The organism is Halomonas sp. ATBC28, assembly GCF_005937175.1.
Lineage (GTDB): Bacteria > Pseudomonadota > Gammaproteobacteria > Pseudomonadales > Halomonadaceae > Vreelandella > Vreelandella titanicae.
Map to the genome: position 1 here is coordinate 1 of NZ_VCQL01000023.1, position 57,006 is coordinate 57,006.

Annotated in this window: 52 protein-coding genes and 2 tRNA genes (1 of these 54 only partly in view); 23 read left to right on the forward strand and 31 right to left on the reverse strand. The window is 56.2% G+C overall.

Features of this window, described 5'->3' with window-relative positions:
• Nucleotides 1–268: 268 nt before the first annotated feature.
• Nucleotides 269–1,468 (reverse strand): tyrosine--tRNA ligase, encoded by a 1,200-nt coding sequence (gene tyrS / locus E0L35_RS21125; RefSeq protein WP_009287950.1) that lies wholly within the window; start codon nt 1,466–1,468, stop codon nt 269–271.
• A gap of 145 nt (nt 1,469–1,613) precedes the next feature.
• On the opposite strand from tyrS, the gene E0L35_RS21130 reads away from it, so the two are divergent.
• Nucleotides 1,614–2,753 carry an anhydro-N-acetylmuramic acid kinase gene (locus E0L35_RS21130; RefSeq protein ID WP_138801350.1) on the forward strand — a complete coding sequence of 380 codons (1,140 nt, stop codon included), beginning with the start codon at nt 1,614–1,616 and terminating at the stop codon, nt 2,751–2,753.
• Between the two features lie 226 nt (nt 2,754–2,979).
• Here E0L35_RS21130 and E0L35_RS21135 read toward each other — a convergent pair whose 3' ends face one another.
• Nucleotides 2,980–4,023, reverse strand: a complete 1,044-nt coding sequence (locus E0L35_RS21135) for a type IV pilus twitching motility protein PilT (RefSeq protein ID WP_138801351.1) — start codon at nt 4,021–4,023, stop codon at nt 2,980–2,982.
• A gap of 32 nt (nt 4,024–4,055) precedes the next feature.
• Here E0L35_RS21135 and E0L35_RS21140 point away from each other — a divergent pair, with 32 nt between their 5' ends.
• From E0L35_RS21140 to E0L35_RS21170, 6 genes are all read left to right on the forward strand, one after another.
• Nucleotides 4,056–4,772, forward strand: coding sequence for a YggS family pyridoxal phosphate-dependent enzyme (locus E0L35_RS21140; RefSeq protein ID WP_138801352.1), 717 nt, complete (start codon nt 4,056–4,058; stop codon nt 4,770–4,772).
• A 55-nt stretch (nt 4,773–4,827) separates the two neighbouring features.
• On the forward strand, nt 4,828–5,652 hold the full coding sequence (gene proC, locus E0L35_RS21145) for a pyrroline-5-carboxylate reductase (protein ID WP_009287946.1): 825 nt from the start codon (nt 4,828–4,830) through the stop codon (nt 5,650–5,652).
• Between the two features lie 55 nt (nt 5,653–5,707).
• Nucleotides 5,708–6,301 (forward strand): YggT family protein, encoded by a 594-nt coding sequence (locus E0L35_RS21150; protein ID WP_009287945.1) that lies wholly within the window; start codon nt 5,708–5,710, stop codon nt 6,299–6,301.
• Nucleotides 6,302–6,518: 217 nt separating this feature from the next.
• The gene (locus E0L35_RS21160) at nt 6,519–7,745 is read left to right on the forward strand and encodes a homoserine O-acetyltransferase (protein ID WP_138801354.1); all 1,227 of its coding nucleotides are present in this window, start codon (nt 6,519–6,521) and stop codon (nt 7,743–7,745) included.
• A complete protein-coding gene (gene metW, locus E0L35_RS21165; protein ID WP_041159454.1) occupies nt 7,745–8,338 on the forward strand; it encodes a methionine biosynthesis protein MetW in 594 nt (197 codons plus the stop codon). Before E0L35_RS21160 ends, metW begins: the two co-directional genes overlap by 1 nt.
• Before the next feature lie 39 nt (nt 8,339–8,377).
• Entirely contained in the window at nt 8,378–8,827 is a 450-nt protein-coding gene (locus E0L35_RS21170) for a DUF4426 domain-containing protein (protein ID WP_022520688.1), read from the forward strand.
• Between the two features lie 146 nt (nt 8,828–8,973).
• On the opposite strand, the gene sfsA is transcribed toward E0L35_RS21170, so the two are convergent.
• Both sfsA and E0L35_RS21180 read right to left on the reverse strand, forming a co-directional pair.
• Nucleotides 8,974–9,702, reverse strand: a complete 729-nt coding sequence (gene sfsA / locus E0L35_RS21175; RefSeq protein ID WP_171051217.1) for a DNA/RNA nuclease SfsA — start codon at nt 9,700–9,702, stop codon at nt 8,974–8,976.
• Nucleotides 9,702–10,862 (reverse strand): aminotransferase class I/II-fold pyridoxal phosphate-dependent enzyme, encoded by a 1,161-nt coding sequence (locus E0L35_RS21180; RefSeq protein WP_138801356.1) that lies wholly within the window; start codon nt 10,860–10,862, stop codon nt 9,702–9,704. The genes sfsA and E0L35_RS21180 overlap by 1 nt, the downstream gene beginning before the upstream one ends.
• A gap of 215 nt (nt 10,863–11,077) precedes the next feature.
• Between E0L35_RS21180 and dksA the strand changes: the two genes are divergently transcribed.
• The 11 genes from dksA to E0L35_RS21230 all read left to right on the forward strand — a co-directional run bounded on the left by dksA (nt 11,078) and on the right by E0L35_RS21230 (nt 23,523).
• Nucleotides 11,078–11,515 (forward strand): RNA polymerase-binding protein DksA, encoded by a 438-nt coding sequence (gene dksA / locus E0L35_RS21185; RefSeq protein ID WP_007111809.1) that lies wholly within the window; start codon nt 11,078–11,080, stop codon nt 11,513–11,515.
• A gap of 101 nt (nt 11,516–11,616) precedes the next feature.
• Nucleotides 11,617–12,528: a tRNA glutamyl-Q(34) synthetase GluQRS gene (gene gluQRS / locus E0L35_RS21190; RefSeq protein ID WP_138801357.1), complete on the forward strand. Its 912-nt coding sequence runs from the start codon at nt 11,617–11,619 to the stop codon at nt 12,526–12,528.
• A 1-nt stretch (nt 12,529) separates the two neighbouring features.
• Nucleotides 12,530–12,706 carry a hypothetical protein gene (locus E0L35_RS26355; RefSeq protein WP_007111811.1) on the forward strand — a complete coding sequence of 59 codons (177 nt, stop codon included), beginning with the start codon at nt 12,530–12,532 and terminating at the stop codon, nt 12,704–12,706.
• A 1-nt stretch (nt 12,707) separates the two neighbouring features.
• Entirely contained in the window at nt 12,708–15,656 is a 2,949-nt protein-coding gene (locus tag E0L35_RS21195) for an ATP-binding protein (protein ID WP_138801372.1), read from the forward strand.
• Nucleotides 15,634–17,028 carry a sigma-54 dependent transcriptional regulator gene (locus E0L35_RS21200; protein ID WP_138801358.1) on the forward strand — a complete coding sequence of 465 codons (1,395 nt, stop codon included), beginning with the start codon at nt 15,634–15,636 and terminating at the stop codon, nt 17,026–17,028. Before E0L35_RS21195 ends, E0L35_RS21200 begins: the two co-directional genes overlap by 23 nt.
• 914 nt (nt 17,029–17,942) lie before the next feature.
• The gene (pcnB, locus tag E0L35_RS21205) at nt 17,943–19,325 is read left to right on the forward strand and encodes a polynucleotide adenylyltransferase PcnB (protein WP_009287938.1); all 1,383 of its coding nucleotides are present in this window, start codon (nt 17,943–17,945) and stop codon (nt 19,323–19,325) included.
• Entirely contained in the window at nt 19,325–19,819 is a 495-nt protein-coding gene (folK, locus tag E0L35_RS21210; RefSeq protein WP_138801359.1) for a 2-amino-4-hydroxy-6-hydroxymethyldihydropteridine diphosphokinase, read from the forward strand. The genes pcnB and folK overlap by 1 nt, the downstream gene beginning before the upstream one ends.
• 158 nt (nt 19,820–19,977) lie before the next feature.
• On the forward strand, nt 19,978–20,769 hold the full coding sequence (gene panB / locus E0L35_RS21215) for a 3-methyl-2-oxobutanoate hydroxymethyltransferase (protein ID WP_138801360.1): 792 nt from the start codon (nt 19,978–19,980) through the stop codon (nt 20,767–20,769).
• 72 nt (nt 20,770–20,841) lie between these two features.
• The gene (panC, locus tag E0L35_RS21220) at nt 20,842–21,714 is read left to right on the forward strand and encodes a pantoate--beta-alanine ligase (protein WP_138801361.1); all 873 of its coding nucleotides are present in this window, start codon (nt 20,842–20,844) and stop codon (nt 21,712–21,714) included.
• A gap of 29 nt (nt 21,715–21,743) precedes the next feature.
• Complete coding sequence (gene panD, locus E0L35_RS21225) at nt 21,744–22,124, forward strand: aspartate 1-decarboxylase (RefSeq protein ID WP_007111819.1); 381 nt, start codon at nt 21,744–21,746, stop codon at nt 22,122–22,124.
• Between the two features lie 220 nt (nt 22,125–22,344).
• Nucleotides 22,345–23,523 (forward strand): acetyl-CoA C-acetyltransferase, encoded by a 1,179-nt coding sequence (locus E0L35_RS21230; RefSeq protein WP_022520696.1) that lies wholly within the window; start codon nt 22,345–22,347, stop codon nt 23,521–23,523.
• 132 nt (nt 23,524–23,655) lie between these two features.
• Here the strand turns inward: E0L35_RS21230 and E0L35_RS21235 are convergent, their stop codons facing one another.
• From E0L35_RS21235 to E0L35_RS21255, 5 genes are read right to left on the reverse strand one after another with little or no spacing between them, the layout of a single operon-like run.
• Nucleotides 23,656–24,207, reverse strand: a complete 552-nt coding sequence (locus tag E0L35_RS21235) for a 2'-5' RNA ligase family protein (protein WP_138801362.1) — start codon at nt 24,205–24,207, stop codon at nt 23,656–23,658.
• Nucleotides 24,204–24,422: a hypothetical protein gene (locus E0L35_RS21240; protein WP_039860014.1), complete on the reverse strand. Its 219-nt coding sequence runs from the start codon at nt 24,420–24,422 to the stop codon at nt 24,204–24,206. The genes E0L35_RS21235 and E0L35_RS21240 overlap by 4 nt, the downstream gene beginning before the upstream one ends.
• Nucleotides 24,419–24,988, reverse strand: a complete 570-nt coding sequence (locus E0L35_RS21245; protein ID WP_027958253.1) for an alpha/beta hydrolase — start codon at nt 24,986–24,988, stop codon at nt 24,419–24,421. The genes E0L35_RS21240 and E0L35_RS21245 overlap by 4 nt, the downstream gene beginning before the upstream one ends.
• Nucleotides 24,978–25,934 (reverse strand): alpha/beta fold hydrolase, encoded by a 957-nt coding sequence (locus E0L35_RS21250; protein ID WP_138801363.1) that lies wholly within the window; start codon nt 25,932–25,934, stop codon nt 24,978–24,980. Before E0L35_RS21250 ends, E0L35_RS21245 begins: the two co-directional genes overlap by 11 nt.
• Nucleotides 25,927–26,850: an aminotransferase class IV gene (locus tag E0L35_RS21255; protein ID WP_138801364.1), complete on the reverse strand. Its 924-nt coding sequence runs from the start codon at nt 26,848–26,850 to the stop codon at nt 25,927–25,929. Before E0L35_RS21255 ends, E0L35_RS21250 begins: the two co-directional genes overlap by 8 nt.
• A gap of 173 nt (nt 26,851–27,023) precedes the next feature.
• Between E0L35_RS21255 and E0L35_RS21260 the strand changes: the two genes are divergently transcribed.
• A complete protein-coding gene (locus E0L35_RS21260) occupies nt 27,024–27,899 on the forward strand; it encodes a LysR substrate-binding domain-containing protein (protein WP_138801365.1) in 876 nt (291 codons plus the stop codon).
• Nucleotides 27,900–27,929: 30 nt separating this feature from the next.
• Here the strand turns inward: E0L35_RS21260 and E0L35_RS21265 are convergent, their stop codons facing one another.
• The 16 genes from E0L35_RS21265 to rlmE all read right to left on the reverse strand — a co-directional run bounded on the left by E0L35_RS21265 (nt 27,930) and on the right by rlmE (nt 45,351).
• Nucleotides 27,930–29,099, reverse strand: a complete 1,170-nt coding sequence (locus E0L35_RS21265) for an MFS transporter (RefSeq protein WP_138801366.1) — start codon at nt 29,097–29,099, stop codon at nt 27,930–27,932.
• Between the two features lie 174 nt (nt 29,100–29,273).
• The gene (gene pnp / locus E0L35_RS21270; RefSeq protein ID WP_022520704.1) at nt 29,274–31,442 is read right to left on the reverse strand and encodes a polyribonucleotide nucleotidyltransferase; all 2,169 of its coding nucleotides are present in this window, start codon (nt 31,440–31,442) and stop codon (nt 29,274–29,276) included.
• 164 nt (nt 31,443–31,606) lie between these two features.
• Nucleotides 31,607–31,876 (reverse strand): 30S ribosomal protein S15, encoded by a 270-nt coding sequence (rpsO, locus tag E0L35_RS21275; RefSeq protein WP_007111823.1) that lies wholly within the window; start codon nt 31,874–31,876, stop codon nt 31,607–31,609.
• Nucleotides 31,877–32,026: 150 nt separating this feature from the next.
• The gene (gene truB, locus E0L35_RS21280; protein WP_009287928.1) at nt 32,027–32,947 is read right to left on the reverse strand and encodes a tRNA pseudouridine(55) synthase TruB; all 921 of its coding nucleotides are present in this window, start codon (nt 32,945–32,947) and stop codon (nt 32,027–32,029) included.
• Nucleotides 32,947–33,396, reverse strand: coding sequence for a 30S ribosome-binding factor RbfA (rbfA, locus tag E0L35_RS21285; protein ID WP_138801367.1), 450 nt, complete (start codon nt 33,394–33,396; stop codon nt 32,947–32,949). Before rbfA ends, truB begins: the two co-directional genes overlap by 1 nt.
• Before the next feature lie 18 nt (nt 33,397–33,414).
• The gene (gene infB, locus E0L35_RS21290) at nt 33,415–36,030 is read right to left on the reverse strand and encodes a translation initiation factor IF-2 (protein WP_138801368.1); all 2,616 of its coding nucleotides are present in this window, start codon (nt 36,028–36,030) and stop codon (nt 33,415–33,417) included.
• A 27-nt stretch (nt 36,031–36,057) separates the two neighbouring features.
• Nucleotides 36,058–37,572 (reverse strand): transcription termination factor NusA, encoded by a 1,515-nt coding sequence (gene nusA, locus E0L35_RS21295; protein WP_009287927.1) that lies wholly within the window; start codon nt 37,570–37,572, stop codon nt 36,058–36,060.
• A gap of 72 nt (nt 37,573–37,644) precedes the next feature.
• Nucleotides 37,645–38,106, reverse strand: a complete 462-nt coding sequence (gene rimP / locus E0L35_RS21300) for a ribosome maturation factor RimP (RefSeq protein ID WP_022520707.1) — start codon at nt 38,104–38,106, stop codon at nt 37,645–37,647.
• A 375-nt stretch (nt 38,107–38,481) separates the two neighbouring features.
• Nucleotides 38,482–38,558 (reverse strand) — tRNA-Met (locus tag E0L35_RS21305).
• Nucleotides 38,559–38,718: 160 nt separating this feature from the next.
• Nucleotides 38,719–38,805: transfer RNA gene (locus E0L35_RS21310), tRNA-Leu, on the reverse strand.
• Nucleotides 38,806–38,834: 29 nt separating this feature from the next.
• The gene (gene secG / locus E0L35_RS21315) at nt 38,835–39,194 is read right to left on the reverse strand and encodes a preprotein translocase subunit SecG (protein WP_022520708.1); all 360 of its coding nucleotides are present in this window, start codon (nt 39,192–39,194) and stop codon (nt 38,835–38,837) included.
• A gap of 4 nt (nt 39,195–39,198) precedes the next feature.
• Nucleotides 39,199–39,948, reverse strand: a complete 750-nt coding sequence (tpiA, locus tag E0L35_RS21320) for a triose-phosphate isomerase (protein ID WP_009287925.1) — start codon at nt 39,946–39,948, stop codon at nt 39,199–39,201.
• A gap of 121 nt (nt 39,949–40,069) precedes the next feature.
• Nucleotides 40,070–41,419, reverse strand: coding sequence for a phosphoglucosamine mutase (glmM, locus tag E0L35_RS21325; protein ID WP_022520709.1), 1,350 nt, complete (start codon nt 41,417–41,419; stop codon nt 40,070–40,072).
• Nucleotides 41,416–42,330 (reverse strand): dihydropteroate synthase, encoded by a 915-nt coding sequence (gene folP, locus E0L35_RS21330; RefSeq protein WP_022520710.1) that lies wholly within the window; start codon nt 42,328–42,330, stop codon nt 41,416–41,418. Before folP ends, glmM begins: the two co-directional genes overlap by 4 nt.
• Before the next feature lie 102 nt (nt 42,331–42,432).
• Complete coding sequence (gene ftsH, locus E0L35_RS21335) at nt 42,433–44,448, reverse strand: ATP-dependent zinc metalloprotease FtsH (protein ID WP_022520711.1); 2,016 nt, start codon at nt 44,446–44,448, stop codon at nt 42,433–42,435.
• Between the two features lie 255 nt (nt 44,449–44,703).
• Entirely contained in the window at nt 44,704–45,351 is a 648-nt protein-coding gene (gene rlmE / locus E0L35_RS21340) for a 23S rRNA (uridine(2552)-2'-O)-methyltransferase RlmE (protein WP_027958245.1), read from the reverse strand.
• Between the two features lie 114 nt (nt 45,352–45,465).
• Between rlmE and yhbY the strand changes: the two genes are divergently transcribed.
• A complete protein-coding gene (yhbY, locus tag E0L35_RS21345) occupies nt 45,466–45,792 on the forward strand; it encodes a ribosome assembly RNA-binding protein YhbY (RefSeq protein ID WP_022520713.1) in 327 nt (108 codons plus the stop codon).
• An 88-nt stretch (nt 45,793–45,880) separates the two neighbouring features.
• Here the strand turns inward: yhbY and greA are convergent, their stop codons facing one another.
• The 3 genes from greA to carA all read right to left on the reverse strand — a co-directional run bounded on the left by greA (nt 45,881) and on the right by carA (nt 50,798).
• Nucleotides 45,881–46,357 (reverse strand): transcription elongation factor GreA, encoded by a 477-nt coding sequence (gene greA / locus E0L35_RS21350; protein WP_009287920.1) that lies wholly within the window; start codon nt 46,355–46,357, stop codon nt 45,881–45,883.
• Nucleotides 46,354–49,584, reverse strand: a complete 3,231-nt coding sequence (gene carB, locus E0L35_RS21355; RefSeq protein WP_022520714.1) for a carbamoyl-phosphate synthase large subunit — start codon at nt 49,582–49,584, stop codon at nt 46,354–46,356. The genes greA and carB overlap by 4 nt, the downstream gene beginning before the upstream one ends.
• A 68-nt stretch (nt 49,585–49,652) precedes the next feature.
• Nucleotides 49,653–50,798 carry a glutamine-hydrolyzing carbamoyl-phosphate synthase small subunit gene (gene carA / locus E0L35_RS21360; RefSeq protein ID WP_171051218.1) on the reverse strand — a complete coding sequence of 382 codons (1,146 nt, stop codon included), beginning with the start codon at nt 50,796–50,798 and terminating at the stop codon, nt 49,653–49,655.
• 550 nt (nt 50,799–51,348) lie between these two features.
• Here carA and E0L35_RS21365 point away from each other — a divergent pair.
• The gene (locus tag E0L35_RS21365; RefSeq protein ID WP_022520716.1) at nt 51,349–52,761 is read left to right on the forward strand and encodes a DNA cytosine methyltransferase; all 1,413 of its coding nucleotides are present in this window, start codon (nt 51,349–51,351) and stop codon (nt 52,759–52,761) included.
• Between the two features lie 27 nt (nt 52,762–52,788).
• Here E0L35_RS21365 and E0L35_RS21370 read toward each other — a convergent pair whose 3' ends face one another.
• The 3 genes from E0L35_RS21370 to E0L35_RS21380 all read right to left on the reverse strand — a co-directional run bounded on the left by E0L35_RS21370 (nt 52,789) and on the right by E0L35_RS21380 (nt 54,753).
• Nucleotides 52,789–53,526, reverse strand: a complete 738-nt coding sequence (locus E0L35_RS21370) for a PmeII family type II restriction endonuclease (protein WP_022520717.1) — start codon at nt 53,524–53,526, stop codon at nt 52,789–52,791.
• A gap of 22 nt (nt 53,527–53,548) precedes the next feature.
• Nucleotides 53,549–54,355, reverse strand: a complete 807-nt coding sequence (dapB, locus tag E0L35_RS21375) for a 4-hydroxy-tetrahydrodipicolinate reductase (RefSeq protein WP_022520718.1) — start codon at nt 54,353–54,355, stop codon at nt 53,549–53,551.
• Between the two features lie 116 nt (nt 54,356–54,471).
• On the reverse strand, nt 54,472–54,753 hold the full coding sequence (locus tag E0L35_RS21380) for a DUF2218 domain-containing protein (RefSeq protein ID WP_022520719.1): 282 nt from the start codon (nt 54,751–54,753) through the stop codon (nt 54,472–54,474).
• Between the two features lie 263 nt (nt 54,754–55,016).
• Here E0L35_RS21380 and E0L35_RS21385 point away from each other — a divergent pair, with 263 nt between their 5' ends.
• On the forward strand, nt 55,017–56,150 hold the full coding sequence (locus tag E0L35_RS21385) for an ABC transporter substrate-binding protein (RefSeq protein WP_022520720.1): 1,134 nt from the start codon (nt 55,017–55,019) through the stop codon (nt 56,148–56,150).
• Nucleotides 56,140–57,006, forward strand: the 5' portion of a protein-coding gene (locus E0L35_RS21390) for an iron ABC transporter permease (protein ID WP_022520721.1). 219 nt of this gene lie beyond the right edge of the window; only the first 867 of its 1,086 coding nucleotides appear in the window; its start codon is at nt 56,140–56,142; the stop codon falls past the right edge of the window. The genes E0L35_RS21385 and E0L35_RS21390 overlap by 11 nt, the downstream gene beginning before the upstream one ends.

Sequence of the window (57,006 nt, forward strand, 5' to 3'; positions counted from 1 at the left end):
ACCAACTGGGCCACACGGCTTGCCGTTGAACTGGCTTGCCTCAGCGAGGAAGGCGTATTCTACGCATTTCCTGGTGGTTGTCAAGGGCGTTGTTTTCGATGCAAACCTGACCACATCCAAAACCGCTGGCTTTCGTAAAAGCACTAACTACCTGACAAACCGAAGCTTTTACACTTCATTCACCGCTGGTAACGCTTGGCGTCCCCGGCAGCGGATGCGTACTTTACGGATTCGCTGACGGGTTGGCAAGGGCTTTTTGACAGAAAGTTCAAATAAGCGTCACACGAGCGTAACGTTTCTTACCAGCTTGAATAACATAGCTCTTACCTGTCGCCAGCATAGTGTCTTTGGCAACGACGTCGCCGTCGACTTTAACTCGGCCATTACCCAGCATGTCTTTGGCTTGGGCACTGTTATTCGCAAGCTCAGCTCTATTAAGCACTGCTGCAATAGGTGCTTGCTCACTGCCCTCAAAATCGACCGTGACTTCCGGCAGATCTTCTGGCAGCTCGCCATCAGCCAGTTGATTACCCGCTGACTTGTGCGCACTGGCGGCTGCTTCATCGCCGTGGTAGCGGGCAATTAGCTCACGGGCCAGCTCCATTTTGATATCCCGCGGGTTCGCGCCCTGCTCAACGCTCTGCTTGAGCGCGTCAATCTCTTCGTTCGATTTCAAAGAGAGCAGCTCAAAATAGCGCCACATCAAGCTATCCGGCATGGAGACCAGCTTATTGAACATGGAGCCCGGCGCTTCATCGACACCAATGTAGTTGCCCAGGGACTTCGACATCTTCTGCACGCCGTCTAACCCTTCCAACAGCGGCATGGTAATGACCACCTGGGGCTCCTGGCCGAAGTGTTTTTGAATTTCGCGCCCCATCAGCAGGTTGAACTTCTGGTCAGTGCCGCCCAGCTCCACGTCCGCCTCAAGCGCTACCGAGTCGTAGCCCTGTACCAGCGGGTAGAGAAATTCGTGAATGGCAATGGACTGATTGGCTTTATAGCGCTTTTCAAAGTCATCCCGTTCCAGCATACGGGCGACGGTGCTTTGGGCAGCCAGCTCAATCATTTTGGCAGCGGAGAGCTCGCCAAACCATTCGGCGTTAAAACGTACCTCGGTCTTTTCAGGGTCGAGGATTTTAAACACTTGCTCTTTATAGGTTTCGGCGTTGGCTTTCACATCCTCTTCAGTGAGCGGTTTGCGCGTCACGTTCTTACCGGTAGGGTCACCAATACGCCCGGTAAAGTCACCGATCAAAAAGATAACCGTGTGCCCCAAATCCTGAAACTGGCGCATTTTGGTCAGCAATACGCTGTGCCCCAGGTGTAAGTCAGGGGCCGTGGGATCAAAACCCGCTTTGATACGCAGTTTGCGGCCTGAAGCCAGCTTCTGTTTTAGCTCATCCTCTACCAGGATTTCATGCGTACCCCGCGACAGCAGCGCTAAAGCCTGATCCACCTCACTCATTGCCTCTCTCCACTATAAAGAACCGCCCTTACCGGGCTCAGGTGATAAATAGCCGACGATGTTACCATGCTCGCTCGCCTTGGTTGAGCCTTGGTTTCGCTCTCACCCTGGTTTAGTCTCAGCCCAGCTTTGTACGAGTTCGCTTATGAAAACGCCTACCGCTACGCCGCTTTACTATATTGGCCTGATGTCCGGCACTAGTCTGGACGGTATCGATGCAGCACTTATCGCCATCGAAGGTGATTCGCCGCCGCACCTGTTGGCAACCCATGCCGAACCGATGCCGGACGAGCTTCATCGCCTACTGTTTAAACTGTGCCATGCAGAGCAGGTCAGTTTTGCGCAGCTCGCAGCAGCGGAACACGCGTTCTGCCAATGCCAGGCCCAAGCCGTGCAGCACTTATTAGCACCCCTTTCAGTGGGTATAGAACAGATCAGTGCTATCGGCAGTCACGGCCAAACCATTGAGCATGCCCCCGCAGGCCACGGCGACGGCCCGGCGTATACACTGCAGTTGGATAATCCAAGCTTGCTGGCAGAACTCACCGGCTGCACGGTGGTCGCCGATTTTCGTCGCAGAGACTTAGCCGCAGGAGGTCAAGCTGCACCGCTGGCACCAGCGTTTCATCAGGCGCTATTTGGGCGAGCAGATGCGCATCAGCTGGTGCTTAATTTAGGCGGCTTTGCCAACTTCACTTGGCTTTCTAGCCAGCCAAGCGACCCCGTGATCGGTTTCGATACCGGGCCCGCAAATGTTTTATTGGATGGCTGGTTTGCCTTGCATCAGGGCGGTCGCTTTGATCAAGATGGCGCCTGGGCCGCTAGCGGCAAGGTAGATGAAGCGCTGTTAGCTCGGTTGTTATCAGAACCGTTTTTCCAGCAGCCGCCGCCGAGAAGTACGGGGCGTGAGCTTTTCCACCTGGCTTGGCTCCGCCAACATCTCAGCGGCCAGGAATCCGCCGCCGATGTTCAGGCGACGTTGGCCGAACTCACTGCCGTCAGTGTTGCTCAAGGCATTGAGCAACTGCAGATCAGTGACGGTTCACTAACGCTGATCACCGCTGGTGGCGGCGCTCACAACGGCTACTTAATGCAGCGCCTTGCCTATCATCTCCCGCGCGCAACGCTCACTTCGCCAGCGGCGTACGGCTGGCCTGAAGACTGGATTGAAGCGGGCGCCTTTGCCTGGTTGGCGCACCAGCGTCTGCACCACCTGCCAGGCAACTTGCCCTCAGTCACCGGCGCGCAGGGCCCCCGGGTATTGGGCGGAATCTATGCCCCCTAATACTCATTGTTTGAATACGCCCCTAGACCTCAAAGAAAAGCAGTGGGTACGTCACAAGGCTTAGGCTTTTATACGAAAAGTCGGCGAGCGAAGGTCAGGCAAGGCAAAAAAACGGCGAAAAAGCGGAGTTTACGGAGTGTAAATGAGCATTTTGATCGGACTCGCGCACGAGCCGTTATTTAACACAGCATGGCCGAGCGCAGGCAGTTTTCGTACAAAGCCTAAATTATTCATCTTTTGCGGCGAGAGTGCCTTTAGCCTGAGCCTGGGCTTCCTCTATGCTTACAACGCCCTCATTGACTAACCGAGACAGCGCGGCATCCAGCGTTTGCATACCCAGGCTACCACCGGTTTGAATGGCTGAGTACATCTGTGCCACTTTGTCTTCGCGGATCAAGTTGCGCACTGCAGAAGTGGCCATGAGGATTTCGTGGGCCGCTACGCGCCCGCCGCCCTGACGTTTAAGCAGCGATTGCGACACCACTGCCTGGAGCGATTCCGAAAGCATGGAGCGCACCATGGCTTTCTCTTCGCTGGGAAAAACATCGATGATCCGGTCGATTGTCTTGACGGCAGAGGTGGTATGCAGCGTTCCCAGCACCAGATGACCGGTTTCAGCAGCGGTCAGTGCTAAGCGGATAGTCTCCAGATCACGCAGCTCGCCGACCAGAATCACATCCGGGTCTTCACGCAGCGCGCTACGCAACGCATCGGCAAAGCTATGGGTGTCGCGATGCACTTCGCGTTGGTTAATCAAACAGCGCTTGCTAACGTGGACAAACTCGACGGGGTCTTCAATGGTGAGAATGTGCTCGTAACGATGATCGTTAATGTAATCGATCATGGCGGCCAGCGTGGTGCTTTTGCCCGACCCCGTTGGCCCAGTCACCAGCACCAGTCCCCGCGGTAACATCGCCAGGCGCTCGAACACCTCACCGAGCCCAAGGGTTTGTATGGAAAGTACTTGATTGGGAATGGTGCGAAACACCGCCCCCGCCCCGCGAGCTTGCGTAAAGGCGTTAACACGAAAGCGGGCGATCCCCGGCACTTCAAAGGAAAAATCAATTTCCAGGTGCTCTTCGTAGTCGCGCCGCTGACGATCATTCATGATGGCGTAGATCAATTTACGAACATCGTTATTATCGATAGCGGGCACATTGAGCCGACGAATATCGCCATCAACACGTATCATGGGCGGCAAACCGGCCGAAAGGTGCAAGTCAGAGGCATTCTGCTTTGCCGAGAATGCTAGCAGTTCGGTAATATCCATCTCTCTTCCCAGCTGCGGTAAGGTGCTTGAGTATGACAGACATCGCGCTTAACGAGTCACTCGGCCATTCATACGCTCAGGCGCTTGAACGCCTGCATAATGCATTAGAAAACGCGGGGCGCGCCCAGGGTGCAGCCAAGCTACTGGCCGTCAGCAAAACCAAGCCTGCGGCGATGATTCGTCAGGTTTGGCAGTTGGGTCAGCGTGAATTTGGTGAAAACTATTTGCAAGAAGCGCTGGAAAAGCAGGCCGAACTTACTGATCTTGACGGCATTGTATGGCATTTCATTGGCCCCCTGCAGTCCAACAAAACCCGCTCTGTGGCCGAGCACTTTGACTGGGTACACAGCGTCGATCGGCTAAAAATTGCCAAACGCCTTAACGAGCAGCGCCCAACGCACCTTGCGCCGCTCAATATCTGCCTGCAGATTAATATCAGCCGAGAAGAGAGCAAAGCTGGTGTGCTGCCCGAGGAGTTAGAGGAATTGGCCAAAGAAGTCGCCACGCTGCCTAATCTGCGCCTGCGCGGTTTAATGGCGATCCCCGCTCCAACAGAGGATATAAGTGCTCAGCGCCAGCCTTTGGCAGCACTACGCGAAGCTTTTACCGCCTTACAAAGCAGCTTGCCAGACGCGCCCCTTGATACGCTCTCGATGGGCATGAGCGACGATTTAGAAGCAGCGGTGCTGGAAGGCGCCACGCTGGTGCGTTTGGGCACTGCAATTTTCGGCGCTCGCCCATCGGCTTAGACGAAAAGTAGCCCACTTTTTTACGTAGAACACTTTTACTTAAGGGACACCTACCATGGCGAATAAGATTACCTTCATTGGGGCCGGCAATATGGCCAGCGCCATTATCGGCGGCCTAATCGACAGCGGCGTCGCGCCTTCTACTATTACCGCCACCGCGCCGAATGACAGCGAACTGACATCGATTAAACAACGCTTAGGCATCAATACAGACACCGACAACAATGCGGCGGTGGCTGAGGCCGATGTGGTGGTACTCGCGGTGAAGCCGCAAATCATGCGCAACGTATGCGAAGCGTTGCGCGACAGCGTTCAGCGCCAGCAGCCGTTGGTCATCTCGATTGCTGCCGGCCTGGATGCCGGCACGATCGACCAGTGGCTAGGCGGCCAGAATGCCATCGTACGCTGCATGCCCAATACGCCCTCGCTGGTCGGTTATGGCGCCAGCGGCCTCTATGCCAATGCCAACGTCAGCGATGCCCAGCGTGACGTGGCCACCCAGTTAATGGAAGCGGTCGGCATTGTGGAGTGGGTGGAAGAAGAAGCCCTGTTAGACGCAGTCACCGCTGTTTCTGGTAGCGCCCCGGCCTACTTCTTTCTGATGTTCGAAGCCATGGAAGAAGCCGCGGTTAAACTCGGCCTACCTGCCGCTACCGCGCGCCGCCTGGCTATTCAAACCGCGCTGGGTGCCGCCACCATGGCGCAGCAGAGTGATAAAGACCCGGCCACGCTGAAACAGAACGTTATGTCGCCGGGCGGCACCACCGAACGTGCCATTCAACATATGGAAGAGGCACAATTGCGCACCACGATTGCCGACGCCATGCAGGCCTGCGCCGACCGCGCCCAGGCAATGGCCAAGGAACTAAGCGGCAGCTAATGCAGCCATTCGGCTAACACAGCCTAAGCTACCGGATCATCAAGGAGACATAATAATGGGCAATGAATTGGGCAGTGCAGGGTTAATGCTGGTAAATACCCTCATCAATATTTACCTCTTTTTACTCATGCTGCGCTTCCTGCTGCAAGCGTCGCGGGCGGATTACTACAACCCGTTAAGCCAATCGGTGGTCAAAATCACCCAGCCGGTAGTGGGGCTATTTCAAGGCTTTTTAGGCCCTGTGGCTGGCCGCTTCGACCTCGCCACCTTAGCAGCAGGCTTTGTATTGAAAGTGGCTAGCATCATCGCCATTTTTATGGTGATTGGCGTTGGCATGCCACCCATTGCTGGACTGCTGATTGCCGGTGCGGCCGCCTTGGCGAATGCAATTTTAAAAATCTACTTCTTCGCCCTGATTGTGATGATTATTTTGAGCTGGGTAGCGCCCAACGCCAGCCATCCAGGTGCGCTGCTGGTTATGCAGTTGGTAGAGCCGATTATGGCCCCGGTACGCAAAGTGATTCCTCCGCTGGGCATGATCGATCTATCGCCTATCGTGGTGTTTATCGCCATTAACCTGATCGATGGTTTGGTGGTCGGCGCCCTGATTCGTGCGGCGGGCATTTCCGGCGCGCTGGTCGGGCTGTGATGGCAACTGCCATCTCCGTATTCTTAGCAAGGAAGCCTCTGATTAACGTAATGAGTGCAGGCCAGACAAGGCAAAAATCAACGAAAAAGCGGAATTTACAGGTTGTAAATGAGCATTTTGAGGCGATTTTTAACGCCGTATGGGCAAGCGCAATAGTTAATCAGAGGTTTACAGGATCTACTTCAGTCGCCCTCTTTCAGCAGGACTAGCGCCTTCAATGCCTGACTCAGATACGCTTGCATTTGCAGACCGACCGGCGGGCTCCGTCGGCGTGGTCACCCCGCACGTGGCACGCTTCGACACGCCGCTCGCTCTCGCCTGCGGCAAAGTGCTGCCTGCCTACGAGCTGATTTACGAAACCTACGGCACATTGAATGCCGATCGCAGTAACGCGGTACTGATTTGCCACGCGCTCTCGGGTCACCACCACGCCGCGGGCTACCACAGCGAAGAAGACCGCAAGCCCGGCTGGTGGGATGCCCATATTGGCCCCGGCAAAGCGATCGACACCAACCGTTTTTTTGTTGTGTCGCTTAATAACCTTGGGGGCTGCCATGGCAGCACCGGGCCGGTCAGTCATAACCCCGACACCGGTCGACAATGGGGGCCTGAGTTCCCCATGGTCACGGTGAGCGATTGGGTAGCTAGCCAGGCGCGGCTTGCCGACCACCTGGGGATTGAGCGCTGGGCCGCCGCGGTGGGCGGCAGCTTGGGCGGCATGCAGGTGATGCAGTGGACAATGACCTACCCGGAACGGGTGGCTAATGCGGTGGTGATTGCCGCCACGCCACGGCTCTCGGCGCAAAATATCGCTTTCAACGAAGTAGCCCGTCAGGCGATTCGCTCTGATCCGGAGTTTTTTGACGGCTGGTATGCCGAGCACGACACCGTACCCAAACGCGGGCTTAAGCTCGCGCGCATGGTGGGCCATATCACCTATCTGTCCGAAGACGCCATGGGCAGCAAGTTTGGCCGCGATTTGCGTAGCGACGACCTTAACTTCGGCTTTGACGTTGAGTTCCAGGTGGAGTCCTACTTGCGCTATCAGGGCGATACCTTCTCCACCGCCTTTGATGCCAATACTTACCTGCTGATGACCAAAGCGCTGGACTACTTTGACCCATCCGCCACCCAAGGGGGCGACTTAGCCAAAGCCCTGGCCCCAGCGCAGTGCCCGTTTTTGATTGTTAGCTTTACCACCGACTGGCGCTTTCCGCCCTCGCGCTCCCGCGAGCTGGTCGATGCGCTCATTCGTGCGGGCAAAGCGGTTAGCTACGCCAACATCGACTCGCCCCATGGGCACGATGCCTTCTTACTCTCAGAGCCGCGCTACGACGCCATCTTCAGCGCCTTTATGAACCGCGCTGCCGGCGAACTTAGCCTCGCCGAAGCGGGTACAGATGAAGCAAGCGAAGATGCAAAGAGCTCAGAGGAAACGCCATGATGCGCGCCGATCTTGAACTGATTTATGACTGGGTGCCCGAAGGAGCGCACGTGCTCGACCTCGCCTGTGGCGACGGCGAGCTGCTGGAGACCCTGGCGAACAATAAAGGCGTGACCGGCTATGGCTTAGAGATCGACCATGACGGCATTAATGCCTGCGTCGCCCGGGGCGTCAGCGTGATTGAGCACAACCTGGATGACGGTTTAAGCAGCTTCTGCGATAACAGTTATGACCAGGTGATTATGACCCAGGCGCTGCAGGCGCTGCGCCGTCCGGACAGGATGCTCGATGAAATGCTGCGTGTCGCCGAAGAGGGCATCATCACTTTCCCCAACTTCGCCTACTGGCGTCACCGTGTTCATTTGGGTCTGCGCGGCTATATGCCGGTATCCAAATCGCTGCCCCACGCCTGGTACGACACGCCCAATATCCATCTCTCAACGTTCAACGACTTTGAGCATCTGTGCCGCGAGAAGGGCTTGATGATTGTTGATCGCGCGGTGGGCGTGGGGGATCATCAAGGTCACTGGAAATCGCGGCTATGGCCCAATCTATTTGGTGAAATTGCCATTTTCCGCGTTCGTCGCCGCTAGATATTCATCGCTCTTAAACGCAACCCAAGGAGCCACGCCATGTTACGCAGATTAATGATGAGTGCCGCCCTTGTCGGCATGCTCTTCGCCGCCGCTGGGGCCCACGCTGAGCAGTTCGTCAGCGTGGGTGATTACGAGATTCACTACAGCGCGGTGAACAGCAGCTTTTTGACCCCGGAAGTGGCCCAAGCGAACAATCTCCAGCGCAGCGCCAACCGCGGCCTGGTCAATGTGAGCGTGCGCGAACGCCAGGAGGATGGCAGTACCCGCCCCGTTAACGCCAGCGTACAGGGCCACGTAAGCGGCTTGACGGGCGCTCAGGAGTCGCTCAGCTTTCGCACCGTGCACGACGGCGATGCCACCTACCACCTGGCGCCTTTTACCCTACTCGACGATGAGAACATGCGCTTTGAGCTAAGCGTGCGCTACGACCGCAACGCCGCCCCCGAACCGGTGAACTTTATTCAGCGTTTTTATATTGATCGCTAAGTCGTACCTAGAAACATATAAATTAGCATCCAAAGCGCCGAGGGTTGGTGTAAGCAAGGGTCTTTCGCCATGGATGGCGAAAGTAGCGCCCAAGGAAGGGTTCACAGCGCCCTTGCGTCACCTGCCCTCGGCAAGCTCATGCCACTTTAAAGCCGTACAGGCAGGCTGCGGGTTAACCGCACTCCAATGGGGCGCTCTTGCTCCCGCACCACCTCAATACCATAGGCCAGCACTTCCACCCCGCTGGCCGAGACCTCCGCTAGGGCTGCCGCATAAGTCGCGTCGATATGGGCTGCGGCGGCCACATCGGCAATACCTTCGTGGGCGACACAAAACAGCAGCACCGCCCGTTCGCCCTGCTCTGCCAGCACTCGCAGCGAATGCAGATGCTTGGTACCGCGCACACTTACCGAGTCCGGAAAGTAGCCGTGGCCGTCCTGCTCTTTGAGGGTGACCTGCTTCACCTCGATATACGCCCGCCCCCGCTCTGGGTCATCCAGCCTAAAATCGAGGCGGGCGTCGGCCACTTTCACCTCCCGGCGCAGAGTGGCGTAGCCTGCCAACGGTGCCAAAGCCCCCGCCTCCAGCGCCGCTTCCACGATGCGGTTAGCGCGGCCGGTATGCACCGAGGCGAGCGCCACCTGCCCATCCGCTTGCGGCAGCTCGATAAGCTCCCACGTCCAGGCAAGCTTGCGCTTGGGGTTATCGCTGGGTGACAGCCACACTCGGCACCCTGGCACGTTCACCGCCTTCATCGAGCCGGTATTGGGGCAGTGGGCGACGACTTCGCGACCATCATCCAAACGCACATCGGCGAGAAAGCGCTTATAACGCTTGATCAGCGTGCCCGGCACCAGCGCCGGATAAGTCAGCATCACAGCCTGCCCACAAAGCGTGCAATCCGAGCCACCGCCTCTTCCAGCCGAGCCACATCATTGGTGAACGCAATGCGCACATGGTGTTCGCCGCCACGTACGGCAAAATCAATACCCGGGGTAATCGCCACGTTCTCCTCCTGCAATAAGCGCTCGCAGAAGGCCTGGCTATCGCGGCTGTAGCGGGAGATATCCAACCACAAATAAAACGCCCCCTGGGGCGGGAGATCCGGTGCCAACCCCAAGCCTGCAAGGCCCTCCAGCAGCACTTGGCGGCGCTCTTTCAGGGTTTCACGGCGCTGTTCAAGAACACCACGACACTCGGGCGTAAACGCCGCCAGGGCGGCATGCTGCGAAGGCGTCGGCGCGGCCAGAAACATGTTCTGCGCCAGCCGCGTTAATGGCTCCACTGCATGCTCTGGCGCCACCAGCCAGCCCAGGCGCCAGCCGGTCATACCAAAATATTTTGAGAAGCTGTTGACCACAAAGGCGTTGGCGGAGAGCGAGGTCGCTGAGAGCGGTGCATCGTCGTAGTTGAGGCCCTGGTAGATCTCATCGACGATGACCTCGCCTTCGCGCTCAGCGACCGCTGCCAGCACTGCAGAGAGCTGTTGCGCGCTCAACGTGTGGCCGGTAGGGTTAGAGGGCGACGCCAACATCGCCAGGCTTGTGTCCTCATGCCAATGCTGGGCGACCAGGGCAGCGTCCAACTGCCAGCCGCTATCTCGCCCCACGGATACCGCATCAATCTCAGCGCCAGCTAGCGCCATAAAGTGACGATTGCAGGGGTAGTTAGGGTCAGCCATCAGCACCCGCGAGCCGGTTTCGACTAATAACTGGCTGGCCAGCAGCAGCGCCCCCGACGCCCCGGGCGTTACCAAAATACGCGCAGGATCCACCGTAGCGTTAAAGTGCTCGGCGTAATGTCCGGCGATCGCCTCGCGCAGTGCGGGCAGCCCAGCCGCTGGGGTGTAGCGGGTATGGCCACTGGCCAACGCCTGCTGCCCGGCAGCGATAATTGGCTCGGGGGTAGCAAAATCCGGCTCGCCTACTTCCAGGTGAATCACATCGTGGCCGGCGGCTTCCCGCGCCTGGGCCATTTCCAGCAAACGCATGACCCGAAAAGGGGCAACGTGATCGACACGCGAATTCCAGGCCATAACGGCTCCTTCATCTAATCATTTTTGAAACTGGACAAATATTGAAAAACTAACTAAAACATGGCGCTAGTCATATTCAAGGCCAAACATTCATCGAAAGCTCACCATTATGCTTGCAACCCAGTCATTTTTCAGCTAAACAAGCATCCCTTTGGCGTGAGATCGTGACAATCGCTCATGGTCGATCAGTAGTCACATATGTAAGGGGCAGTCCCATGCCAGTAGCAGAAAAGAAACCGGAAGCGTCCAAGTCCTTCACACCGTATGAGCCAGCGCCGGGTGAAGAGTATATGAACGAGCAGCAGCTAGCGCACTTCCGTCAGCTGCTGCTGGATTGGAAACAGGATCTCATGGAAGAGGTGGATCGTACCGTACGCCACCTGCAGGAAGATGCGAACAACTACGCCGACCCCGCCGACCGTGCTACCCAGGAAGAGGGCTTTAGCCTGGAACTGCGTACCCGGGATCGCGAGCGTAAGCTGCTCAAGAAAATTAACGAGACGCTAGATAACATCGATGATGATGATTATGGCTTCTGCGAAGCCTGCGGCGTTGAAATCGGCATTCGTCGTTTAGAAGCTCGCCCCACCGCCACCCTTTGTGTGGATTGCAAAACCCTGGCGGAACTCAAAGAGAAACAGCTAGGCGGCTGAGCACTAAAAGACCGTGCTACTCGAACGCGGGCACCTTAGGGTGCCCGTTTTTGTGAATGGCTTTTTGTAAATAACCAGCCCCTCTCAACAATGACGCTACCATGATTGATTTTGCTCGCTACCGGGGGCGCTTTGCCCCTACGCCCTCTGGCCCGCTGCACTTTGGCTCTTTGGTCGCCGCCTTAGGCAGCTATTTAGATGCCCGCGCGGCCGATGGGCAGTGGCTGGTGCGCATTGAAGATATCGACCCACCGCGCTGCCCTGAAGGTGCGGCGAGCACTATTCTTCGCCAGCTGGAAACCTTCGGGCTGGAGTGGGACGAAGCGGTAATGTGGCAGCACACTCGCGGCGATGCTTACCAACAGGCGCTTGACCAGCTTGTCCAACTCGGCTTGGCCTATCCCTGCAGCTGTTCGCGCAAGCAGTGGCAGGCGTTTGATATCTACCCCGGCTGGTGCCGCGATGGCGTTTGCGATGCGAATAAACCGGTGGCCTGGCGGCTGCGCAGCGACCGTGGCGAACGCCCTATCCGCTGGCAAGACCGGCTGTTCGGCGAGCAGCAGTTTGACCCGGCTGAACTAGGCGATGTGGTATTAAAGCGCAAAGATGACCTATGGGCGTATCAGCTCGCCGTGGTAGTGGATGACGCCGAGCAGCAGATTACCGATGTGGTACGCGGGCTCGATTTGCTCGATAACACCCCTTGGCAGCGCCAATTGCAGAGCGCACTTCAGCTACCGCAGCCGCGTTACCTGCATCTGCCACTCATTGTGACCGCTGAAGGGCAAAAGCTCTCCAAGCAAAACCTGGCCCCGGCCCTGGCAGAAGACGAGCAGAAAGTGCGCCAGCAGCTCTTTCAGGCGCTGGAAGCGCTTGATCAAGCGCCGCCACAAGAACTGGCCTCAGAGCCCTCCGCGACTCAGCTACACTGGGCGGTAGCGAACTGGTCGTTGGCACGTTTAAACCCAACGGCACACCGTTTAAATCCCTCTTCACCTCCAGTAGGAGATTGATATGTATGTCTATCGCATCATGCTGTTTTTGGTGTTTGGCGGCTACCTGCTCTCTCCGCTGCTGATGAATGGCTGGAGCGACCCTGAGGCCGCCTGGTACCGACCGTTTGCGATTTGGGGCGGATTGATTGCGTTAACTCTCTGGCTGGAGCAGAAGAGAAAGCTTGATGAACGTTGAGATGCACGTTGAGATAGTCGGCGTCCTACTGCTTGGGCTGGGTTACCTGGCACTGCTGTTTGGCTGCGGTTTTGCGGTAGAGCGCGGCTGGGTGCCGGTGCGTATTACCCGCCACCCGATTGTTTACACCCTTGCCCTGGGTGTTTATGCCAGCGCCTGGGCGATTTACGGCAGCGTGGAAATGGCTGCCCACGCGGGGTTTGGCTTCCTCGCCTACTACCTAGGCGCAGCGGGCGCCTTCTTGCTCGCCCCTGTGCTACTGGTGCCCATCCAGCGCATCACCCGCACCTATCAACTAACGTCATTGGCGGATCTGTTTGCCTTTCGCTTTCGCTCTCGTTGGGCGGGTACGCTGGTCACCATCGTCAGTCTACTGGCGGTGCTGCCACTGCTCGGCATTCAAGTCCAAACCCTGGGCGAAGCCATCAATATCATCACCGCCAGCCAAGCGGGAGGTAGCGTTGCGCTACTTTTTTGCGCCGTAATTGCCGCCTTTGCGGTTATTTTCGGTGCCCGCCACAGCCAGTCTCACGGCCGCCACGACACTCTGCTTAGCGCCATTGCGTTTGAATCCATTGTTAAACTGCTGGCCATGCTGGGGCTCGGCGTGGTGGCACTATGGATGGTGTTTGACGGCCCAGGCGACCTGCAGCTGTGGCTGGAGGGCCCTGGCGCTCTCCTCCAACAACAGACACCCAAACTTGACCCGGCCCAGTGGCGAACCCTCCTGCTGCTGTTTTTTGCGGCGGCGTTTATGATGCCGCATCTGTTTCATATCAGTTTTTCAGAAAGTCTATCCCGGCATACCCTGCTACAAGCGAGCTGGGCGCTGCCGCTTTTCCTGCTATTAATGGCGCTACCCGTGCCGTTGATTTGGTGGGCCGCGCAGTCGGTCAATCCCGACATACCCATCGCCGCCTATGCCGCCTACCTAATGACCGAGCACTGGTGGGTAGGGGCACTGGCGTTTATCGGCGGGCTAGCCGCCGCCAGCGGCACCATGATTATGATTGCACTGGCGCTTTCCGGCATGGTGCTTAATCATATTGTACTGGTAGCGAGGCCCCCGGAAGCGCGCAGTGATCTTTACGGCTGGCTGCTGTGGCTGCGCCGTGGGCTAGTGGTCGCTGTGATTATCAGCGGCTGGGTGTTTTACCAGTGGGTAGGTCGCCATCATGGGCTTATCGGTTTGGGATTAGCCGCATTTGTGGGGATGGCCCAGTGCCTGCCTGGCATGCTGGCGCTGCTCTACTGGCCGGGCGCTAACCGTAAAGGCATGATTATTGGCCTCATCGCAGGCGTCGGCGTATGGCTATGGGGGCTATGGCTGCCGCTCATGCTCTCGCTACCCGTACTGACGCTGCCCTTTACCCCACTTACCGACGCTGGTGCGCCGGTTTGGTACAACGTCACGCTGCTCTCGTTAGCGGTCAATATCCTGTTGTTGATTGTGATATCGCTGTTTACGCGTATTTCTGAAGGTGAGCAGTCCGCCGCGGAAGCGTGCTCCGTCGATGCCGTTATCCGCTCCAAGCGCTTTCCACTGGAAGCCGCCACGGCGAGCGATTTTTCGACTCACTTAGCCCATGCCCTCGGCGATGAGGCGGCTAGCCGTGAAGTGAATCGGGCATTGCAAGCACTCAACTTAACGCCTCAGGAGCGCCGTCCCTACGCGCTGCGTCGCTTGCGTGACCGTATTCAGGCCAATCTCTCGGGCCTAATGGGCCCATCGGTGGCACGGGATATTGTTGATCGCTATCTACCCTACCGCCACGACGACACCCCTGAAACCGACGATATTCACTTTGTTGAAAGTCGCCTGGAAGCCTACCGTTCGCGGTTAACGGGGCTAGCCCGGGAACTCGACGGCTTGCGCCGCCACCACCGCCAAACCCTGGCCTATCTGCCTGTGGGGCTGTGCGTGCTAGGCGATGACGATGAACTACTAATGTGGAATCAGGCGCTCTCTCAACTCTCGGGTATTAGCGGTGAAAGCGTGATCGGTTCACGCCGCGACAGCCTACCTGCCCCCTGGCCCGGCCTACTCGGTGGCGTGCTGGAAACCACGTCAACACCGCTCTACAAACAGGCGGTCACGCTGCACGGTAAAGACTATTTTTTGACCCTGCACAAAGCGATTCTCAGCGGTAGTGACAGCCGTGGCGGCAGCGTTATTCTGATTGAAGACCATACCGAAATGAAGTGGTTAGAAGATGAGTTGGTGCATGCAGCACGCCTTGCCTCCATCGGCCAGTTAGCCGCTGGGGTCGCCCACGAAATTGGCAACCCGATTACCGGCATCTCGTCGCTGGCGCAAAACCTTCGCTACGACACCAACGACCCCGCCCTGCTGGAGACCGCCGACCAAATCCAGCAGCTAACCCAGCGGGTCACCAAAATCGTTAACTCACTGGTTGGTTTTGCCCATGGGGGACGCCAATCGGTACCGCTCCCTGCCTCACCTGTGGCACTTGCATCCATTAGCGAAGATGCACTGCACTTGATCCACCTCGCCCGCTCGGGAGAGGATGTTACCTTAACCAATGAAACGCCTGACGACGTGGTGGTGCGCGGCGATGCCCAGCGATTAACGCAAGTGATGGTCAACCTGCTGAGCAATGCCCGGGATGCCTGCGGCAAGGGGGGAGAAGTTCACATGACCGCAGGGCGCCACGAGCAGCTTGCCTGGTGGCGGATAACCGATAACGGTCAGGGCATCGATCCGCGAGTTCGCGAGCACCTATTCGAGCCCTTTACCACCACCAAACCCGCTGGCGAGGGCACCGGTCTGGGCCTTTCATTGGCCTACCAGATTATCAATGAGCACCAGGGTAAAATAGACGTGGCTTCGCCACCCCCCGGACAGCCTCGCGGCACGGCCATTACGTTATGGCTGCCGCTTTACCAACAGGATGATCAGCCAACCCATGCCCAGGATTCTGATTGTTGAAGATGAAGCGATTATTCGCAGCGCGCTAAAGCGCCTTCTGGAACGCCACGACTATACGGTCAGCGAAGCAGGCAGCGCTGAGGAGGCCAGCCAGCTTGAGCTCGCAGGGTTCGACCTCATCATCAGCGACCTGCGTCTGCCGGGCGAACCGGGCACCTCGCTGATCACCGCCGCAGCCCCCGTGCCGGTATTGATCATGACCAGCTACGCCAGCATGCGCTCTGCGGTGGAAGCGCTCAAACAGGGGGCCGTGGACTACGTTGCCAAGCCCTTTGACCACGCGGAGCTATTGGAGACCGTTGAGCGGATCCTGCACAAGCAGTCGATGCAGCAGAGTCCGCCCCCGGATATCACCGATGCAGGCGGCAGCCGGCAAACCATGATCGGCAACTGCGTTGCCATGCAGCAGGTCTACACCCGTATTAGTAAAACCGCCCCGGCCGATGTCACCGTATTGATTCTTGGCGAGTCAGGTACCGGCAAGGAGCTGGTGGCACGCGCCATTCACCAGCAGAGCAAGCGCGCCAAGGCACCGTTGATCTGCGTCAACTGCGCGGCGATTCCTGAAACGCTGATCGAGTCAGAGCTGTTTGGCCATGAGAAAGGCGCTTTTACCGGCGCCAGCGCTGCGCGCACCGGGTTAGTCGAAGCCGCTGATGGCGGTACGCTATTTTTGGATGAGATTGGTGAACTACCGCTGGATGCCCAGGCGCGTCTGCTGCGCGTTCTTCAAGAGGGTGAAATTCGTAAAATTGGCTCGGTGGAAACCCGCCACGTCAATGTCCGCCTGATTGCGGCCACCCATCGTGACCTGCGAGCACTGTCAAAAACCGGCGAATTCCGCCTTGATCTTTACTACCGGCTGAACGTGATGCAGATCGAACTGCCGCCGCTACGCGAGCGCGAGGACGACGTGCTTGAGATCGCCGACATTCTGCTCGACAAGGCGTGTAAGCGCCACGAACGCACGGGCCTGCGTTTGTCCCGCGCAGCCCGCCAGGATCTGCGCGACTACCCTTGGCCGGGTAACGTTCGCGAGCTGGAAAATGCCCTTGAGCGCGGGGTGATTCTTGCCGAAGGGCATCTGATCCACCCGGATGACCTGGGCCTAGCGCCGACCACCCCACGCCCCCATCCGTCCTCTGGCGCGTCCAGCACACCTGCTGCCAGTGGTGGCGGTGATAAAAGTGCTGAAGAGAATGAAGATGATCTCTCTTTAGAAGATTATTTTCAGCACTTTGTCCTCGAACACCAAGACCAAATGAGTGAAACCGAATTGGCACAAAAACTGGGCATTAGCCGTAAAAACCTTTGGGAACGACGCCAGCGGCTTGGCATACCGCGCAAAAAAACCGCCCGGCGCCCAGGTTAAGCACCTGGGCATTGCTATCCACTCGCGCCTCCACACCACCCCTACGACCATCGTCTAATATACTGATTTAAATAAGAAATATTCTGCCTTTCGCTACCCAGGTACTGTTACCTTCCCACACAACGCCGCGCACAAACGGGCGCGAAAGGGGTAACACTTCTCGCGCCGTAAAGTTCCGCAGCGACTTAAAAAACTCCAACCTTCTGAAATTTATAATTTATTAAATAGGTGGCACAGGGTCTGCAGTATTACTGGGTAAGAAAAACAAACTGGGCATAGCGCCAGGTCACCAACAAAAACAACATGACCTCGCCACAACCTGAGCCACAACAAAAACAACAGGGCCAGGTAGAGATAACGGTACTAACAAGAACAACAGGCTTGAATCTCATTACTTGCTTGCGCAGGCAACACAGGCGCAGCGAACAACAACAAAAGTTAGCAAGTGGCCCGAAAGGACGCGACGTACAATGTGACTTGGCATCCTAACAACAACAATAGCTGTCAGTGTGTACACCCCGGCGCCAATAATAATACCCCGGGGGGAGAAAAGTTCGCGGTTGGATTATTGTTTTGAATACGAGGCGGTCGGAACCATCGTGATCCTTACGCCTACCGACTGCGGTGCGTATTCAGGGCGATGTGCCATCATGAAGAAAAATAGCAGCACGGACGCTGATTAATTGCTTGATAGGGGAGGCTCTTTTAGCCTCCCCTTTCCGTGTTTGGAGCCTGGGTTTAAAACCTGTGTTAGCCCCCGCCAGCGTCAAGTGCTTTGCAAGCCGCTACTTTGCAAGCCATGAAGGGTCGGCTACACTCAGCCACTCGTGGTTTATGTTCAGTACTCGTTTGAAGTGTTTTCTAACGACTATTTTTACGACCATTTTTTCGTACCTGCGAGTTGAAATCGTCGCATGTTTAAAGGATTTACCCGTTTCCTACACAGCCCGGGGGAGCAATTGAAAACCTTGCTTGATCCCCAAGAGAGCACCACCAGCGCCCTCACTCCGCGCAACATCCCTCGGTCAGAGCACCCTGTTTCTCGCCAGCATATTAGCGATGCCGCGTTAAAAGTGCTTTATCGCCTTAGCGGCGCGGGTTTCGACGCCTATTTGGTGGGCGGTTGCATTCGTGATGCGCTGCTGGGCAAGATGCCCAAAGATTTTGATGTCGCCACCAACGCCACTCCAGAGCAGGTTCGCGATCTATTTCGTAACTCGCGCCTGATCGGCCGCCGTTTTCGGATTGTCCATGTGCGCTTTGGCCGCGAGGTCATTGAGGTCACCACCTTCCGTGGCAAACCCCAAGACGAGCATGGCGACCACATTGCCCACCAGTCCGATGAAGGGTTACTGCTGCGCGACAATGTATGGGGCAATATCGAAGAAGACGCGCTGCGCCGCGACTTTACCGTTAATGCGCTCTACTACAATATCGCCGACTTCAGCATCACTGATTTTGCCAATGGTGCCGAGGATATTAAGACCCGCACCCTGCGCCTGATTGGCGACCCGGCGACACGCTACCGCGAAGACCCGGTACGGATGCTGCGGGCGGTGCGCTTTGCGGCTAAGCTCGACTTCACGCTAGACCCCGCCACCGAAGCACCGATGTACGATCAGGCACCGCTGCTGCTGCAGATTCCACCAGCACGGCTATTCGATGAAGTCCTCAAGCTGTTTATGTCGGGCCACGGTTTGGTCACCTTCCGGCTACTCAGCCACTACGGCCTGTTCGGCATGCTGTTCCCCGAGGCCGAAGAAGCCATGGCCGATGCCGCCTGGGCCGAAGAGCTGATTGAGCAGGCGCTGACCAACACCGATAAACGTATTGCCGAAGAGCGCCCCGTCACCCCGGCCTTCCTGCTGGCAGCGTTTTTATGGGCCCCGGTCAAGCATCGCCAGGAAGCGCTGGAGCAAGAGGGCATGCCGCCCATTCCGGCGCTTCAAGCAGCCGCTCAGCAGGTGGTCTCCCGTCAGTTAGAGTTCACATCGATTCCCAAGCGCTTTGGCATCCCGATGCGGGAAATTTGGGAATTACAGCAGCGCCTACCCCAGCGGCGCGGTAAAAAGGCCTTTCAAACCCGCGAACATTCGCGTTTCAGAGCGGGCTATGACCTGCTGCTGCTGCGCGAACAGGCGGGCGAGATACCCAGTGGTTTAGGCGAATGGTGGACGGCGTTTCAGCGCGGCGATGAGCACGAACAGCGTCGCCTGCTGCAAAAAGTTGGCGGCGACCCCGCCAGCCAGGGCGATCGTCGCCGCAAACGGCGCCGTAAGCCGAGCGCGCCAGAGTAGTGGGAACTCCTCCCCAGCTCGCCTATATTGGCTTGGGTAGCAATCTAGAGTCGCCTATCGAGCAGGTTCGCGAGGCCCTCAACGAGCTGGCAATGCTACCGCTAAGTCGATTAGTGGCAGCATCATCGCTTTACGCCAGCCGCCCGGTGGGGCCGCAGGATCAGCCGGACTTTATCAACGCGGTGGCCGCGCTGGAGACACGGCTCTCGCCGCTGGCGCTACTCGACCAGCTTCAGGCGTTAGAGCAGCAGCATCGCCGCCGCCGCCAGCGCCACTGGGGGCCCCGCACGCTCGATCTTGACCTGCTGCTCTACGCCAATGAGCACATCAACTCGCCGCGTTTACGCGTACCGCACCCGCAAATGACTGCCCGGGCCTTTGTACTGCTCCCCCTCGCAGAGATCGCCCCCTCTCTAGACCTTCTCCAACAGCCGCTATCCACCTGGCTTGAACGTGTTGAGAACCAAGGCTTGGAACGCTTATCTAACGCCTAATGTGCGGCTAACGCTACCATTTGACACAAATCTCGACACCGACACCCCATTCAGGTAACAATTGCCGGTTACGCCACTTCGCGTATGCAGGGATGCAGCATCAATAATGGTCGGCTGCCTATGTCGCAGCGGCCTCACGTAAAACATGAGAGCACGCCATGAAAACCGTCACCCTAAGCACGCTGCAGGCCTATAAGCAGGCTGGCGAGACATTCAGTTGCCTAACCGCTTACGACGCCTCCTTTGCCCATGCGGCAAGCCAAGCAGGCATTGATGTCCTGCTCGTCGGTGATTCGCTGGGCATGGTGCTACAGGGCCATAACAGCACTCTGCCCGTCACTATTGAAGACATCGTTTACCACACCCGCTGCGCTGCGCGTGGTAAAGGCCATAGCCTGTTGATGGTGGATCTACCTTTTATGAGCAACGCTACCACCGAGCGCCTGCTGGAAGATGCCGGTGCCGTGATGCGCGCGGGGGCGGAGCTGGTCAAACTGGAAGGCGAAGCGTGGATGGCCGATGGCATTCGTGAACTCACCCGCCGCGGCGTACCGGTATGTGCCCACCTGGGCTTAACCCCACAAACCGTGCATCAGCTAGGTGGCTATAAAGTGCAGGGGCGCGACGCTGCTCACGCTGAGCGCATCATTAATGACGCAAAAGTGCTTGTCGAGGCGGGCGCCTCGGTGATTCTGCTTGAGTGCGTCCCTGCCAGCCTGGGCAAAGCGGTCACCGAAGCGCTGGATGTACCGGTGATTGGCATTGGCGCAGGGCCGGATACCGATGGTCAGATTCTGGTAATGCACGATGTGCTCGGCATCACCCATGGCCGCACACCGCGCTTTGTAAAAAACTTCATGGCTGAGGCTGATAGCATTCAAGCAGCTTTCCAGGACTACCACGAAGCCGTCAAAACCCGCGCCTTCCCGGCTCAAGAGCATTGTTTTTAAGAACCGTTTTTAACAACTGTTTTTAAAACAGCTCGACTATCGACCATTTTTTGTTATTGACGCGAAACGACTATGCGCACTTTGCGAGACATTGATCAGCTACGCAGCACGCTGCGAGATTACCGCCAACGCGGCCAGCGTATTGCCCTGGTACCCACCATGGGCAACCTACATGCCGGGCACCTAGCGCTGGTCGCCTGCGCGCGCCAGCACGCCGATATCGTGGTCACAAGCCTGTTTGTCAATCCGATGCAGTTTGGCCCAGGCGAAGATTTAGACGGTTACCCGCGTACCTTTGATGCCGATCAAGCGCAGCTTATCGAGGCCGGCTGCAACGTGCTGTTCGCCCCGACGGTGAGCTCGCTCTACCCCAACGGCTTGGACGCCCAGACCCGCGTGCATGTGCCCGTGGTGGGTGAGGGTCTGTGTGGCGGCTCACGACCCGGCCATTTTGACGGTGTCTCCACCGTGGTTAGCATGCTGTTTAATTTGGTGCAGCCCGACGTCGCCTGCTTTGGGGAGAAGGATTACCAACAGCTGGCGGTGATTCGTAAGCTGGTGTACGACCTGCACATGCCGATCGAGATTATCGGCGTGCCCATCGTGCGCGCAGAAGATGGCCTGGCACTGTCATCACGCAATGGCTATTTAAGTAGCGAGGAGCGTGCAATCGCCCCTGCGCTTTACCGCACGCTGTGTACGCTTCGCGATGCGCTAGAGCGCGGAGAACCTATCGAAAAGGTACTACACCAGGGCAACACCGCGCTGTATGATGCGGGCTTTACGCTAGACTATTTGGAACTGCGCGATGTCACGCTAGGCCCCATTAACCTAGCGACCCGCCATGCGGTACTGCTGGCCGCCGCCAAGCTGGGCCCGGCGCGATTAATCGATAACCTCACTGTTCAACTCCCGGCCAGCGCTGCCACTACTGGCAGAGAATAAACAAACAACGGGTAAAAATAGGAACTCACATGCATACCATCATGCTCAAAGCCAAGCTGCACATGGCACGCGTCACTCACGCGGTACTCAACTACGAAGGCTCTTGCGCCATCGATGGCGACCTGCTGGATATGGCGGGTATTCGTGAAAATGAGCAGATCCAGATTTACAACGTCGAGAATGGCGAACGCTTCACCACTTACGCTATTCGCGGTGAGGAAGGCTCCAAGCTCATTTCGATCAACGGCGCTGCGGCCCACCTCGCCGCCCCTGGCCACCGGATCATTATCTGCAGCTATGCCCACTACTCCGAAGCCGAACTGGAAAACCACCAGCCTGCTTTGGTGTATCTCCAGGAAGGCAACCACGTCAGCCACACCAGCAATATTATCCCGGTACAGTTGGCCTGATCACAACTGGCCTAATCTTAGCGCCTCTAATGCTTTCTTCTGACGGGCCACATGTTGGCCCGTTTTTATTTGCCCATAAAGGTTTATTGCCGCAACGCACCACCTTCCCCTATGCTGAAGAGACGGCTGACAGAGTACGAATAAAAGAGTACGGCTGACAGAGCACGCCTATCGGGCATCTGGTATCAGACTGTCTGTTAATTACTCCAGGAGTCATCTTATGCAAGAAGTAGTCATTGTTGCGGCACGCCGCACCGCTGTGGGCGCTTTCGGCGGCTCCCTCGCAGGTATTCCAGCGAGCGACCTAGGCGCTTTGGTGATCAAGGATATCCTTGCCTCAACCGGCGTTTCTCCCGATCAGGTTGACGAAGTACTGCTGGGCCAGGTGCTCACCGCGGGCGTTGGTCAAAACCCGGCGCGCCAAGCGGCTATTAAAGGCGGCCTACCGGACTCGGTACCGGCCATGACCATCAACAAAGTGTGTGGCTCAGGCCTTAAGGCACTGCATCTCGCTACGCAGGCCATTCGCTGCGGCGATGCCGAACTGATTCTGGCCGGCGGTCAGGAGAATATGTCTGCCTCGCCCCACGTACTGCCCAACTCCCGCAACGGTCAGCGCATGGGCGATTGGAAGGCAATTGATTCCATGGTACACGACGGCCTGTGGGATGCGTTCAACAACTACCATATGGGTATTACCGCCGAGAATTTAGCCGAGAAGTACGGTATCACCCGCGAAGCGATGGATGAGTTCGCCGCAGCGTCACAGCAGAAAGCCGCTGCCGCCATCAAAGAAGGTAAGTTCAAAGGCCAGATCGTGCCGGTGGAAATTCCCCAGCGCAAAGGCGACCCGGTGGTGTTTGATACCGACGAGAACCCACGGGAAGTTACCGCGGAGAAGCTTGGCGGCATGCGCCCTGCGTTTAAGAAAGACGGCACCGTTACCGCCGGTAACGCCTCGGCGCTCAACGACGGCGCGGCGGTGGTTATGCTCTGCTCCGCCGAAAAAGCTAAGCAGTTGGGGCTAGAGCCACTGGCACGCATAGCGGCTTACTCCAACGCAGGCGTTGACCCTGCCATTATGGGTATCGGCCCCGCACCGGCCACTCGCCGCTGCCTGGAAAAAGCCGGCTGGAGCCTGGATGATCTGGACTTGGTCGAAGCCAACGAAGCGTTTGCCGCCCAGGCGCTATCCGTCAACAAAGAGCTCGGCTGGGATACGTCTAAAGTGAACGTCAACGGCGGCGCGATCGCTCTAGGCCACCCCATTGGTGCCTCCGGCTGCCGCGTACTGGTCACGCTGCTCCACGAAATGATCGCCCGCGACGCCAAGAAAGGCCTCGCGACGCTGTGCATCGGCGGCGGTCAGGGCGTAGCCTTGGCTATCGAGCGGCCTTAAAAACCTACCCTTCGCTCGCTTAGCTAAGAGCTAATATAAGCCCTCGTCAATTGACGAGGGCTTTTTCCGTTCGGGATACACAAATTTCTTTATCTTGTTCTACTAACATCATCATTACCGGGCTAAATGGCACTAGTCGTCATTGGTCTCTGACGCGACAAGAGAAAATCGTTGTTGAGTCGCCCATCTCCCCTCAGTATTCACGATCAACGCAAAATTGTTGCAGTAACACTGAATCGCTCTCTGCTTCGCCATCAACAAACGCACCTCATCTTCTATTCGCTCAAGCGCCTCTGGCTCACTCTCTCTGGCGACGGTGAGGTGAGGTATGCTGCCCGTATGGAGACCACCGTAGGGTGGGTAGTCTGGGAAGGCATCGACGAATGCTTTAATCAGCGAGATAAAAGGAGCGCTAGGGCTTGGCTGAAGATACACCGTGTCCGTGAATCGGCCCACACCCGATAGCCAAAACTCAAAAGCAGTGGCTTGTTTAGCAATCGCTTTAAGCTTGCGAAGATCTTTCTCGACAATCTCGTTAGGTGATACAAAGGGATAAAGTAGTGTTATGTGCGCGGGCACGCCTATAGCCGCTGTGGCGTCATAGCGCTGACGAAGCTCGTCAACCACGGGTTCGGCTTCGCGAACAGGAACGATCAAGGCCGCTTGCGGTGCCACTCGGGTCATGTGCACATCGTCCAGTTAGGCCAGCCCGCAGGGCTGTTAGCGTGAATACCCCGCTCGCAGGCAGCAAGCGCCGCGGTGGCGCCAACGGCAAACGACGATGGGAAAACGGGATCATGGCCGGTCAACGTGATCTTGTCCAAAGCCTCCGCCGGCAAACCACCCAGTGACCAGAGCGCAGTCAGTGCATCGCGTGCTGTCATCGTATGAAAACTCATGCTAATGCCTCCAACAACGCCCACCCCTGAGGCCACTCCCCCAACTGACTTGCGGCGTTGATATGCCCGCAGGCGCCCACGTCAACAAAGTCGGCTTGCCATGTCGCAGCCTGCTGCCGGGCATAGTCCGTCGTCGCGTAGGGGTCGTCACTGCTGGCTACAACCAGCGCTGGAAATGGCAGAGGCCGAGCAGGAGCGTTGCGGAAATCGCTCGCTTCGGGTGGGAAAGCCTTTGCGCCAGGGTCAGGTACTGCCACCAGCAACGCGCCGCTTACCTGCGCCAATCGATGAGCTCTTTCATCGCTGCTATTGGCCTCCTGTACCCAGTGCGCCACCAGCAGGCACGCAAGACTGTGAGCAACGAGCAACACCGGTGCCTCAGCTTCATCAATGGCGGTATCCAATGCCTGCAGCCAATCGTTGAGATTCGGCTCATCCCAGGAGCCAGGCTGAAAACGGAGGCTATTAGGCCGCTTTAGCCCCCATAGTGACTGCCAGTGGTCGGCATCAGAATTGCCGAGACCGGGCAGAAATAGCAGCTGGGTCGCTGGCTTGTTAGTTGTCATTGCAGGTCTCCTTACGCGGTCGATAGCGCAGCTCGCCAGGAAAAGTCGTGGGCGGATTACCGGTGCGCAGCCACTCCATGGCAAGTGGCCAGAGCACGTCGCGAAAGCGCTTATGGAAAAAAGCGAAATGACCGATGCTTGGCTGGCCCACCGCAGTTGGCGCTAGCCGCAGGTGATAGCGTTCGCTACTACTGTAATACTCTAGAAGGCGATCAAGCGCGGGACGAGTGCCGAAAGGGTCATCATCGATGCCCAGCGCCAAAATCGGTGCCTGCACACGCGTGAAGCCCCGCACCAGCATCTCAGCTTCGGGCTCGCCCTCAGGTGTTTCACGTTTACGCCGCACGTTGTGCTCAAAGCGCGGCCCCATTCGCGCCCAATCCAGTGCTACGCCTTTGGGTGTATCTTCCATCCACCCCAGACGCTTGGCGGGTACGTAGCCGACCAAAAGTGCCAACAGCGGCATCGCTAGATGCCAACGCAAGAACATAGATCGCCGAGCCTCGGGTGCGTAGTCCCGCCAGTAGGCATACTGTGCGCCCATGGTGAAGATGCGACGCACGCGATGGGCGGACTGGGCAAGGCCAATCACGAAACCGCCCGCAGAGTGACCCACCACATCAATAGGTTGACCAGGAAAACGCCTGGCGACGTAGCGTAGAACGCCTTCAAAATCATGCTGCCCCCAGTCGATCCAGTCGGCCTTGAGTTTGCGCAGCGAATGGTTGCGCGAATCGCCGATTCCCCGGTAGTCGTAGGTCACTACGTCCCACCCTTGCTGATACAAATAATCAGCAAAGGGTATGTAATAGCGGCAGCGCACCGAGGTGGCGGTGTTAATGATCACCACGGGGCCAGGGTGAGACGACGAAACACAAGGTCGTCGCCATACCCACCCGCGCAGCGCATAACTATCCGCCGCGCTGATATAGACGGGCTCAGGCATCAATGTTCTGTCGCCTTGCAGCTATACCGTTCTTAGCCCCAGTGACCGTAGCATGAAAGTCCGCAATCAGTTGCTGGGTGACAGGGCCCACGGGCCATTCGGTCTTCGCCTTATCTTCCACCAATGCCACCACCGGCTGAAGCTCGACCGAGGTGCCGGCAGTCAACACTTCGGTTGCAGCACGCAGCTCCTCGAGTGTAACCGCTCGCTCCTCTACCGACAGGCCTCTCTGACGTGCCAAACCCAACACATGGCGCTTGGTGATGCCATCAAGAAAACAGGTCGGCAGTGGGGTTACCAGTACGCCATCACTGACCAAAAGCAGATTAGTGGCTGTCGTTTCAGCGACTAAGCCGTCGCTATCGAGCAGTAACGCATCATCACAGCCTACTGCCAAGGCCGCATGGCGGGCTAGCGTGCCGATCATATACAGTCCAGAACACTTAGAGGCAGTAGGCGCCGTATTAGGGGGCGGGCGTCGCCAGTTGGCCAACTGCAGCCGAATACCTACCTCTGCCCGCCCCTGGGACGCCGCCGTAGGCCACTCCCAAGCGGCAATCGCCACATGGACACGTGCTTGAGGCGCCGCGATAGACACACTATCCGCGCCACGCCAGGCGATAGGGCGGATATACGCATCGGTTAGCTGATTGGCCCATAGCACCGCGTCAATCGCTTGGCTGAGCTCGCGGTGCGACCAGGGCAGCCGATAGTCCAGTAGTGCGGCGGAACGCTCTAAACGCTCCAAATGCGCGTCACCCAGAAAAACACGCCGCCCGTAGGCACGCATGCCTTCGAATACCGCTCCCCCCATGTGTAACGCATGACTAAGCACGTGCAGGCGCGCCTCACGCCAAGGAAGCAGCTCACCATCGAGCCAGATCAACCCATCTCGGTCATCAAGAGCGTTTAGCATGGCACCCACCCAGTAGCAGATTATCGATATCGTCAGTCTGTCCTCTATATGTTTTAAAAACGAGTGAGTAAATCTCAAACTGGGCTGAATTTTGCTCAGCGATTTTTACAGCGTGGTCAGCGCGGTTTCTTGTATGATCTGTTTATCAACCTTCGAGGGTGGGGGTAGCGATTATGCGGATTCCTGTGCCATTAAATGCTCTACGCGCTTTTGAGGCGACGGCGCGGCATCTTTCAATCAAGGAAGCGGCCATGGAGCTTTCGGTCACTCCTTCGGCCGTCAGTCACCAACTGCGCATACTGGAGGAGTTGTTTGGCGTCGTGCTTCTGCGCCGAACAGGAACGCGTCTTGAGCTTACCGACGCGGGACACAAGCTAACACCTTACCTGCAACAAGGCTTTACGCAGATTGCCAAGGGGGTTGACTCACTTCGCCAAAAACGCCGTGACGGGCCGCTACGTCTCAACATGTTGCCTACTTTTGCAACCAACTGGCTGTCGCCACGGTTAAGCCTGTATCCCTTCGAGCGGCGTGGATTCTCGCTTGAGATATCCACTACGCAGGATGAGGTAGACCTTGCCGCGGGGGTGGCCGATGTGGGCATCTGGTACGGCAACGGGAATTGGCCGGAATTACAGGCCGATCTCCTCTTTGAAGCAACCATCGACCTTTATGCCCGTCCAGGCTTTGCTACCGGCTCCCATCGCGATCGCCTTGACCGTGTCAGCCAGGCCAATCTGTTTGTCTCCCGCCACTGCCTGACATGGCAACGCTGGATGGAGAGCCTTCCCGACGGCCCCTTCAAACCCGCTGTGGTCACGCAGGTGGATTCCGGAGGATTAACCCTGCAGGCCGCCGCCGATGGGGTGGGTGTATCGATAGCGGTCTGCGAGCTGGCCGATAGCGCCGTGCGATTGGGCCGGCTAACGTCGGTATTCGAACATCCAGTCAACGCAGACGTTGGTTTCTGGTTAGTCTACCCAGATGCACTGCGCGAGGATCGCCGTTTGGATAATTTGCGTAGTTGGCTGCGCGAGCAGCCAACATAGCCAGATACTTGCGCATTATTTATCGCTTACTTAACGACGCTTCTCCCCCACGATGCGTGACGGTGTTCGCCAGACCAACAGCGCCCCCAACAGGAATAATCCGGATGCGGCCCACATGGCAATGGGAAGGCTAGTGCCATCGACGATACGCCCGCCTAGCATGGCACCCAGGCCAATGGACATATTGAAGGTAAACGCCATCAACGCCGTGGCGGCTTCGGTATTGGGTGCAGTGCGTATAATCCAGGTTTGAATGCTGACTGATACGCTGCCAAACACCGCGCCCCACATCATGAGCAACATGACACCGCTGCTCGGCTGAACACCCAGCAGAGGGAAAACAGCCACCACAATGAGCAGCAGGCTGGGAATCGCCAACACCGCGCGGTAAGGGTGGCGCCCGGCAAACATGCCTGCCGCAATATTGCCCACAATGCCTGCCGCCCCGTAAAGCAGCAGCAGACTGCTCACATGGCGCTGGGAAATACCGCTGATCTCTTGCAGGATGGGGCTAATAAAGGTGTAGGCGGCAAAGTGGCCAACCACTACAAAGGCGGTGGTTAACACCGCGACTCGCACACCGCGATTGCTAAACTGCTGCGCCAATACCCGCAAACGCACAGGTTCTCGCGGTGGTAGCGGCGGTAGCCAAAACCACAGCGCAGCTGCCGTTAACAGGCTTAGCCCTCCCAGCGCCCCAAAGGCGACCCGCCAGTTGCTTAGATCCCCCAGCAGCGTGCCCAGTGGCACACCCAGCACCGAGGCCGCCGCGACACCACCAAAAATCATCGTCATCGCTTTTGGCACCTGAGCCTCTGGCACTAGGCGTGGGGCAATGCTGCCCGCCACCGCCCAAAAGCCACCAATACTAAGCCCCACAAGCACGCGGGCGGCAAGCAACAGGATAAAGCTGCTGGCCAATGCCGATAGCACACTCCCGGCCACCATTACGGCCATCAATGCCGTGAGCATAATGCGCCTGTCCAAGCGCCCCACCGCTACCGGCAGCAGCGGGGCTGAAAAGGCAGCGACCACGCCGGGCACGGTGACCATTAAGCCCGCCATGCCGGGGGTAACGCCCATGCTAGATGCCACCTGGGAAAGCAACCCAATCGGCAGCTGCTCTGCGGTCACCAGTAAAAAAATGCCGATCATCACGGCCACCACCGCCCACCAACGCGGCGCTTGTTGCTGCTCCATCTGCTGCTCCCTGACTGTCTAAATCCCGGCGAACAAAGCGATACCTAACCACAAAACACTATCTAGCAAAAAAGTACTTAGCAAAAACAGTACCTAGCAAAAACAGTACCTAGCAAAAACAAAGCCCCCGTAGCCAGAGGCTACGAGGGCGGTCTCAGAAACCTAGCTAGCGATTTAAATCGCCGCTTCGGTTTCCGCTGCTTCCGCGGTAAAAGCGGCTTTCTCTTCTTCGCTGATCTCTTTCATCGACAGCTTCACGCGGTTGCGGTTGTCGATATCCAGCACCTTAACGACCACGTCATCGCCTTCGTTCAAGAAGTCGCGCACGTTGTTAACCCGCTCGGCAACGATTTGCGAGATGTGAACCAGGCCATCGGTGCCGGGCATGATGTTAACGAACGCACCGAAGTCAGCAATACGCACGACCTTGCCGTGATACAGCTTGCCGATTTCCGCTTCAGCGGTAATCGCCAGTACGGTGTCGATGGCGCGCTTGGCGGCGGCTTTATCTTCCGCGTAAATACGCACGGTGCCATCGTCGTCGAGATCAATAGAGGCGCCGGTGTCTTCGCAGATTTTGCGAATGGTTGCGCCACCTTTACCGATAACGTCACGGATCTTGTCCGGATCGATTTTGATCGTTGCCATGGACGGCGCGTTGTCGGAGACATCGCTACGGCTCTGGCTGATCACGACATTCATTTGCTCGAGAATACTCAGTCGCGCGGTCAGTGCTTGCTGCAGCGCGAGCTCCATAATCTCTTCGTTGATGCCTTCGATCTTGATGTCCATCTGCAGGGCGGTGACGCCCTCTTCGGAACCGGCAACTTTAAAGTCCATATCGCCAAGGTGATCTTCGTCACCCAGAATATCGGTCAATACCGCAAAACCGTCCGGGTCTTTTACCAAGCCCATGGCAATACCGGCGACCGGTGCTTTTAACGGCACGCCTGCGTCCATCAGGGCCAGCGAAGAGCCACATACAGAGGCCATGGAGCTGGAGCCGTTAGACTCGGTAATTTCAGACACCACACGAATGGTGTAGGGGAAGACGTCTTCTGACGGCAGCATTGCCTGCACACCACGACGCGCTAAGCGGCCATGGCCGATTTCGCGACGCTTCGGGCCACCCATAAAGCCAGCTTCACCCACCGAGTAGGGAGGGAAGTTGTAGTGCAGCATAAAGCGGTCTTTACGCTCACCTTCCAGTGATTCGATTAGCTGTGAATCACGCAGCGTGCCCAACGTTGCCACGGCAATCGCCTGGGTCTCACCACGCGTAAAGATCGCAGAACCGTGAGCTTTCGGCAGCACACCGACTTCGATAGCCAGCGGACGAACGGTTTGATTGTCACGACCGTCAATACGCGGCTCACCTTTTACCACCCGTGAACGCACAACGCGTTTTTCCAGGCTAGCAAAGGCACCTTTGACGTCATCTTTACTGAACTTGTCGTTAACCGGTTCGCCTTCATCGGCTGCCAGTTGTTCAATCGCCTGGTCTTTCAACTCAGCCAATGCATCCTGGCGCTGCATTTTGTCGGTGATGCGGTAAGCATCGCCCACTTTAGCTTCAAACGCATCGGCCATGGCGGCTTTGAGCGCCTGGTTCTCTTCGGCGGCCTGCCACTCCCAGCGCGGCTTGCCCGCTTCAGCAACCAGTTCGTTAATGGCACTGATCGCGACCTGCATTTCCTGGTGACCGAACAGAACGGCTCCCAGCATTTCGTCTTCGAGCAGCTCTTTGGCTTCAGACTCAACCATCAGCACGGCTTTTTCAGTACCGGCGACGACCATGTCGAGCTCAGAGGTGGCCAGTTCTTCAACCGTTGGGTTGAGGAAGTAGCCTTTCTCTTCGTTAAAACCAACGCGGGCTGCGCCAATCGGGCCACTAAACGGCACGCCAGAGATGCTCAGCGCTGCGGAAGTACCCAGCAGTGCGGCAATATCCGGATCGTGGTTACGGTCGGTGGAGAGAACGGTACAGACGACCTGCACTTCGTTCATAAAGCCTTTAGGGAACAGCGGACGGATTGGGCGATCAATCAGACGCGAGGTCAGCGTCTCTTTTTCAGTGGGACGACCTTCGCGCTTGAAGAAGCCGCCAGGAATCTTGCCCACTGCGTAGGTTTTCTCTTGGTAGTGTACCGAGAGAGGGAAAAAGGGTTGGCTCGGGTTTGCCTCTTTGCGAGCGACAACGGTACACAGCACGACGGTGTCATCCATGGTAACCATGACAGCGCCGGTAGCTTGGCGAGCAATACGCCCGGTTTCGAGCGTGACGGTGCTACGACCGTACTGGAACGTTTTCTTTACCGGATTCACAGCGACTTCCTTCAGCATTATCAATATCTACTTGTCTATTCGTTTAGGTCGTTTTGACTCGTTACCATTCTAGGCGCTGGAGCGCGATAGGGCTACCAGTTCCCTACTTGCCGTAAACACGAAACATAAAAAAACGGGCAGCTCACAAGGAGCTGCCCGTTTCTAATCGTTGCCGTTAACGCTTAACGACGCAGACCCAGACGCTGAATCAGGGACTGATAGCGTTCGAAATCTTTACGCTTTAGGTAGTCCAGCAACTTACGACGCTGGTTAACCATGCGGATCAGACCACGACGAGAGTGGTGATCCTGTTTGTTGGTCTTGAAGTGATCCTGCAGGCCATTGATGTTGGCGCTCAGCAGTGCAACCTGCACTTCAGGGGAACCGGTATCGTTATCGCCGCGGCCGTATTCAGTGACGATCTCGGCCTTCTTCTCAGCGGTTAAAGCCATCTGTCTCTCCAGTAAGCAATATGCCTAAAAATGAATGGGTGAGACCACGCATATTTGCAGTCTCAAGCTACTATTTTCTACGTACACGTTTCGACGTGCACGTCGGATCTTGCAATTTTCACGTAGACGGTCGCCTCCTTGCAACGCTGTTTACGAGATAGCGACAGTACTTAACAGTCGCTTAGGTGCCACTTCCTGAGCACCTTTCACTACGCCAAGGCCGATAAACGTCTCGGCGTAATAAAGTCGGGCTACTTCGTCCGCGGCTAATGCGCCGGTTTCGAGAGCAGCGGGCTGACCATGGGCCAAACGAGAATGGGCGGTGTCGTCTACCGTCAGTAACGGTAAATGATCCACCAACACATCCACGGGCATGAGCTCAGCTTCCAGTGCCGCTTGGTCGGCCAATGCTTCCAAGGCCTCTAGCGTCCACATCGCGTCGGCTAAAAAGGGCCCCGTTTTGAGCCTCCTTAGTTGACTGATGTGCGCACCACAGCCAAGCGCTTGGCCAATATCTTCGGCTAACGTGCGGATGTAAGTGCCTTTACTGCAGCTTACTTCCAGCTCAAAAGCAGTGCCTTCAAACGATAGCAGGCGCGCATCATACACGCTTACGCGCCGGGCTGCACGCTCTACCTGCTTGCCTTCCCGGGCCAGCTCGTAAAGTTTTTTGCCCTGATGCTTGAGAGCCGAATACATCGGCGGCACTTGGTCAATCTCACCGCGAAAACGGGTGAGCACAGCTTCCACGTCATCGACGCTTAGGCTGGGAACCTCATGCTGCTCAATAATCGTGCCTTCCGCATCGCCGGTATCGGTGATCACCCCTAGCTCTACCCGGGTGCGATACACCTTGTCGGCTTCCAGCAAGTGCGATGAAAACTTGGTCGCTTCGCCTAGGCAAATCGGCAATAAGCCGGTTGCCATCGGGTCTAGCGTACCGGTGTGCCCGGCTTTTTGAGCCTGGAACAGCCGACGTACACGCTGCAGCGCATGGTTGCTGGAAACGCCCTTGGGCTTATCCAGCAGCAGTACGCCATTAACGGGCAAACCTCGACGTTGACGCGCCACTAGCGAGTTTCCTCACTTTGCTGGGCGTCGCCGTCTGGGTCACTGTCTTGGCCAGCGTCTTGATAATCGTCATCATCGTTTTGATAGCGTGCACGATCCATCGTCACCGCTTCATCAATCAATGAAGAAAGCTGCTGACCGCGCACCACGCTCTCATCGAAATGAAAACGCAGCTCCGGTACGTGACGTAGCTTGATGCGCTTGGCAATCTGGCTTCTTAGAAAACCAGCAGCACGCTTAAGCACCTGCAGATTCTCTTTAATACGCTCGGGCTCTTGCTCACCCAACAGAGTGACGTAGACGTCGGAGTAGCCAAGGTCACGGCTAACGGTGACACCGCTAACCGTGACCATGCCCAAACGCGGGTCTTTCACTTCTCGTTGGATCAGCACCGCCAGCTCCTTTTGGAGCTGGTCGGCTACCCGGTCGGTACGCTTAAATTCGCGCATGTTTAGCTCCTCGCAACCTTACAGGCTACGCTCGACCTTCACTTGGTCGAAGACTTCGATCTTATCGCCGACTTGGACATCGTTGTAGTTCTTCACGCCGATGCCACACTCCATGCCGTTGCGCACTTCCTGCACATCGTCTTTGAAGCGGCGCAGCGATTCGAGCTCGCCTTCGTAGATCACCACGTCATCACGCAACACGCGGATCTTCTTATTACGATGCACGCTGCCTTCAACCACCATACAGCCGGCGATGGCACCAATCTTCGGCGCACGGAAGACATCACGCACTTCGGCAATACCGACGATTTCTTCTTTCCACTCAGGTGCGAGCATACCGCTCATCGCCTGTTTGACCTCGTCGATCAGCTGGTAAATAACGCTGTAGTAACGCAGATCCAGGCCTTCGCGCTCAACGATCTCGCGGGCAGCGGCGTCAGCACGGACGTTAAAGCCGACTACGATGGCTTCCGACGCAAGCGCCAGGTTGGCATCGGTACCGGTGATACCACCGACACCCGAAGAGACCACGGCGACTTCAACTTCACCGGTGGAGAGCTCTTCCAGGGCGCCTTTGATCGCTTCCAGAGAACCTTGAACGTCGGCTTTGAGGACGATGTTGACCTTGGCCACTTCGTCTTGGCCCATCTGGCTGAACATGTTCTCCAGCTTGGCCTTCTGCTGACGCGCCAGGCGCACTTCGCGGTATTTGCCTTGACGGAAGTTAGCCACTTCGCGGGCTTTCTTCTCGTCTGCAACGACCATAAAGTCATCACCGGCATCCGGCGTACCGCCCAAGCCTTGAATCTCTACCGGCATGGCCGGGCCAACCGCATCGACTTGCTGGGCAAGTTCGTTGGTCAGCGCACGTACACGACCGTAGTGCAGGCCAGCCAGGACGATATCGCCCTTTTTCAGCGTACCGTTCTGAACCAGTACGGTAGCGACTGGACCACGACCTTTATCAAGGCGCGATTCAACCACCACGCCTTTACCCGGCGCAGAAGGAACGGCTTTAAGCTCAAGCACTTCAGAGACCAGTTGGATGGCTTCCAACAGTTCTTCAATACCTTCACCGGTCTTGGCGGAAACGTGAACAAACTGAGTATCACCGCCCCACTCTTCGGAGATCACGCCGTGCTGCGAAAGCTCATTCTTGATGCGATCAAGATCGATACCATCTTTATCGATCTTGTTGACCGCTACCACCATGGGCACTTCAGCGGCTTTGGAGTGTTCAATCGCCTCAATCGTCTGAGGCATCACGCCATCGTCGGCAGCCACAACCAGAATAACCACATCTGTCGCCTTGGCACCACGGGCACGCATGGCGGTAAACGCCGCGTGGCCTGGGGTATCCAGGAAGGTCACGCCACCGTGGTTATCTTCCACGTGGTAGGCACCGATATGCTGGGTAATACCACCGGCTTCACCGGTCGCCACTTTCGCTTTACGGATGTAATCCAGCAGCGAGGTTTTACCGTGGTCAACGTGGCCCATCACCGTAACAACGGGTGAACGCGTGATCTCTTCGCCTTCATAGGAGATGCCTTCGAGCATTTCCGTTTCCAGCGCGTCATCTTTAACCAGCTTCGGTGTATGGCCCATCTCTTCCACCACGATCGCAGCCGTATCCTGATCGATGGTTTGGTTGATGGTAACCGCCGCGCCCATGTTAAACATGGCCTTGATCACTTCATTGGCCTTGATCGACATCTTATCGGCCAATTCTGCCACGCTGATCGATTCAGGGATCGATACTTCACGCACGATCGGCTGAGTCGGCTTCTGGAAAGCGTGCTTGCCATTGCCGGTCTGGTTGCCACCACGGCGACCACCGCGACGCTGTTCGGCACGTTTTACCTTCTTACCGCCGCCGCGCTTGCGCTCTTCGCGATCACCACGATCTTCATCGTCACGGCGACCTTTGTTCTTCGCCGCCGTCTTCTTGGGCGGAGCGGTACGACGGTCAGTGCGGCCCTCTTTCGGCGGCGCTGGCGGCATATCGTCACCGGACGGCGTATCGTCGATTTCAAGATTCGGCACAGGAATGTCTGGCGTAGCCGGTGCTTTGGCTGCCGCAGGCGCTTTCGGCTTGGCTTTAGACTCTTTATTGCTACGCGCCGTGTTACTTTGCGCCGTCGCTTCAGCTTCTTTATTGCTACGCGCGGTGGCTTCCGCTACCTGTGCAGCGCGGGCTTTCTTAGCAGCGGCTTTTTCTTCGGCTTCACGCGCATCAGACACTTTGCGCTCAGCTTCGGCTTCCGCCATATCGCCCACTAGCTGGCGCGGGCCAGTATAGCTAGGCTCCGGCGCTTTCGGCTTCTCATCTTCAGCGCTTTTGACGTAGGTCTTTTTCTTACGTACCTGCACTTCAATGGTTTTGCCGCGCTCGCCGGTATTGATACGGCTACGGGTTTTGCGCGTCAGCGTGATGCGGTTTTTGCCCGCTTCAGGGGTGTCGCTACCGCCGTGGCTCTTCTTCAAGAAACTCAGTAGCTTCTGCTTATCTTCTTCAGACACAGCATCGCTTTCAGAAGCGTGCTTCAAACCCGCTTCTTTCATTTGCTCTAGTAGGCGAGGCACATCACGGCCCACCTTTCCTGCGAAATCTTTAACTGTCATATCTGACATATTGACCCTCCTCAGCCCGTGACCTGTTTACTGTGTGTTCGAATCCGATGCGTCATCGACTTCAAACCAGGGCGCACGGGCAGTCATGATCAGTGCCGCTGCGCGCGCTTCGTCCAACTCCTCGATATCGACCAGATCGTCGACAGACTGCTCGGCGAGATCTTCCATGGTAACGATGCCGCGACTGGCCAGAATGAAGGCCAGGTGGCGCTCCATGCCATCCATCTCCAGCAGATCTGCTGCTGGCTGGGCACCGTCTAGCGCTTCTTCCGTGGCAATTGCCATCGTCAGCAGCTCGTCTTTCGCACGTGCACGAAGCGCTTCGACTAAATCTTCATCGAACTCTTCGATTTCGAGCATCTCTTCCATCGGCACGTAGGCGACTTCTTCCAGGGTAGTGAACCCCTCATCCACCAACAGGCGAGCGACATCTTCATCCACATCGAGGTGCTGGATAAAAGAGTCCACCAGGCTATCAATCTCTTGATCGCGCTTAGACTCCGCTTCCTCTTCGGTCATGACATTAATGCGCCAGCCGGTAAGTTCAGAAGCCAAACGCACGTTCTGACCGCTCCGACCAATCGCCTGAGCAAGGTTATCCTGCGCCACGGCCACGTCCATTGCGTGGGCGTCCTCGTCCACAAGGATAGACCCAACATCGGCAGGTGCCATGGCGTTAATCACCAATTGGGCGGGATTGTCATCCCACAGCACGATATCAACACGTTCGTTTTGCAGCTCCGAAGAGACCGCTTGAACGCGCGAACCGCGCATACCCACACAGGCACCGACCGGGTCGATGCGGCGATCATTGGTTTTTACCGCAATTTTGGCCCGTGAGCCGGGGTCACGCGCAGCACCTTTGATCTCAATCAACTGCTCTGCGATCTCTGGCACTTCAATTTTGAACAGCTCGATGATCAGCTCGGGGCACGTCCGCGATAGCTGAAGCTGGGCACCGCGTGCATCGGGATCCACTTTGACCAACAGGGCGCGCACCCGCTCGTTCATGCGGTAACGCTCGCCGTGAATCATTTCATTGCGCGGCAAAAACGCCTCAGCATTTTCGCCCAAATCAATGATCAGGCCATCACGTGTGGTCTTTTTAACGATGCCCGCAACCAGTTCACCTTCGCGATCGGCATATTGGCGCACGACTTCGGCCCGCTCGGCTTCGCGTACTTTCTGTACGATCACCTGTTTGGCGGTTTGTGCAGCAATACGACCAAACGACGCATTTTCGATGCTTTTTTCGACCACATCGCCTAATTTCAGCGGCGGATCGCGCTGCTCGGCGATGCTCTCTTTAATTTCATAATCTGGCGTTTCGAATTCGTCATCTTCCACAACGGTCCAGGTGCGGAAGGTTTCGTATTCACCAGTGCGGCGGTCAATATGCACGCGCACATTGGCTTCTTCTCTTTCAAAACGCTTGCGTGACGCGCTCGCAAGAGCGGCTTCTACCGCCTCGAAGATGACATCACGTGGGACGCCCTTCTCATTGGAGATCGCGTCAACGACCATTAAAATTTCTTTACTCATGCGTATGCCTCGCCAGAAAACCTATCCTTATGTGCATCACCCCGGCAGCCTGCCGGCAGCGCCGCCACCCGGTCAATCGTCGAACTGCGGTACAATGTGAGCAGAATCAATACTCTCAATTGGAAAGCAGTACTCTTCGCCATCCAGTTGTAGCAGTACTTCATCCCCCTCAACACCGACCAAAAGCCCTTGATACTTGCGCCGCCCGTCAAAGGCAGTGCGCAGTTTCAGCGCGACGTGATGACCTTGAAAGCGGGTAAACTGATCCAGGGAATACAAGGGACGTGCCATGCCTGGCGAGGAGACTTCCAACCGGTACTCACCGGGAATGGGGTCTTCTACATCCATAACGGCACTGACTTGGCGGCTAATATCTGCGCAGTCTTCCACGCTGACACCACTCTCGCGCTCGATATAGATCACCAGCCGCGAATTTTTGCCCTGGGAAAGATGGTCGATGCCCCATAGCTCAAAGCCCATGGCAGCAACAACAGGTTCGATCAGCGCGTGAAGCGCAGCGTGTTTAGTGGCCACAGACAAAGCTCCTATAGCCGTTGCATCAGGCACCTGGCCAGGAGTTATTAGAAAAGCTAGGTGGCTGATTGGCGTTACTCGGGAATGTGTCTCCGGTTTTCCGGACGACATCCGCTATTAAGATATTCGTGCTAACGATATTCTGGCTAACAAAGCGGGGGCGCCAATAAAACAGCGACCAGGCGCGCTTGCTAGCCAAAAGCTGCTAACAAAAAGCCCCTTCACTGGAAGGGGCTTTTTGAAAGAAACCTTGTGTACCATTTCTTAAGTACTACTTCCAGTACCGTCTTAGCAACATGTAACAGGCTGTACCTGAAATGACCGTTATTTCCAATACGTCTTAAAAATAACAATCTAGAACATGCTACTAGAAAATGGTAGCGGGGACCGGATTTGAACCGATGACCTTCGGGTTATGAGCCCGACGAGCTACCAGACTGCTCCACCCCGCATCAATCTAGGTCGACGATAATAGACACTAAAGCCACTTACGTCAAGAACTACTTGCTTCAAGAACCACTTACTTAAAGCTGTCTTTTTCGCCTCAGGTGCCAATGGGCATTCTGGTAACAAAAGAAACGTTCTGGGAAGCTGGCGTGCCAGCAAAACAGATGGTGCCGAAGGCGGGACTTGAACCCGCACGACCATACGGTCACTACCCCCTCAAGATAGCGTGTCTACCAATTCCACCACTTCGGCATCAGGGGAGGCTAAAAAACAGCAGCTGCTTACTCGCTGCTTTCCTCTAGCACTGGCGCGGTATTATCCACGTCCGCAGGCCTGTCGTCAAGCGTCGGGACGCTTTGCTGCTGCTCGATCAAGCGCGAATCGGGAATACCTGCTTCCGGTGCCTGGCCCGCCTGGGTGGCAAAGTAAGCTAGCGCCATTGAGGTGACGAAGAAACCCGCCGCCAAAATAGCCGTTGTGCGCGACAGGAAGTTACCACTGCCCCGCGAACCAAATACCGTTTGTGATGCACCGCCTCCGAAAGCGGCACCGGCTTCGGCACCTTTACCCTGCTGAAGCAGAATGAGTACCACCAGGGCGACCGCAATCACCACATGAATCATAAGAATTGCAACTTGCATGGCGTTATCCTGCTGACTGACAAATGGCATAAAAATCATCGATCTTGAGTGAGGCTCCGCCCACTAGACCGCCGTCGATATCTGGCTGAGCAAGCAGCTCAGCCGCATTGCTTGCGTTCATACTGCCGCCGTAAAGCAAACGCAGTTGCTCGGCGAGGCCCTTATCGAAACCCGCCTGGTAGGCACGGATGCCTGCCATAACGTCCTGGGCTTGCTCAGGCGTTGCCGTGCGCCCAGTGCCAATGGCCCAAACAGGCTCATAGGCAATCACGACCTGCTTACGCTGGTCGGGCTCTAAGCGGGACATTACATAGCCCACTTGACGAAGCACCACATCCATCGTGCGCCCTGCGTCGCGCTCCTCCAGGGACTCACCCACACAGAGGATCGGCGTGATATCCACGCTCAATGCTGCTAGCAGGCGTGCAAAGATCTGTTCATCGCTCTCTTTGTAGAGCTGACGTCGTTCAGAGTGCCCCACCAATACGTAAGAGACCGCAAACTCTTTTAGCATGCGACCACTTACTTCGCCGGTATGCGCCCCAGAGTGAATAGGGTTCAACGTTTGCGCGCCCAATGAAAGCACCGTACCTTCAAACGCGTGGCGCGCCGCATCCAAATAGGGGAACGGCGGAATGATAACGACATCCACGCTCGTTGGCGATACGGCGGCGGAGAAGGCCTGGCCGAATTCATTGATTAACGCCACGGAACCGTTCATTTTCCAGTTACCGGCGATTAAAGGCGTACGCATCGACTCTCCTCACTCAAGGTGGAGCGAAATGGTATAGGAGCGGCCTTGTCAAGACAACCGCTGTTATAACCACAAGCTGGGTTTACCAAACCAGTTTACCGAACCGGTTAGCTGAACACATTTAATTAAGTAGCGCCTGAACCTGATCGGCCAAGCTATGCGCCAATTGATCGACATCTAAATGGGCACGTCCTTCCACCATTACTCGAATAAGCGGCTCAGTACCTGAGGGACGTAGCAACACTCGCCCCTCATCACCTAACTCATGCTCTAACGCAGCCACTGCCTGCTGAAGCGGCGCAGATGCCATCACCTCTTTGGCGCTGGCATGAGCGGGCAAACGTACATTAACCAGCGCCTGGGGCACTTTCTCCAACTCTTTTAACAGTGTCGGGAGGCTTTTTTGCTCGCGCATCATCAGCGCCAATACCTGCAACGCGGAGACAATGCCGTCGCCGGTGGTCTGCACGTGGGCGCACACAATATGCCCCGACGACTCACCGCCCAGCTCCCAACCATTGGCGGCCATACGCTCCATCACAAAGCGGTCACCCACCTTTGCGCGCTCAAAGGGGATTCCCAGCTTATCCAGCGCCATCGACAGGCCAAAGTTTGACATCAGGGTGCCCACCACGCCGCCTTGAAGCAAGCCACGCTCGTGGCGATCTCGGGCAATCAGATAGAGAATATCGTCGCCGTCGACTTCCCGCCCGTCGCCATCTACCAGCAGCACGCGGTCGCCATCGCCATCAAAGGCGATCCCCAAATCCGCATTTTGCTGAATAACGGCAGCGCGTAGAGCCGCGGGGTGCGTTGAGCCCACCTGCTGGTTAATGTTTAACCCGTCAGGCGCAGAGCCAATGGTGGTGACATCAGCCCCCAGCTCGCGGAACACATTGGGTGCGATATGGTAAGTGGCACCGTGAGCACAGTCTAAGACGATTTTAAGGCCGTGCAGGCTAAGCCGGTCAGGCAAGGTCGATTTACAGAACTCGATGTAACGGCCTGCGGCGTCGTCGATACGCGTTGCCTTACCCAGCTGCGCGGCCTCGGCCGTGGTCAGCGGCGCTTCCAGCATCGCTTCGATACGATCTTCCGTGTCATCGGGAAGCTTCTTGCCCTCAGCGGAGAAGAACTTGATGCCGTTATCATCAAAGGGGTTGTGCGATGCCGAAATGACGATGCCTGCATCGGCACGGAAGGTGCGCGTTAAATAGGCAATACCCGGCGTGGGCATTGGCCCCAGCAGTGATACATCGACACCCGCTGCCGAGAGCCCCGCCTCTAGGGCGGATTCAAACATATAGCCAGAGATCCGGGTATCTTTGCCGATCAGTACCCGCGTTCGACCTTTATCACGGCGCAGCACCTGACCCGCCGCCCAGCCCAGCTTGAGCATAAAATCAGCGGTAATCGGTGATTTACCCACCGTGCCGCGAATACCATCCGTCCCAAAATAGCGCCTTGTCATGCGTCAAACTCCTTATTTAGCGGCGGCTCGCAGCCTTCTTGTAGTACCGCCCACGCCATATTGACTGCATCGACCGTTGCAGCCACGTCATGCACGCGCAAAATATTTGCCCCTCGCTCAACCGCCATGGCAGCGAGCGCCAAACCACCGGAGAGACGCTCCTCCACTGGTCGACCCAACACTTTTCCAATCATACTTTTGCGTGACATACCCACTAGCAGCGGGAGCTCCAGCGATTGCAGAGACTCCATGTATTTGAGTAAGCGTAGATTGTGTTCGACGGTTTTGCCGAAGCCAAAACCAGGGTCAACCAATAGACGATTGCGGCGCAGACCGGCCGCCTCGCACTCAGCAATCCGACGGGCCAAATAATCCGCCACCTCTTCTTCAATCGGGCGCTGATAAGTGGGCGACTGCTGCATATCCTGCGGCTCGCCCTGGCGGTGCATCAAACAGACGGGCAGCCCGCTACCCACCGCGGCCAGCAGGGCTCCCTCGCGCTCTAACGCACGCACATCATTAATCATACCAGCGCCCAGTTCGCTCGCCTCGCGTATAACCGTCGGGCAACTGGTATCCACCGACACCAACGCATCCAGCTCGCGTACCAGGACTTCCACCACTGGCGCCACCCGGTCTAGCTCCTCCTGGGGGCTGACGGGGGTAGCCCCAGGGCGGGTCGATTCGCCGCCCACATCTATCATCGCCGCCCCTTCGGCCAGCATCCGCTCAGCGTGGCGCAAAGCGTCATCCAATGCCACGTGCTGGCCACCGTCAGAAAAAGAGTCCGGGGTCACATTAAGAATACCCATTACCCTGGGAAAGGAGAGATCCAACAGATGGCGCCCGCAACGCAGTTGGAGAGCATTTTCTGCGTTTCGTGAAGAGGACGTGTCCAGAATTGATTTCATGCTGCAGCCTGATCAAGAAATGAAACATTGCTGTTATGTATACAGCATATCAAAAAAGGCGCCCCATGACGGGGCGCCTTTGGCTCATACGGCAGTGCTGGCTTATGAGCCTGCAGGGCCACCTAGCGGGTCTGAGGGACGGCGACGCGGCCCGTCGTCATCTTCTTCACTGTCACCACCGGACGCATCGCCTCCAGAAGCGTTTGAAGAAGCATCGTCTTCAGCCTTCGCTTGCGGCTTGTCATCGTTGACAGGCGTACCGCCACCGGATGAGTCACCGTCATCCCAACCTTCCGGCGGGCGCGGCTCACGACCTTCCATGATGTCCTTCAACTGCGTGGCATCAATGGTCTCGTACTTCATCAAGGCCTCGGCCATGGCGTCCAGCTTATCGCGATTATCGGTCAGGATTTGGCGTGCCTGCTCGTAGCAACCGTCGATGATTTTGCGGACTTCCTTATCAAGGCGCGTGGTGGTGTCACCAGACTTCATCTTGCCACCACCCTGACCCGGGCCACCGAGGAACTGATGCGACTCATCCTCGTCGTACATGATCGGGCCCATTTCGTCCGACAAGCCCCACTTGGCAACCATGTTATGGGCCAGCTCAGTAGCACGCTTGATGTCGTTTGAGGCGCCGGTCGTTACACCATTCGGGCCTAACGTCATTTCTTCGGCAATACGGCCACCAAACAGCGAGCAGATCTGCCCCAGAATTTGCTGACGGGAGAGGCTGTAGCGATCCTCTTCCGGCAGGAACATGGTGACACCCAGCGCACGGCCACGGGGAATAATCGTTACCTTATAGACCGGATCATGGGAAGGCACGACCAGACCGATAATGGCGTGACCCGACTCATGGTAAGCGGTATTGAGCTTCTCTTTGTCGGTCATGACCATCGATTTGCGCTCAGCGCCCATCATGATCTTGTCCTTCGCGAGTTCAAGCTCTTCCATGCTGACCAGGCGCTTATTACGGCGCGCGGCAAACAGAGCGGCTTCGTTGACCAGGTTGGCCAAATCCGCACCAGAGAAACCAGGCGTACCACGTGCGATCAGCTGCGGTTTTACGTCATCACCCAGCGGCACTTTACGTAGGTGAACGCCCAGAATATGCTCACGGCCACGGATATCCGGCAAGCCGACCGTTACCTGACGGTCAAAGCGGCCTGGGCGCATTAACGCAGGGTCAAGTACGTCAGGACGGTTGGTCGCAGCAATAACGATGATGCCTTCGTTGGCTTCAAAGCCATCCATCTCGACCAGAAGTTGATTCAACGTCTGCTCGCGCTCGTCGTTACCGCCACCCATACCGGTGCCACGTGAACGGCCCACGGCGTCAATCTCATCGATAAAGATAATGCACGGCGCCTGCTTTTTGGCCTGCTCGAACATGTCGCGCACACGCGATGCACCGACACCGACAAACATTTCAACGAAGTCAGAACCCGAAATAGAGAAGAACGGCACTTTGGCTTCGCCCGCAATGGACTTCGCCAGCAGCGTTTTACCGGTACCCGGGGGCCCTACCATCAGCACGCCGCGGGGAATCATACCGCCCAGGCGCTGGAATTTGGTTGGGTCACGCAGGAAGTCGACCAGCTCTTCTACTTCTTCCTTGGCTTCATCACAGCCTGCCACATCGGCAAAGGTGGTTTTGATCTGATCTTGAGAGAGCAGTTTGGCCTTCGATTTACCAAAGCTCATCGGGCCGCCTTTACCGCCACCGGCTCCGCCCTGCATTTGGCGCATGAAGAACATAAAGATGCCCAAAATCAGCAGAATCGGGAAGCTGGCGATCAGTAGCCGAGTCCAGATACTTTGCTGCTCTGGCTCTTTGCCCACCACCGTCACATTGTTGCTCAACAGGTCGTCCATCAGCTTTGGATCTTCCGCCGCTGGGCGGATGGTCTGGAACTGAGTGCCGTCCGTGCGCTCACCGCTGATGGTGTAACCATCAATCGTTACGCTACGTACCTGCTGATTTTGCACCTGCTGCACAAACTGGGAATAGTTTGTGTTTTGCGGTGCGCTTTCCGTACTGAAATTATTGAACACTGTCAGTAGGACGGCCGCGATGACCAACCACAGAATCAGGTTCTTCGCCATATCATTCAAGGGGCTACCCTCATTACAAGAATCCGTCAGTTAAACCCTGGTGCTTCATAAAGTCTTTTACCAATAAGCTTAGTAATACGACATTACATCAGCATCAAGCGTTCAACCATTGCCAAAGCGTCTTATGCCTCGGGCCATCTGTGTCACGCGCACTTATGGCGACTAATGTGACACACGTTGCGCTTGCCTGTCTGGCAATCGCGCTGATAAATCTTGGCTATGAACCACACGGGCAGCCTCTCATGTTAAGGAGAGTCACCCGCGAAACCCTTCGGCCAGAAAATAGACTTCACGGGAACGCGCCCGGGAGGCGTCTGGCTTACGGGTTACTACCTTGTTAAAGCTGCCGCGCAATTCTTTCAAATAGGCGTCAAACCCTTCCCCCTGGAATACTTTAGCTAAAAACCGGCCACCAGGTGACAACGTTTCGCGGGCAAGTTCTAACGCTAGCTCCACTAAATACATCGCCTGGGGCTGATCAATCGCCGCCATACCACTCATATTGGGGGCCATATCCGACATCACAAGGTCTACACGGCGATTATCCAGGCATTTTAGTATCGCCTCCAGCACCGCCTCTTCAGTGAAATCACCTTGGATAAAATCCACCCCGGCCAGTGCATCCATCTCCAGAATATCAGAGGCAATCACCACACCTTCAGGCCCTACCCTTTCCGCTGCAATTTGACTCCACCCGCCGGGGGCGGCGCCCAGATCAATCACCGTCATACCGGGACGCAGCAGTTTATCTTTTTCATCCAACTCAATCAGCTTATAGCTGGCACGGGAACGGTAGCCATCTTGCCAGCTCTGCTTCACGTACTGGTCGTCAAAATGCTCCTTCTTCCAGTTATTGCTGGTCTTGCTAACGGAATGTTTTCGGTTCGGGGGCTTTTGCTGCATGTGGGAATCTAACACTGGAATAAGAGATGGGCGCATTCACGCGATCACTTTCACTCGGTGACGTTTCACCGTAAGATGGAGCGTTAAGCGCTAACCGGGATACCGCAAGATACCATGAGCTTGTCACAGGCACAAAAGAAAGCATTTCGTAGCATTGGCCACCATCTTAACCCAGTGGTCACCGTTTCTGAGAACGGCGTCTCCGAAAATTTGCTCGCAGAACTCAACCGCGCACTCACTGATCACGAACTGATCAAAGTGAAACTTGCCCTTCCTGAGAGGGATGATCGTGCTGCCATGATAGCCGAACTGATCGCCAACAGCCGTGCCGACTTGGTGCAAACCATTGGCAAAATGGCGCTGCTCTATCGCAGAAATCCGCAGGTGAACCCGAAGCTTTCTAACGTTACCCGCTTTGAGAACCACCACGGCCGCCATTAAGCGTTAAATTCAACGCGTGCAATAGAGTGTCGCCGTACGAAAGCGCCCCTTCAACCGACTCCAGAGTCAATCGAAGGGGCGTTTTTTGTCATACGTGTTCGACGCTACCTACTTCGTACTCCACGTCACCGCCAGGTGTTTTGACCACCACGACATCACCCTCTTCTTTGCCGATCAGGGCACGGGCAATCGGTGAAGTAACCGAGATACGGCCAGACTTAATGTCCGCCTCATCTTCGCCGACGATACGGTAAGTGACTTCCGCATCAGTATCCAGATTCATTAGCGATACGGTAACGCCGAAAATCACTTTGCCGGTTTTGGGCAGCTTGGTGACATCAATCACTTGAGCGACGGAGAGCTTACTTTCGATCTCCTGAATTCGCCCTTCGATAAACCCCTGCTGCTCGCGAGCGGCGTGATACTCGGCGTTCTCTTTAAGATCACCGTGTTCACGTGCCTCGGCGATGGCCGCGATCACCTGCGGACGAGCTTCGCTTTTAAGGTGGTCGAGCTCTTCACGAAGGCTTCTTTCTCCCGCAACTGTCATCGGGACCTTGTTCATTGACTTGCTCCTGCATGCAGATCCTGAAGGCGCCGCACCGTAATCTCCCTACCGTACTCAAGCGCCATGCAAACAGCATTAGCGCCCGCCAAGGTGGTCGCATAGGGCACCTTGCGCGAGAGAGCAGTACGGCGAATGACCGAAGAGTCGTTAATAGCCTGACGACCTTCAGTAGTGTTCACAATGTAGGCGATTTCGTCGTTCTTAAGCAGATCGACGATATGGGGACGGCCTTCGTAGACTTTATTGACGTGTTCCACGGCAAGCCCGGCAGCTTCCAAAGCAGCCGCTGTTCCCCGTGTAGCACATAGCGTAAAGCCTAATGCTAACAGAGAACGCCCCACTTCGATAATCCCCGCCTTGTCCGGTTCGCGCACGGAAAGGAATGCCTTACGCTCACCGGTAAGCCCAGGAATGGCCTCACCTGCCCCCAGTTGCGCCTTGAAGAAGGCTTCTGCAAAGGTGTCGCCAGAGCCCATCACTTCACCGGTGGACTTCATTTCCGGCGACAGAATCGGGTCGACACCGGGGAATTTATTGAACGGGAAGACCGCCTCTTTAACACTATAGAAGTGCGGTACGATTTCCTGCTCAAAGCCCTGCTCAGCCAGGGTTTTACCGGCCATGCAGCGCGCTGCGATCTGCGCCAGCGAGGTGCCAATGCACTTGGACACAAAGGGCACCGTACGCGAAGCGCGGGGATTCACCTCGATCACATAGATCTCGCCATCCTGCCAGGCCAACTGCACGTTCATTAAGCCTTTAACGCCCAGCTCAACCGCCATCTGCTTCACCTGATGGCGCATCTCGTCCTGCACATCCGCAGGCAGGGAGTAAGGCGGCAGCGCACAGGCGGAGTCACCGGAGTGAACGCCCGCTTGCTCTACGTGCTGCATGATGCCGCCGATCACCACCTGCTGACCATCCGACACCGCATCGATATCGATCTCGATCGCGGCACTCAAAAAGTGATCCAGCAGCACCGGTGAGTCGTTGGAAACCTTCACCGCGTGGGTCATGTAGTTTTCAAGCTCGGAGGCGTCGTAGACGATCTCCATGGCCCGGCCACCCAGCACGTAGCTAGGGCGTACCACCAACGGGTAGCCAATCGCTTCGGCTTTATCGAAGGCTTCCGCAAAGCTGCGCGCCGTGGCATTGGGCGGCTGCTTCAGACCCAGCTTGTCGATCATCACCTGGAAGCGTTCACGGTCTTCTGCGCGGTCGATGGCGTCCGGCGTGGTACCAATGATCGGCACACCGGCAGCTTCTAGCTCACGGGCCAGTTTGAGCGGCGTTTGACCACCGAACTGAACGATCACACCCACCGGCTTCTCTTTGTCAGCGATCTCCAGCACGTCTTCCAGCGTTACCGGCTCGAAGTAGAGACGATCAGAGGTGTCGTAATCGGTCGAGACGGTTTCCGGGTTACAGTTGACCATGATGGTCTCATAGCCGTCGTCGCGCATGGCGAAGGCGGCATGAACGCAGCAGTAGTCAAACTCGATACCCTGGCCGATCCGGTTAGGGCCACCGCCCAGTACCATGATCTTCTGACGGTCAGAGACATCCGCCTCGCACTCCTCTTCGTAAGTGGAGTACATATAGGCGGTATCAGAGGCGAACTCCGCGGCACAGGTATCAACGCGCTTATAAACCGGGCGAATACCGGCTGCTTGGCGGGTTTGACGGAACTCTTTTTCGCTGACATTCAGCAATTTGGCCAGGCGTGCATCGCCGAAACCTTTGCGCTTGAGCTGATAGAGCTCACGGGCAGAGAAGTCAGCCAGCGTACGTTTGGCGACGGCGTTTTCAGTCAGCACCAAATCTTCCAACTGCACCAGGAACCAAGGGTCGATATTGGTCAGGGCAAAGACGTCATCGACGCTCATGCCGGAACGCATGGCGTCCGCCACGTAGAAAATACGCTCGGCACCGGCGGCCTGCAGCTCGCCCTGGATAATTGCCATGTTGTCCGGCGTGAAATCGGTAATGATCGGATCGAGACCATCGTTACCAGTTTCCAAACCACGCAGGGCTTTCTGCAGCGACTCTTGGAAGGTGCGGCCAATCGCCATCACCTCACCCACCGACTTCATCTGCGTCGTTAGGCGATCATTCGCCTGGGGGAATTTCTCGAAGGTGAAGCGCGGAATTTTGGTGACCACGTAATCGATAGACGGCTCGAACGATGCCGGCGTTTGACCACCGGTAATATCGTTCTGCAGCTCGTCCAGGGTATAGCCAATCGCCAATTTCGCGGCGATTTTAGCAATCGGGAAACCGGTCGCCTTTGAGGCCAGCGCTGAAGAGCGTGACACCCGCGGGTTCATCTCGATAACAACCAAACGGCCGGTTTTGGGATCCATACCAAACTGGACGTTAGAGCCACCGGTCTCTACGCCAATCTCGCGCAGTACCGCGAGGCTGGCGTCACGCATGATCTGATACTCTTTATCGGTCAGCGTTTGCGCCGGTGCCACGGTGATGGAGTCGCCGGTGTGCACACCCATCGGATCAAAGTTCTCAATCGCGCAGACGATGATGCAGTTGTCGTTTTTGTCACGCACAACTTCCATCTCGTACTCTTTCCACCCCAGCAGCGACTCATCGATGAGCAGCTCGTGGTTGTTGGAAAGCTCGAAACCACGGGTACAGATCTCTTCGAACTCTTCCTTGTTGTACGCCACGCCGCCGCCGGAGCCGCCCATGGTGTAGGAAGGGCGAATAATGGTCGGGAAACCCAGTTCAGCCTGAATCTCCCAGGCTTCATCCATGGTGTGGGCGACTTTCGCTTTCGGGCACTCCAAGCCAATGCGCTTCATGGCCTGATCGAACAGATCACGGTCTTCGGCCATGTTAATCGCATCGGCGTTGGCACCGATCATCTCGACGCCGAACTTCTCCAGCACGCCATGCTTTTCAAGCTCGAGGGCGCAGTTCAGCGCCGTCTGACCACCCATGGTCGGCAGAATGGCATCAGGGCGCTCGGCTTCGATGATCTTCTCCACCGCCTGCCAGGTAATCGGCTCGATGTAGGTGGCATCGGCCATGGCCGGGTCAGTCATGATGGTGGCGGGGTTGGAGTTAACCAAAATAACCCGGTAACCCTCCTCGCGCAGCGCTTTACACGCCTGGGCGCCGGAGTAGTCGAATTCGCAGGCCTGGCCGATCACAATCGGGCCAGCGCCAATGATCAAGATACTGTTGATGTCGGTACGCTTAGGCATAACGGTTCCCGCAAAAAATGGTGACGATGAGCGACAAAAGACGGCGATACGGTGATGCTAGGGACGCGTTAACGGCGTGCCTGCATCATAGCCACGAAGCGATCAAACAGCGGCGCCACATCACGCGGGCCGGGACTCGCTTCCGGGTGGCCTTGAAAGCTGAACGCCGGTCGGTCGGTAAGCTCGATTCCCTGCAAGGTGCCGTCGAACAGCGAACGGTGCGTGGCGCGCACTTTAGCGGGCAGGGTCGCTTCATCCGCCGCAAAACCGTGATTCTGACTGGTGATCATCACGGTGCCACTATCCAGATCCTGCACCGGGTGGTTGGCACCGTGGTGGCCGTGGCTCATTTTGACCGTCTTCGCCCCGGCGGCGAGCGCCAGCAGTTGGTGGCCCAGGCAGATACCAAACACCGGAATATTGGTTTCCAGCACGTCCTGAATTGCCTTGATGGCGTAATCGCAGGGCTCCGGGTCACCAGGGCCGTTGGCTAAAAACACGCCATCCGGATTCATCGCCAGCACCTCAGCAGCTGGCGTTTGCGCGGGCACGACTGTCAGGCGGCAGCCGCGAGCGGCCAGCATGCGCAGGATGTTGAATTTCACACCGTAGTCGTACGCCACCACATGGTAGGGGCGCTCGCTTTTGGAAGCATCAGCGTAGCCTTCACCCAGCGTCCACTCACCTTCCGACCACTCGTAGGCTTGTTTGCACGACACCTCTTTGGCCAGATCCATCCCCTTCAGGCCTGGGAAAGCCTTGGCGGCTTCCAGCGCCCGTGTGACCGCCCCGTCGCCTTCCGCATCAGCGCCTGCCAAAATCGCCCCGTTCTGCGCACCTTTATCACGCAAAATACGCGTTAGACGGCGGGTATCGATATCGGCAATACCCAGCACGTTCTGGCTTTTCAGGTAGTCCGACAGCGACTGCTCAGAGCGGAAGCTGCTGGCCATTAGCGGTAAATCGCGAATCACCAAACCTGCTGCGGCAATAGACGCCGACTCAATGTCTTCAGCGTTAATGCCAGTATTGCCGATATGGGGATAGGTGAGGGTAACGATTTGGCGGGTGTAGGAAGGGTCGGTGAGGATTTCTTGATAGCCGGTCATGGCCGTATTGAACACCACCTCACCGCTTGTTAATCCGTCCGCGCCAATGGCAATGCCGTGGAACACGCTGCCATCTTCCAGGGCCAATATTGCGGGTTTGCTCAATGCGGGGTTATTCAAAACAAGATCCTCCCATGCTGGTGGGAGCCTGTGGGGCGCAGGCTCAGCAATTTCTTGATTATCCGCGACGTAACACTATCGCTAATAAAAACTATCACTAGTAAAACTGGGGTCGTAAAAAAGCGGGACGAAGCCGATAAAAAGAATCGGTTTCATCCCGCTTGTTGTTCGATGCCTTTCTGATTTGCTTAGCCTCTAGCGTTACGCTTAACAGCAGCACCGCTTTATAGCAGCAAACCCTGAGGAGGCAGGCTTTGGGTTGACCAACGCAACAAGCGCGCCGTTTAAGATTTCCAGGCCACCCGGCCAAAATTTTTGAAATGTTACAGGAATTCTTGGCCTAAGACTACCCCTTAATGACCGGGCTGTTCTAGCGCTGGCTCTCTGTAAGAATTGGAAAAGGTCGCCTTGCAGTGAATCACCGCCTAAATAGTGTGGTTTTAAATCACCAAACGCTTATTCAGCGCGTATTGACACCCATCACCAAGAAGTCGACCATAGGTACCTGCCATAGGTTTCGTCAAGGAAACTAAAAATGAGTACCCATCTCAGTATCGAAGATGCCGCAGTAATGCTTGGAGTAAGCCCTCAACATACTAGATCCTTATGTCGAAAAAAGGTGCTCCAAGCAGAAAGGATTGGCAACACATGGATTGTCGATTCCAACAGCGTCAAAAATCATAAAATAAAAGCAGAGAACACTGTTGCAGAAGATCATCCGGCCTACCTTGACACATCAGGCGATATGGACGCACCCGTAGCACTGAGCTTTTTTTCAGGCGCTATGGGGCTTGACCTGGGCATCGAAAAAGCAGGATTCGATATTCGTCTAGCTTGTGAATTCGATAAATACTGCCGCCAAACGATTCTGCTTAATCGTCCCAATACAGCCTTGCTTGGCGATATTAACGAATACTCAGCCGCACAAATTTTAGCAGCGGCGCAGCTAGAGGCAGAGAGTGTCGACTTGATGGTCGGCGGCCCGCCCTGCCAAGCGTTTAGCACCGCGGGCAAACGAAAGGCATTCAATGATGATCGCGGCAACGCCTTTCTAAAGTTTATCGACCTGGCCATCGAAATACGGCCGCGTTTTCTGGTCATTGAGAACGTGCGTGGACTGCTCTCATGCCCGATGGATCACAGGCCACATAACCAACGCGGCCCTGGTTTCCCCGACCTCTCGCTGGACGAGATGAAAGGCGGGGCGCTTAATTTTGTGTTGTGCCTATTAAAAAAAGCCGGTTACTCATGCACATTCAATCTATATAACTCGGCGAATTTTGGCACCCCGCAAACCCGCGAAAGAGTCATCATCGTTTGCTCACGAGATGGCGGCGCGGCGCCCTTTTTACAGCCAACCCACTCAGAGCACGGAAGCCATGGGCTACCTAAGTGGAAAACCTTTATAGAAGCAGTCGCTGGCCTGCAAAGCCACACTCACCTTAACTTTCCAGAAAAACGCTTGAAATATTATCGACAGCTGAAGGCCGGACAGAATTGGCGCGCGCTACCCCCTGCCATGCAGCAAGAAGCCTTAGGAAAGTCTTATTTTTCCGGTGGCGGCAAAACAGGCTTTTTGAGACGCCTAAGCTGGGATAAACCATCTCCCACCCTGGTTACCCACCCTGCCATGCCTGCCACAGACCTTGCTCATCCAGAAGAAGACCGGCCCTTATCCATAGAAGAATACAAAAGAATCCAAGAATTCCCCGATAGCTGGCAATTAGCGGGGCCGTTAGTGCAGCAATATAAACAAGTGGGCAACGCCGTACCTGCCAGCTTAGGTTACGCGGTAGGCAAACTGATAAAAGATCTTCTCGAAGACAAAGCCATCTCACCACCTGTAGACTTTAAGTTTTCGAGGTATCGAGAAACTTCCCATCACGAGTGGAGCCACGCCTTCAAACAGCAGCAAAAAGCTCCTCAGCCCACCCTGTCCTTGTTTTAAATTAGCAGAGGGGCTTTCGCCCCTTGTCTAACCTGCTAAAGAGGAATTTAATTTTATCAACCGCGCCCAGTCGATAGCACCGTTTTCCATACAAAATTCAGCAATGAATTCCTGAGTGAATTTGTTAACCATACGCCCGTAAGACTCTTGAAACTCATCATTACGTTCCCGGGACTTACTGCCAAGAGGCTCAATCAACTCAACGTATAATTCAGGATCACCAGATATAAACTCCCAAAACCGTTGTCCGCAATACTTAAAATAATCCCCCTTATCAGGGTTATTATCCCTTCCGTAGCAGCAACCATTGACAGCAACAATATTCAAGCCCGACTGACTGGTTCTTAATGTTTTCTGTGCCGTCTTAAAATTCGTTTTCATCTGACCGATTTGAGAACTATTTCCCCAATTAGGGCCTGACTTGATCGCAACAATATGGCGACGACCGTCATGATCAAATTCGAGGTCTACACCGGCAATACCCGATTTCCACCCACCATATGTCTGCCCATTAATGAAAATAGCTAACCCCTCAAGCCAATCACCAAATAGGGTTTCTTCATTCGATGAAATATGGGCTTCAAGTATCCCCCGAACGATTTGCTCAGCAGTTTGAACGTTTTTTGCTTTAAATAAATAAGGATTTTTCCGCTTCAAAACGTCTTTAAGCTTGAGGCTAGCCAGACGATCAATTCGTTTTTGATGGAATATCCCAATATTTTCAGACACATATTCTGTAACGTCATCCAGACATAAAGGCTTCATCACCTCACTCCAGTGAATAATTTTAGATAAGCCCCAACACATCCTGCATATCGTAACGGCCGTTCTCTTTACCCGCGACCCAGCGCGCAGCGCGTACAGCACCTTTGGCAAAGGTCATGCGGCTGGAGGCTTTATGGGTGATTTCGATGCGCTCGCCTTCGGTGGCAAACATCACCGTGTGTTCGCCGACGATATCCCCCGCACGCACGGTGGCAAAACCGATCTCTTTATCGCTGCGCGGACCGCACTGCCCGACTCGCTCAAACACGCCGTGCTCTTTAAGGTTACGCCCCAGGCTGTCGGCAATTACTTCGCCCATTTTGATCGCGGTGCCGGAAGGCGCATCAACCTTATGGCGGTGGTGAGACTCGATCACTTCAATATCGTAGCCTTCATCGCCCAGCGCTTTGGCAGCGGTTTCGAGCAGTTTCAGGGTCAAATTAACCCCGACGCTCATATTGGGCGCGAACACCATGGCTACCTTGTCGCGGTAGCTATCGAGCTGAGCCAACTCATCATCGCTCATGCCAGTAGTACCAATCACGATACGTTTGCCGTGCTCTGCGCAGAACGCCAGATTACCAAGCGTGACCTGAGGGGCCGTGAAGTCGATCAGCACATCAAATTCATCGACAATCGACGTGAGCGAATCGACCGCGACAACACCGCGCTTCCCGACACCCGCAAGCTCGCCAATATCAGCGCCCGCCAAGGAGCTACCTGGCTCCACGATCCCGCCGGCTAGTGTCGCCTCAGCATCTTGCTCTACAGCATCTACCAACGTACGGCCCATGCGGCCAGCCACGCCTACAATGGCAATTCGGGTCATGCGAACTCCTGAGCTCTAGGTTTCAGTGCGTAAGACTTATGTTTCAAAATCAGCGCGATTATAGCAGACCCATCGATGCCTTCGACGCTCTCCGTTTATGGCTGACCAGTCGTTATCTAGTTCTCCCACACAATCGCCAACTCTTCATCACCGGCCATACGCATTAGGTGGCGCTCGACGACCCCCTCCAACTCATCCAGATGCTCCTCTTCAAGGGTTTCGAGGGCCACCACCAGTTTATCGGCCTCAGCAACCATTAAGCAGGTGCCAGTGGCAAACGTAATGGTGGCCTGCTGATCGCTTTGCTCGACCTCCAGCTTATGCGCCCAGTGTTTACAGAGCCGATTAATTAAACGCTCGGCGGAAGGCGTGGCAACTTCGACTCGAGATAAAGGCATAGCGGCCTCTCCAAAAAATGTAAGTACTTACAAACCAAGTAATCCTTCAACAATGTCTTGCCGTTAGAGCCAAATATGTGAAGCCATCACCGTAGGATAAATGCTCAGTGTAAAGCGTAGCATGTTGACCATTAAGCGCGGCACCCCAATAATGCCGCCCAAACGCTAATCAGTTACAATAGCAATTGCATCTCTGTGCTATCACCGTTAATGCGCATCAGCGATGCCGCCCTGTTAACCAATATCGACCAACGAGTTAAAAAATGCTCAATTCTCCGCGCTTAAAAATCCTGCTTGGTACGCTTATCACGTTTGCTTGCGGCGCCACTGCTATGGCTGACGCTATCACCGTCACCGATGTCGCTGGCCGCGAAATCACTCTGGATGGCCCTGCCGAGCGGGTTATTTTAGGCGAAGGGCGGCAAATTTATCTGCTCGGTTTACTCGAACCTGAAGCTCCTTTTGCCCACGTGGTCGGTTGGCGCGAAGACTTTTCTCAGGCGGATCCCGACAACTATGCCCGTTACGCCGAACGCTTCCCAGAGATTGAAGCGATCCCCACCTTTGGCGGCTTTAAAGACGGCACTTTTGACGTAGAGCAGGCCGCTTCGCTTAATCCTGACGTAGTGCTGATGAACATCGAGGCCAAAGCTGCCACAGAAGACGCCGCCTACGACGACAAGCTGGCACAACTCGGCATTCCCATCGTCTATGTGGATTTTCGCGAAGACCCGATTGAACACACCATTCCCTCCATGCGCATCATCGGCCAGATCATGGACGATGAAGAGGCGGCGGAAGAGTTCATCGAGTTTGCCGAGACACAGTTGGCACGGGTAACCGATGTCATCGCCGAAGCGAACCCAGAGCGCCCCAGCGTGTTTATTGACCGGGCCGGTGGCTACTCCGACGAGTGCTGCATGAGCTTTGGCCCTGCCAACTTTGGCGACTATGTCACCCTGGCTGGCGGTAGCAATATTGCCGATGGCATCATTCCTAACAGTTTCGGCAACCTGAACCCTGAACAGATTATTGCTGCCAACCCTGATCATGTGGTTGTCACCGGCGGCAACTGGGACGCCTACGTGCCGGGTGGCAACTGGGTCGGCGTAGGCCCAGGGTCTGATTTGCAAAGCGCTCGCGCTAAGCTTGAAGCACTGACCGAGCGCACCGCGATGACCGGCATCAAGGCGGTGGAATCAGGTAACTTCCACGCCATTTGGCACCAGTTTTACAATAGCCCCTACTACTTTGTGGCCGTGCAACAGCTAGCCAAATGGCTACACCCAGAGCTATTTGAAGACCTGGATCCCAACGCCACGATGGAAGAACTACACGAGCGCTTCTTACCCATCGACTATGAAACCGGCTACTGGATATCACTCCATGACGACTGATACGAGGATGACGGAAACGGCGGTAACAGAACGCCTTTCACAGGGGCGCGCCTTCTACCATAGCCAGGTTTTCCGCCGCCAAATGATATTGGCGGCACTGGTTCTAGCGCTGTTTTTTAGCCTTTGCGTTGATCTGGCGCTGGGGCCTGCCCGCTATAGTCTGGGTGAAGTGGTCGCAGCGCTATTCACACCAGACAGCGTCAGCCAGCAGGCCCGAGTTATTGTTTGGGAAATCCGCATGCCGGTAGCGCTGATGGCGCTAGTGGTGGGCGCCAGCTTGTCGGTGGCCGGGGCACAGATGCAAACCATTCTGAGCAACCCGCTAGCCAGCCCGTTTACCCTGGGGATCTCCGCCGGAGCCAGTTTTGGCGCCGCGTTGGGGCTTGCTTTTGGTGTCGCCATTGTTCCCGCAGCCATTGAGTTTGTGGTGCCCATCAATGCCTTCGTGATGGCCATGTTCACCGCGTTCTTAATTCATGCTTTAAGCCTTAAGCGCGGCGTGACGGTAGAGACGATTGTGCTGCTCGGCATCGCCATGGTGTTTATCTTCAACTCGCTGATGGCGCTGATTCAGTTCTTTGCCAGCCAGGAAGCGGTCTCCGCGGTGGTGTTTTGGACGATGGGCAGCTTAACCAAAGCCACCTGGCCCAAGTTCTGGATCGCCCTTAGCATTCTTGCCTTATCCATGCCGCTGCTTGCCCGGCATGGTTGGGCGCTGACGGCCATGCGCCTGGGCGACGCCAAAGCCGAGAGCATGGGCGTCAATCCCCGCGCGCTGCGTTTGGAAGTGCTGGTGCTGGTGTCACTACTTGCCGCCATCGCGGTGGCGTTCGTGGGCACCATTGGGTTTATTGGC

What these genes read in the sequence shown, in the direction of transcription:
- tyrS (WP_009287950.1), bottom strand. Translation starts at nt 1,468, where the DNA reads ATGAGTGAGGTGGATCAGGCTTTAGCGCTGCTGTCGCGGGGTACGCAT.
- E0L35_RS21130 (WP_138801350.1), top strand. Translation starts at nt 1,614, where the DNA reads ATGAAAACGCCTACCGCTACGCCGCTTTACTATATTGGCCTGATGTCC.
- E0L35_RS21135 (WP_138801351.1), bottom strand. Translation starts at nt 4,023, where the DNA reads ATGGATATTACCGAACTGCTAGCATTCTCGGCAAAGCAGAATGCCTCT.
- E0L35_RS21140 (WP_138801352.1), top strand. Translation starts at nt 4,056, where the DNA reads ATGACAGACATCGCGCTTAACGAGTCACTCGGCCATTCATACGCTCAG.
- proC (WP_009287946.1), top strand. Translation starts at nt 4,828, where the DNA reads ATGGCGAATAAGATTACCTTCATTGGGGCCGGCAATATGGCCAGCGCC.
- E0L35_RS21150 (WP_009287945.1), top strand. Translation starts at nt 5,708, where the DNA reads ATGGGCAATGAATTGGGCAGTGCAGGGTTAATGCTGGTAAATACCCTC.
- E0L35_RS21160 (WP_138801354.1), top strand. Translation starts at nt 6,519, where the DNA reads ATGCCTGACTCAGATACGCTTGCATTTGCAGACCGACCGGCGGGCTCC.
- metW (WP_041159454.1), top strand. Translation starts at nt 7,745, where the DNA reads ATGCGCGCCGATCTTGAACTGATTTATGACTGGGTGCCCGAAGGAGCG.
- E0L35_RS21170 (WP_022520688.1), top strand. Translation starts at nt 8,378, where the DNA reads ATGTTACGCAGATTAATGATGAGTGCCGCCCTTGTCGGCATGCTCTTC.
- sfsA (WP_171051217.1), bottom strand. Translation starts at nt 9,702, where the DNA reads ATGCTGACTTATCCGGCGCTGGTGCCGGGCACGCTGATCAAGCGTTAT.
- E0L35_RS21180 (WP_138801356.1), bottom strand. Translation starts at nt 10,862, where the DNA reads ATGGCCTGGAATTCGCGTGTCGATCACGTTGCCCCTTTTCGGGTCATG.
- dksA (WP_007111809.1), top strand. Translation starts at nt 11,078, where the DNA reads ATGCCAGTAGCAGAAAAGAAACCGGAAGCGTCCAAGTCCTTCACACCG.
- gluQRS (WP_138801357.1), top strand. Translation starts at nt 11,617, where the DNA reads ATGATTGATTTTGCTCGCTACCGGGGGCGCTTTGCCCCTACGCCCTCT.
- E0L35_RS26355 (WP_007111811.1), top strand. Translation starts at nt 12,530, where the DNA reads ATGTATGTCTATCGCATCATGCTGTTTTTGGTGTTTGGCGGCTACCTG.
- E0L35_RS21195 (WP_138801372.1), top strand. Translation starts at nt 12,708, where the DNA reads ATGCACGTTGAGATAGTCGGCGTCCTACTGCTTGGGCTGGGTTACCTG.
- E0L35_RS21200 (WP_138801358.1), top strand. Translation starts at nt 15,634, where the DNA reads ATGCCCAGGATTCTGATTGTTGAAGATGAAGCGATTATTCGCAGCGCG.
- pcnB (WP_009287938.1), top strand. Translation starts at nt 17,943, where the DNA reads ATGTTTAAAGGATTTACCCGTTTCCTACACAGCCCGGGGGAGCAATTG.
- panB (WP_138801360.1), top strand. Translation starts at nt 19,978, where the DNA reads ATGAAAACCGTCACCCTAAGCACGCTGCAGGCCTATAAGCAGGCTGGC.
- panC (WP_138801361.1), top strand. Translation starts at nt 20,842, where the DNA reads ATGCGCACTTTGCGAGACATTGATCAGCTACGCAGCACGCTGCGAGAT.
- panD (WP_007111819.1), top strand. Translation starts at nt 21,744, where the DNA reads ATGCATACCATCATGCTCAAAGCCAAGCTGCACATGGCACGCGTCACT.
- E0L35_RS21230 (WP_022520696.1), top strand. Translation starts at nt 22,345, where the DNA reads ATGCAAGAAGTAGTCATTGTTGCGGCACGCCGCACCGCTGTGGGCGCT.
- E0L35_RS21235 (WP_138801362.1), bottom strand. Translation starts at nt 24,207, where the DNA reads ATGACCCGAGTGGCACCGCAAGCGGCCTTGATCGTTCCTGTTCGCGAA.
- E0L35_RS21240 (WP_039860014.1), bottom strand. Translation starts at nt 24,422, where the DNA reads ATGAGTTTTCATACGATGACAGCACGCGATGCACTGACTGCGCTCTGG.
- E0L35_RS21245 (WP_027958253.1), bottom strand. Translation starts at nt 24,988, where the DNA reads ATGACAACTAACAAGCCAGCGACCCAGCTGCTATTTCTGCCCGGTCTC.
- E0L35_RS21250 (WP_138801363.1), bottom strand. Translation starts at nt 25,934, where the DNA reads ATGCCTGAGCCCGTCTATATCAGCGCGGCGGATAGTTATGCGCTGCGC.
- E0L35_RS21255 (WP_138801364.1), bottom strand. Translation starts at nt 26,850, where the DNA reads ATGCTAAACGCTCTTGATGACCGAGATGGGTTGATCTGGCTCGATGGT.
- E0L35_RS21260 (WP_138801365.1), top strand. Translation starts at nt 27,024, where the DNA reads ATGCGGATTCCTGTGCCATTAAATGCTCTACGCGCTTTTGAGGCGACG.
- E0L35_RS21265 (WP_138801366.1), bottom strand. Translation starts at nt 29,099, where the DNA reads ATGGAGCAGCAACAAGCGCCGCGTTGGTGGGCGGTGGTGGCCGTGATG.
- pnp (WP_022520704.1), bottom strand. Translation starts at nt 31,442, where the DNA reads ATGCTGAAGGAAGTCGCTGTGAATCCGGTAAAGAAAACGTTCCAGTAC.
- rpsO (WP_007111823.1), bottom strand. Translation starts at nt 31,876, where the DNA reads ATGGCTTTAACCGCTGAGAAGAAGGCCGAGATCGTCACTGAATACGGC.
- rbfA (WP_138801367.1), bottom strand. Translation starts at nt 33,396, where the DNA reads ATGCGCGAATTTAAGCGTACCGACCGGGTAGCCGACCAGCTCCAAAAG.
- infB (WP_138801368.1), bottom strand. Translation starts at nt 36,030, where the DNA reads ATGTCAGATATGACAGTTAAAGATTTCGCAGGAAAGGTGGGCCGTGAT.
- nusA (WP_009287927.1), bottom strand. Translation starts at nt 37,572, where the DNA reads ATGAGTAAAGAAATTTTAATGGTCGTTGACGCGATCTCCAATGAGAAG.
- secG (WP_022520708.1), bottom strand. Translation starts at nt 39,194, where the DNA reads ATGCAAGTTGCAATTCTTATGATTCATGTGGTGATTGCGGTCGCCCTG.
- tpiA (WP_009287925.1), bottom strand. Translation starts at nt 39,948, where the DNA reads ATGCGTACGCCTTTAATCGCCGGTAACTGGAAAATGAACGGTTCCGTG.
- glmM (WP_022520709.1), bottom strand. Translation starts at nt 41,419, where the DNA reads ATGACAAGGCGCTATTTTGGGACGGATGGTATTCGCGGCACGGTGGGT.
- folP (WP_022520710.1), bottom strand. Translation starts at nt 42,330, where the DNA reads ATGAAATCAATTCTGGACACGTCCTCTTCACGAAACGCAGAAAATGCT.
- rlmE (WP_027958245.1), bottom strand. Translation starts at nt 45,351, where the DNA reads ATGCAGCAAAAGCCCCCGAACCGAAAACATTCCGTTAGCAAGACCAGC.
- yhbY (WP_022520713.1), top strand. Translation starts at nt 45,466, where the DNA reads ATGAGCTTGTCACAGGCACAAAAGAAAGCATTTCGTAGCATTGGCCAC.
- greA (WP_009287920.1), bottom strand. Translation starts at nt 46,357, where the DNA reads ATGAACAAGGTCCCGATGACAGTTGCGGGAGAAAGAAGCCTTCGTGAA.
- carB (WP_022520714.1), bottom strand. Translation starts at nt 49,584, where the DNA reads ATGCCTAAGCGTACCGACATCAACAGTATCTTGATCATTGGCGCTGGC.
- E0L35_RS21365 (WP_022520716.1), top strand. Translation starts at nt 51,349, where the DNA reads ATGAGTACCCATCTCAGTATCGAAGATGCCGCAGTAATGCTTGGAGTA.
- E0L35_RS21370 (WP_022520717.1), bottom strand. Translation starts at nt 53,526, where the DNA reads ATGAAGCCTTTATGTCTGGATGACGTTACAGAATATGTGTCTGAAAAT.
- dapB (WP_022520718.1), bottom strand. Translation starts at nt 54,355, where the DNA reads ATGACCCGAATTGCCATTGTAGGCGTGGCTGGCCGCATGGGCCGTACG.
- E0L35_RS21380 (WP_022520719.1), bottom strand. Translation starts at nt 54,753, where the DNA reads ATGCCTTTATCTCGAGTCGAAGTTGCCACGCCTTCCGCCGAGCGTTTA.
- E0L35_RS21385 (WP_022520720.1), top strand. Translation starts at nt 55,017, where the DNA reads ATGCTCAATTCTCCGCGCTTAAAAATCCTGCTTGGTACGCTTATCACG.